The sequence below is a fragment of the Streptoverticillium olivoreticuli subsp. olivoreticuli genome, assembly GCF_003391135.1.
GTDB lineage: Bacteria > Actinomycetota > Actinomycetes > Streptomycetales > Streptomycetaceae > Streptomyces > Streptomyces blastmyceticus.
The window spans coordinates 400,269-455,085 of record NZ_CP031455.1 but is presented as its reverse complement, the minus strand read 5'-3'; the positions used below and the strand labels follow the sequence as shown (position 1 = coordinate 455,085).

General features: G+C 68.3%; 59 protein-coding genes and 4 pseudogenes. 30 read left to right on the top strand and 33 right to left on the bottom strand.

The features are described from left to right. Positions 1-194: 194 nt before the first annotated feature. The 4 genes from DXZ73_RS02075 to DXZ73_RS02065 all read right to left on the bottom strand — a co-directional run bounded on the left by DXZ73_RS02075 (position 195) and on the right by DXZ73_RS02065 (position 4,212). Positions 195-608, bottom strand: a complete 414-nt coding sequence (locus tag DXZ73_RS02075; RefSeq protein ID WP_116209335.1) for a glycosyltransferase family 4 protein — start codon at positions 606-608, stop codon at positions 195-197. A gap of 168 nt (positions 609-776) precedes the next feature. Next, positions 777-1,811 (bottom strand): hypothetical protein, encoded by a 1,035-nt coding sequence (locus DXZ73_RS37815; protein WP_162889965.1) that lies wholly within the window; start codon positions 1,809-1,811, stop codon positions 777-779. 240 nt (positions 1,812-2,051) lie between these two features. Beyond that, entirely contained in the window at positions 2,052-3,371 is a 1,320-nt protein-coding gene (locus tag DXZ73_RS02070; protein ID WP_116209334.1) for a UDP-glucose dehydrogenase family protein, read from the bottom strand. 103 nt (positions 3,372-3,474) lie between these two features. Then, entirely contained in the window at positions 3,475-4,212 is a 738-nt protein-coding gene (locus tag DXZ73_RS02065; protein ID WP_240351088.1) for a hypothetical protein, read from the bottom strand. On the opposite strand from DXZ73_RS02065, the pseudogene DXZ73_RS39075 reads away from it, so the two are divergent. Together DXZ73_RS39075 and DXZ73_RS02050 are read left to right on the top strand one after the other, a co-directional pair. Next, positions 4,193-4,360 (top strand): annotated as a pseudogene (locus DXZ73_RS39075) (DUF4236 domain-containing protein). The gene DXZ73_RS02065 and the pseudogene DXZ73_RS39075 overlap by 20 nt on opposite strands. Positions 4,361-4,620: 260 nt before the next feature. Then, positions 4,621-4,860, top strand: a complete 240-nt coding sequence (locus DXZ73_RS02050; RefSeq protein ID WP_116209332.1) for a hypothetical protein — start codon at positions 4,621-4,623, stop codon at positions 4,858-4,860. A gap of 242 nt (positions 4,861-5,102) precedes the next feature. On the opposite strand, the gene DXZ73_RS02045 is transcribed toward DXZ73_RS02050, so the two are convergent. Continuing rightward, on the bottom strand, positions 5,103-5,825 hold the full coding sequence (locus tag DXZ73_RS02045; protein WP_162889964.1) for an IclR family transcriptional regulator: 723 nt from the start codon (positions 5,823-5,825) through the stop codon (positions 5,103-5,105). 223 nt (positions 5,826-6,048) lie between these two features. On the opposite strand from DXZ73_RS02045, the gene DXZ73_RS02040 reads away from it, so the two are divergent. Beyond that, a complete protein-coding gene (locus DXZ73_RS02040; protein ID WP_116209330.1) occupies positions 6,049-6,312 on the top strand; it encodes a hypothetical protein in 264 nt (87 codons plus the stop codon). A 239-nt stretch (positions 6,313-6,551) separates the two neighbouring features. Here the strand turns inward: DXZ73_RS02040 and fxlM are convergent. From fxlM to DXZ73_RS01995, 9 genes and pseudogenes are all read right to left on the bottom strand, one after another. Then, positions 6,552-7,665, bottom strand: a pseudogene (fxlM, locus tag DXZ73_RS02035) (methyltransferase, FxLD system); the annotation flags it as partial. A 103-nt stretch (positions 7,666-7,768) separates the two neighbouring features. Continuing rightward, positions 7,769-8,242 (bottom strand): NUDIX domain-containing protein, encoded by a 474-nt coding sequence (locus tag DXZ73_RS02030; RefSeq protein WP_116209329.1) that lies wholly within the window; start codon positions 8,240-8,242, stop codon positions 7,769-7,771. Continuing rightward, a complete protein-coding gene (locus DXZ73_RS02025) occupies positions 8,232-8,705 on the bottom strand; it encodes an NUDIX domain-containing protein (RefSeq protein WP_240351087.1) in 474 nt (157 codons plus the stop codon). Before DXZ73_RS02025 ends, DXZ73_RS02030 begins: the two co-directional genes overlap by 11 nt. A gap of 60 nt (positions 8,706-8,765) precedes the next feature. Next, on the bottom strand, positions 8,766-9,086 hold the full coding sequence (locus tag DXZ73_RS02020) for an HIT domain-containing protein (protein WP_116209327.1): 321 nt from the start codon (positions 9,084-9,086) through the stop codon (positions 8,766-8,768). Beyond that, complete coding sequence (locus tag DXZ73_RS02015; protein ID WP_116209326.1) at positions 9,083-9,736, bottom strand: HAD family hydrolase; 654 nt, start codon at positions 9,734-9,736, stop codon at positions 9,083-9,085. Before DXZ73_RS02015 ends, DXZ73_RS02020 begins: the two co-directional genes overlap by 4 nt. Continuing rightward, positions 9,729-10,352, bottom strand: a complete 624-nt coding sequence (locus DXZ73_RS02010; RefSeq protein WP_240351085.1) for a hypothetical protein — start codon at positions 10,350-10,352, stop codon at positions 9,729-9,731. Before DXZ73_RS02010 ends, DXZ73_RS02015 begins: the two co-directional genes overlap by 8 nt. Before the next feature lie 62 nt (positions 10,353-10,414). Next, positions 10,415-11,062 (bottom strand): M15 family metallopeptidase, encoded by a 648-nt coding sequence (locus tag DXZ73_RS02005; protein WP_116209325.1) that lies wholly within the window; start codon positions 11,060-11,062, stop codon positions 10,415-10,417. Then, on the bottom strand, positions 11,059-11,535 hold the full coding sequence (locus tag DXZ73_RS02000; protein ID WP_162889963.1) for an NUDIX domain-containing protein: 477 nt from the start codon (positions 11,533-11,535) through the stop codon (positions 11,059-11,061). Before DXZ73_RS02000 ends, DXZ73_RS02005 begins: the two co-directional genes overlap by 4 nt. Positions 11,536-11,545: 10 nt before the next feature. Further along, positions 11,546-13,390: an ABC transporter ATP-binding protein gene (locus DXZ73_RS01995; RefSeq protein WP_240351083.1), complete on the bottom strand. Its 1,845-nt coding sequence runs from the start codon at positions 13,388-13,390 to the stop codon at positions 11,546-11,548. A gap of 332 nt (positions 13,391-13,722) precedes the next feature. On the opposite strand from DXZ73_RS01995, the gene galE reads away from it, so the two are divergent. Further along, positions 13,723-14,718, top strand: a complete 996-nt coding sequence (galE, locus tag DXZ73_RS01990; protein ID WP_116209322.1) for a UDP-glucose 4-epimerase GalE — start codon at positions 13,723-13,725, stop codon at positions 14,716-14,718. An 11-nt stretch (positions 14,719-14,729) separates the two neighbouring features. Here galE and DXZ73_RS01985 read toward each other — a convergent pair whose 3' ends face one another. The 6 genes from DXZ73_RS01985 to DXZ73_RS01960 are packed head-to-tail and all read right to left on the bottom strand — an operon-like array spanning position 14,730 to position 20,213. Beyond that, positions 14,730-15,557 carry a hypothetical protein gene (locus tag DXZ73_RS01985; RefSeq protein WP_162889962.1) on the bottom strand — a complete coding sequence of 276 codons (828 nt, stop codon included), beginning with the start codon at positions 15,555-15,557 and terminating at the stop codon, positions 14,730-14,732. Continuing rightward, on the bottom strand, positions 15,550-16,326 hold the full coding sequence (locus DXZ73_RS01980; RefSeq protein WP_116209320.1) for a sugar phosphate nucleotidyltransferase: 777 nt from the start codon (positions 16,324-16,326) through the stop codon (positions 15,550-15,552). Before DXZ73_RS01980 ends, DXZ73_RS01985 begins: the two co-directional genes overlap by 8 nt. Beyond that, positions 16,323-17,393, bottom strand: a complete 1,071-nt coding sequence (locus DXZ73_RS01975) for a DUF2332 domain-containing protein (RefSeq protein ID WP_116209319.1) — start codon at positions 17,391-17,393, stop codon at positions 16,323-16,325. The genes DXZ73_RS01980 and DXZ73_RS01975 overlap by 4 nt, the downstream gene beginning before the upstream one ends. A 10-nt stretch (positions 17,394-17,403) precedes the next feature. Continuing rightward, positions 17,404-18,069, bottom strand: coding sequence for an RraA family protein (locus tag DXZ73_RS01970; protein ID WP_116209318.1), 666 nt, complete (start codon positions 18,067-18,069; stop codon positions 17,404-17,406). A gap of 1 nt (position 18,070) precedes the next feature. Further along, positions 18,071-19,306 carry an SIS domain-containing protein gene (locus tag DXZ73_RS01965; RefSeq protein WP_116209317.1) on the bottom strand — a complete coding sequence of 412 codons (1,236 nt, stop codon included), beginning with the start codon at positions 19,304-19,306 and terminating at the stop codon, positions 18,071-18,073. A gap of 34 nt (positions 19,307-19,340) precedes the next feature. Then, positions 19,341-20,213: a dTDP-4-dehydrorhamnose reductase family protein gene (locus DXZ73_RS01960; protein WP_116209316.1), complete on the bottom strand. Its 873-nt coding sequence runs from the start codon at positions 20,211-20,213 to the stop codon at positions 19,341-19,343. 210 nt (positions 20,214-20,423) lie between these two features. On the opposite strand from DXZ73_RS01960, the gene DXZ73_RS01955 reads away from it, so the two are divergent. Next, entirely contained in the window at positions 20,424-21,791 is a 1,368-nt protein-coding gene (locus DXZ73_RS01955) for a helix-turn-helix domain-containing protein (protein WP_240351082.1), read from the top strand. 716 nt (positions 21,792-22,507) lie between these two features. Here DXZ73_RS01955 and DXZ73_RS01950 read toward each other — a convergent pair. Further along, complete coding sequence (locus DXZ73_RS01950; RefSeq protein WP_116209315.1) at positions 22,508-23,038, bottom strand: hypothetical protein; 531 nt, start codon at positions 23,036-23,038, stop codon at positions 22,508-22,510. Positions 23,039-23,402: 364 nt separating this feature from the next. Here DXZ73_RS01950 and DXZ73_RS01945 point away from each other — a divergent pair, with 364 nt between their 5' ends. The 6 genes and pseudogenes from DXZ73_RS01945 to DXZ73_RS01920 form a co-directional block, all read left to right on the top strand. Next, positions 23,403-24,275: a helix-turn-helix domain-containing protein gene (locus DXZ73_RS01945; protein WP_116209314.1), complete on the top strand. Its 873-nt coding sequence runs from the start codon at positions 23,403-23,405 to the stop codon at positions 24,273-24,275. Between the two features lie 2 nt (positions 24,276-24,277). Next, positions 24,278-24,496 carry a DUF397 domain-containing protein gene (locus tag DXZ73_RS01940; RefSeq protein ID WP_116209313.1) on the top strand — a complete coding sequence of 73 codons (219 nt, stop codon included), beginning with the start codon at positions 24,278-24,280 and terminating at the stop codon, positions 24,494-24,496. A gap of 140 nt (positions 24,497-24,636) precedes the next feature. After that, the gene (locus DXZ73_RS01935) at positions 24,637-25,122 is read left to right on the top strand and encodes a GNAT family N-acetyltransferase (RefSeq protein ID WP_116209312.1); all 486 of its coding nucleotides are present in this window, start codon (positions 24,637-24,639) and stop codon (positions 25,120-25,122) included. A gap of 81 nt (positions 25,123-25,203) precedes the next feature. Beyond that, complete coding sequence (locus DXZ73_RS01930) at positions 25,204-26,037, top strand: 5'-3' exonuclease (protein WP_116209311.1); 834 nt, start codon at positions 25,204-25,206, stop codon at positions 26,035-26,037. Positions 26,038-26,127: 90 nt separating this feature from the next. After that, on the top strand, positions 26,128-26,640 hold the full coding sequence (locus tag DXZ73_RS01925) for an NUDIX domain-containing protein (protein WP_116209310.1): 513 nt from the start codon (positions 26,128-26,130) through the stop codon (positions 26,638-26,640). Then, positions 26,637-27,181 (top strand): annotated as a pseudogene (locus tag DXZ73_RS01920) (kinase); the annotation flags it as partial. The gene DXZ73_RS01925 and the pseudogene DXZ73_RS01920, both read left to right, overlap by 4 nt. Positions 27,182-28,076: 895 nt before the next feature. Here the strand turns inward: DXZ73_RS01920 and DXZ73_RS01915 are convergent. From DXZ73_RS01915 to DXZ73_RS01900, 4 genes are all read right to left on the bottom strand, one after another. Then, entirely contained in the window at positions 28,077-28,334 is a 258-nt protein-coding gene (locus DXZ73_RS01915; protein ID WP_116209309.1) for a hypothetical protein, read from the bottom strand. Next, on the bottom strand, positions 28,331-28,657 hold the full coding sequence (locus DXZ73_RS01910) for an ATP-binding protein (RefSeq protein ID WP_162889961.1): 327 nt from the start codon (positions 28,655-28,657) through the stop codon (positions 28,331-28,333). Before DXZ73_RS01910 ends, DXZ73_RS01915 begins: the two co-directional genes overlap by 4 nt. A gap of 159 nt (positions 28,658-28,816) precedes the next feature. Then, a complete protein-coding gene (locus DXZ73_RS01905; RefSeq protein ID WP_116209103.1) occupies positions 28,817-30,208 on the bottom strand; it encodes an IS1380 family transposase in 1,392 nt (463 codons plus the stop codon). Positions 30,209-30,298: 90 nt separating this feature from the next. Further along, positions 30,299-30,496: a hypothetical protein gene (locus DXZ73_RS01900; RefSeq protein ID WP_116209307.1), complete on the bottom strand. Its 198-nt coding sequence runs from the start codon at positions 30,494-30,496 to the stop codon at positions 30,299-30,301. Between the two features lie 248 nt (positions 30,497-30,744). Between DXZ73_RS01900 and DXZ73_RS01895 the strand changes: the two genes are divergently transcribed. The 3 genes from DXZ73_RS01895 to DXZ73_RS01885 all read left to right on the top strand — a co-directional run bounded on the left by DXZ73_RS01895 (position 30,745) and on the right by DXZ73_RS01885 (position 32,625). Then, positions 30,745-31,596 (top strand): helix-turn-helix domain-containing protein, encoded by an 852-nt coding sequence (locus tag DXZ73_RS01895; RefSeq protein WP_116209306.1) that lies wholly within the window; start codon positions 30,745-30,747, stop codon positions 31,594-31,596. Between the two features lie 10 nt (positions 31,597-31,606). After that, on the top strand, positions 31,607-31,801 hold the full coding sequence (locus DXZ73_RS01890; RefSeq protein ID WP_116209305.1) for a DUF397 domain-containing protein: 195 nt from the start codon (positions 31,607-31,609) through the stop codon (positions 31,799-31,801). A 383-nt stretch (positions 31,802-32,184) separates the two neighbouring features. After that, positions 32,185-32,625, top strand: a complete 441-nt coding sequence (locus tag DXZ73_RS01885; protein ID WP_240351677.1) for a GNAT family N-acetyltransferase — start codon at positions 32,185-32,187, stop codon at positions 32,623-32,625. Between the two features lie 269 nt (positions 32,626-32,894). On the opposite strand, the gene DXZ73_RS39065 is transcribed toward DXZ73_RS01885, so the two are convergent. Continuing rightward, positions 32,895-33,458 (bottom strand): hypothetical protein, encoded by a 564-nt coding sequence (locus DXZ73_RS39065; RefSeq protein ID WP_116209304.1) that lies wholly within the window; start codon positions 33,456-33,458, stop codon positions 32,895-32,897. A gap of 29 nt (positions 33,459-33,487) precedes the next feature. Here DXZ73_RS39065 and DXZ73_RS01870 point away from each other — a divergent pair, with 29 nt between their 5' ends. Further along, the gene (locus DXZ73_RS01870) at positions 33,488-34,261 is read left to right on the top strand and encodes a glycosyltransferase family 2 protein (protein ID WP_116209303.1); all 774 of its coding nucleotides are present in this window, start codon (positions 33,488-33,490) and stop codon (positions 34,259-34,261) included. 120 nt (positions 34,262-34,381) lie between these two features. Here DXZ73_RS01870 and DXZ73_RS01865 read toward each other — a convergent pair whose 3' ends face one another. Then, positions 34,382-35,218 (bottom strand): TauD/TfdA family dioxygenase, encoded by an 837-nt coding sequence (locus tag DXZ73_RS01865; RefSeq protein ID WP_240351081.1) that lies wholly within the window; start codon positions 35,216-35,218, stop codon positions 34,382-34,384. A 48-nt stretch (positions 35,219-35,266) separates the two neighbouring features. Here DXZ73_RS01865 and DXZ73_RS01860 point away from each other — a divergent pair, with 48 nt between their 5' ends. Further along, positions 35,267-35,476, top strand: coding sequence for a DUF397 domain-containing protein (locus DXZ73_RS01860; RefSeq protein ID WP_116209302.1), 210 nt, complete (start codon positions 35,267-35,269; stop codon positions 35,474-35,476). Positions 35,477-35,577: 101 nt separating this feature from the next. On the opposite strand, the gene DXZ73_RS01855 is transcribed toward DXZ73_RS01860, so the two are convergent. Next, positions 35,578-36,384, bottom strand: a complete 807-nt coding sequence (locus tag DXZ73_RS01855) for an IclR family transcriptional regulator domain-containing protein (protein WP_116209301.1) — start codon at positions 36,382-36,384, stop codon at positions 35,578-35,580. Positions 36,385-36,502: 118 nt separating this feature from the next. Further along, entirely contained in the window at positions 36,503-37,456 is a 954-nt protein-coding gene (locus DXZ73_RS01850; protein WP_116209300.1) for a quinone oxidoreductase family protein, read from the bottom strand. Between the two features lie 637 nt (positions 37,457-38,093). On the opposite strand from DXZ73_RS01850, the gene DXZ73_RS01845 reads away from it, so the two are divergent. From DXZ73_RS01845 to DXZ73_RS01790, 12 genes are all read left to right on the top strand, one after another. Next, positions 38,094-38,921, top strand: a complete 828-nt coding sequence (locus DXZ73_RS01845; RefSeq protein ID WP_162889960.1) for a conjugal transfer protein — start codon at positions 38,094-38,096, stop codon at positions 38,919-38,921. A 37-nt stretch (positions 38,922-38,958) separates the two neighbouring features. Beyond that, positions 38,959-39,204 (top strand): hypothetical protein, encoded by a 246-nt coding sequence (locus tag DXZ73_RS01840; protein ID WP_116209298.1) that lies wholly within the window; start codon positions 38,959-38,961, stop codon positions 39,202-39,204. Next, on the top strand, positions 39,201-39,749 hold the full coding sequence (locus tag DXZ73_RS01835) for a hypothetical protein (protein ID WP_116209297.1): 549 nt from the start codon (positions 39,201-39,203) through the stop codon (positions 39,747-39,749). Before DXZ73_RS01840 ends, DXZ73_RS01835 begins: the two co-directional genes overlap by 4 nt. A 16-nt stretch (positions 39,750-39,765) precedes the next feature. After that, positions 39,766-42,306 carry an ATP-binding protein gene (locus DXZ73_RS01830; RefSeq protein ID WP_116209296.1) on the top strand — a complete coding sequence of 847 codons (2,541 nt, stop codon included), beginning with the start codon at positions 39,766-39,768 and terminating at the stop codon, positions 42,304-42,306. Then, the gene (locus tag DXZ73_RS01825) at positions 42,303-42,881 is read left to right on the top strand and encodes a hypothetical protein (protein WP_116209295.1); all 579 of its coding nucleotides are present in this window, start codon (positions 42,303-42,305) and stop codon (positions 42,879-42,881) included. Before DXZ73_RS01830 ends, DXZ73_RS01825 begins: the two co-directional genes overlap by 4 nt. Next, the gene (locus DXZ73_RS01820) at positions 42,878-44,953 is read left to right on the top strand and encodes a hypothetical protein (RefSeq protein ID WP_116209294.1); all 2,076 of its coding nucleotides are present in this window, start codon (positions 42,878-42,880) and stop codon (positions 44,951-44,953) included. Before DXZ73_RS01825 ends, DXZ73_RS01820 begins: the two co-directional genes overlap by 4 nt. Then, on the top strand, positions 44,950-45,732 hold the full coding sequence (locus DXZ73_RS01815) for a hypothetical protein (protein WP_116209293.1): 783 nt from the start codon (positions 44,950-44,952) through the stop codon (positions 45,730-45,732). The genes DXZ73_RS01820 and DXZ73_RS01815 overlap by 4 nt, the downstream gene beginning before the upstream one ends. Positions 45,733-45,737: 5 nt before the next feature. Next, positions 45,738-46,940: a C40 family peptidase gene (locus DXZ73_RS01810; RefSeq protein WP_240351079.1), complete on the top strand. Its 1,203-nt coding sequence runs from the start codon at positions 45,738-45,740 to the stop codon at positions 46,938-46,940. A gap of 18 nt (positions 46,941-46,958) precedes the next feature. Beyond that, entirely contained in the window at positions 46,959-47,729 is a 771-nt protein-coding gene (locus tag DXZ73_RS01805; RefSeq protein ID WP_116209291.1) for a hypothetical protein, read from the top strand. A gap of 42 nt (positions 47,730-47,771) precedes the next feature. Further along, entirely contained in the window at positions 47,772-49,760 is a 1,989-nt protein-coding gene (locus DXZ73_RS01800; RefSeq protein ID WP_116209290.1) for a pRL2-11, read from the top strand. 102 nt (positions 49,761-49,862) lie between these two features. Beyond that, on the top strand, positions 49,863-49,994 hold the full coding sequence (locus DXZ73_RS39985) for a hypothetical protein (RefSeq protein WP_275898561.1): 132 nt from the start codon (positions 49,863-49,865) through the stop codon (positions 49,992-49,994). 142 nt (positions 49,995-50,136) lie between these two features. Beyond that, the gene (locus tag DXZ73_RS01790) at positions 50,137-50,331 is read left to right on the top strand and encodes a hypothetical protein (RefSeq protein ID WP_116209288.1); all 195 of its coding nucleotides are present in this window, start codon (positions 50,137-50,139) and stop codon (positions 50,329-50,331) included. On the opposite strand, the pseudogene DXZ73_RS01785 reads toward DXZ73_RS01790, so the two are convergent. The 4 genes and pseudogenes from DXZ73_RS01785 to DXZ73_RS01770 form a co-directional block, all read right to left on the bottom strand. Further along, a pseudogene (locus tag DXZ73_RS01785) lies at positions 50,321-50,941 on the bottom strand (NF041680 family putative transposase); the annotation flags it as partial. The gene DXZ73_RS01790 and the pseudogene DXZ73_RS01785 sit on opposite strands and share 11 nt — an antisense overlap. Before the next feature lie 38 nt (positions 50,942-50,979). Further along, entirely contained in the window at positions 50,980-51,366 is a 387-nt protein-coding gene (locus tag DXZ73_RS01780; protein ID WP_116209287.1) for a VOC family protein, read from the bottom strand. Positions 51,367-51,406: 40 nt separating this feature from the next. Further along, complete coding sequence (locus DXZ73_RS01775) at positions 51,407-52,015, bottom strand: NADPH-dependent F420 reductase (protein ID WP_116209286.1); 609 nt, start codon at positions 52,013-52,015, stop codon at positions 51,407-51,409. A gap of 61 nt (positions 52,016-52,076) precedes the next feature. Further along, positions 52,077-52,409, bottom strand: a complete 333-nt coding sequence (locus DXZ73_RS01770; RefSeq protein WP_162889959.1) for a MoaF-related domain-containing protein — start codon at positions 52,407-52,409, stop codon at positions 52,077-52,079. A 403-nt stretch (positions 52,410-52,812) separates the two neighbouring features. Between DXZ73_RS01770 and DXZ73_RS01765 the strand changes: the two genes are divergently transcribed. Together DXZ73_RS01765 and DXZ73_RS01760 are read left to right on the top strand one after the other, a co-directional pair. Further along, entirely contained in the window at positions 52,813-53,274 is a 462-nt protein-coding gene (locus tag DXZ73_RS01765) for a glutaredoxin domain-containing protein (protein WP_116209284.1), read from the top strand. Between the two features lie 405 nt (positions 53,275-53,679). Then, complete coding sequence (locus DXZ73_RS01760) at positions 53,680-54,228, top strand: hypothetical protein (RefSeq protein ID WP_116209283.1); 549 nt, start codon at positions 53,680-53,682, stop codon at positions 54,226-54,228. Positions 54,229-54,817: the final 589 nt, after the last annotated feature.

Here is a 54,817-nt window from a genome sequence, read left to right as displayed (position 1 = left end):
CACGGACCGAGGTGGTCCTGGACGGCCGGTCCGTAGTCCTTCGCCAGGTGCTCGGCGACGTCGTCGGCCCACTGCTGGTCGGTGAGGAGCCCGACCCTGGCAAGGTGGTAGGGCGGGTGGCCGTACGCGTACCGAGCGATGGCGCCTGTTGGGAGGTCGGCGAGCTGCTCGGTGGCGTGGGCACCGGTGTTGCGTCAGTTCCGGAAGAGGCCGTTCATGTCGAGGAGTAGGCCGTTGATGCTGGGCCTGGGGGACTCCTTCGGGTTGCGGGCCGGGGAGGACGCGGCCCTGGGGCAGCGCGGTGCGGCCTGGTGATAGGTGGGAACGTAGCGGTCTGCGGTCCGGCTCCAGCTGTAGGCGCTCTCGATGGGGGAGCGGCCGTTGGTGCCGCGCCGCTTGCGTTCGTCGGCGTCGGCCAGAGCGGTGATGAGGGCATGGGCGAGGTCCTCGGGGTCGTCCGGCTGGACGAGCCAACCGGTGGCGCAGGGGCCGTCGGGGACGATGACGTGGAGCTGGGTGCCAGTGGTGGTGGCGATGGGCGGGGTACCGCAAGCCATGGCTTCGAGGCAGATCATGCCGAAGGGCTCGCGCACTGCCGGCGCGACCATGAGATCGACGCAGCCGAGGCCGGTGGGCTGCTGACTCCCTGGGCGGATTGACGGCGGCGCCGGATGGGATCGGTGCAAGTACTCCTCCCAGCTGGCTTCGTCAGGGTCGCACCGTCGGTGCGCTGAAAGGGATCGGTCGCAGGCGTCAGGGCGGGGGTGAGTTCTTGTTCATGCTGTCGCCCGCGCGAGGCTGTCGAGAGATGCCCGTACCGCGGCCGCGCCGCGCAGCGCTGCTGCCACCGCAGCGCTGACCTGCTCGGGCTCGCCCTCAGCTTCGGTCGTCTCGCGGCGGCATTGTTGGCACAGGACTTCATCGGCCACGGGTCGGAACAACTGCGTTTGTACGTGCGTGCCCTGACATTCGCGTGTCCCGGCCAGCCGGGACGACGGGCCAGCCATCTGATGCCCGTCTGCGCACTGTTGAGGACGCGTCGATGGGTCCGGCATCTTGCGGGTGAGGCGGTTGTGGGTCAGGCCTGCGGGGGAGCGGACAGCTGGGGGCAGTCCGGAGGTGAGGGCGTCGCGGAGGTCGGTCATGCTGGCACCGCGTTGGAACCACTGGCCTGCTATCGGTGCGAGTGCGGCGATGTCGTGGCCGGAGAGCCGGAGTTGTCGCTCGCTGTGGGAGATCGCTGCGAGGGCGAGCGCCCCCTGCTCGACCAGCGGTGCCGGAAGGGGCGGGGCGGGTGCCTGTGGTACTGCCGTCGGCTTGAGAGGGGGTTCTTCCTCCCGCTGTGCCGCAGCCTCGGCGTCTGCCTGCTTGTCCGGAGGGGAGGGTGGTGTGGGAGGGCTGGGGGTGTTCTCTTCGGTGTTCTTCTGGGAACGGCCGACGGACCGGCTTCCCGGTCCACCGGCGGCCGGTATCCCGCCCGTCGGACAACCGTCCCGCACCAGGGCCGCGTCGTCCGCGGACAACGGCACACTGGAGAGTAACTGTGTGGTCGACCACCGGCCTGTCGAGCCCTGCAGCCGCCACTCGTGAAGGAAGCCCTCGGCCGTGAGCTCGCGTTTGGCGCACATGAAGCCGGCCCGCTTGATCCCGGCGCGCTCTGCGGTCTTCGAGAGCGGCTGATCGGCGCCTGGCGGAAGCGACAGCTGCCAGGTCAGCAGACGCACCGCGTCCGACGACAGACGCGGATGGCGAATGATCTCGTTGGACACCTGCGTGAAGAACGACGCAGGCGCGATAGCATGCCTGAGCATCCCGGGGAGTTCCTGTCTCCTCGTGGTGTAGACCCCCGTGTTGGTGCTGTAACACCGACCGGGGGTCGCTTCGTTTCCGGCACGAAGCAACCTGATGCGGGCACCGTACCCCATCCGTCAACTCCCGTGCAGGGAAAGGTTATAGAGGAGCCGTCTCTCGTGCAGGGTGCGGCGAGCCTGTCCCTGTCGGGGCGAGGCGCCCCGTCAGGCCGCGGTTCGCGGTCTGACGGGGGCCTGGTTCTACTTCGCAGGTCGTCCGAGCTGGTGGACGGTCCAGCCCGTCGCACGCCAGGGCTCGGGGTCGAGGACGGTACGGCAGTCGACGAGCAGGGGATTGGCGGGGCGGCCCACGAGGGCCTGGGGGCTGGCCTGCTGGTACTCGGGCCATTCGGTGGCCAGGACGACGAGATCGGCGCCGTCGAGGGAGGCGGGCAGATCGTCGGTGTAGTCGAACTCGGGGTTGCGGATCATGGCGGTGGCCACGGCCTGCGGGTCGTGAACGGTGACGGTGCCGCTGGCCTGCTGGAGGGCGTGGGCGAGGGCGAGAGCGGGGGATTCGCGGACGTCGTTGGTGCCCGGCTTGAAGGCGGCACCCCATACGGTGATGGCAGCGCCTTGGAGTGGTCGGCCGAGTGCTGTGGCCACCAGGCTCATCGCCGCGGCGGTCCGGCCCTCGTTGATTTTCTCGGCGGCCCGCAGGAGGGTGGCGGCGTCGTCCGCGCCGAGCTGCCGGGCGGAGGCGGTGAAGGCACGGATGTCCTTGGGCAGGCAGCCGCCGCCGTAGCCGATACCGGGCCTCATGCCGCCGCTGCCGATGCGGGGATCGATGCCGAGGATCTCCACGATCTGGGAGATGTCGCCACCGGCGGCCTCGCACATGTCGGCGACGGCGTTGATGTAACTGATCTTCAGGCCGAGGAAGGTGTTCGCCGCGCCCTTGGCGAGTTCGGCGGTCTGCGGGTCGGTGACGAATAGGGGGATGCCGGCGTCCAGGATGGGGGCGTAGACGGTACGGATCGCTTTCTCGGCCTCGGTGGTGGTGAGGCCGGCGATGATGCGGTCCGGGCGGAGGGTGTCCTGCACCGCGTGTCCTTCGCGGAGGAACTCGGGGTTCCATACGACGTTGACGCGTTCGCTGGCGGGGGCCAGGCGTTGTGCGAGGGCGGTGACCTGGCTGGTCGTGCCGACGGTGACGGTGGACTTCCCGACGATCGTGCACGGCCGATCGAGGTGGGGGGCGAGTTGACGGATGGCGCCGTACACCTGCCCGGTGTCGTAGGAGCGGCCGTCGGCGTCGATGGGGGTGCCGACGCCGATGAAGTGAACCTCGGCGAGGTCGGCGGCCTCGTGGATGTCGGTGGTGAAGCGGAGGCGCCCGCTCGTGGTGTGGCGAGCGAGGAGTTCGGGCAAGCCGGTCTCGTAGATGGGGCATTCGCCAGCGTTGAGCCGGTCGATCTTGGCCTGGTCGACGTCCACGCCGATGACCTCGTGGCCGAGTTCGGCCATCGCCGCCGCGTGCGGGATGCCGAGGTGACCACAGCCGATCACGGAAACGCGCATTGCAGGTCCTTGTCTTGTCTGGGTCTGGTCGGGGGCACACCGTGCCCGGTGTGCCCCCAGACGCTATCGGTGCGGGAGCAGGCCCGAGTTGGGCCGAATTCGCTCAGACGTTCACGTTGAGGAGTTCGGCCAGGTGGAGCAGGGCGGGGGTGGCCCCGGAGCGGACCACGACGTCGCCCTCCCGGGCGCCCTCGATGAGGTAGGGCTTGCCGACGCCGTTCTCGGTGACACCCTCGGTGTCAAGGTAGAAGACCTTCAGGCCGAGCTCGCGGGCGCGAGCCTGGACCCCGCGCCGGTCGGCGTGCAGACCGATCACGAGCACCGACTTGGCGTCGTCGGGGAACGGCATGTGCGGGATGCGCTGGTCATAGCGGCGCATGAACGCCTCCGGCAGCCCAACGCGGGCGACGAGGCGGTCGAAGTTGTGTGTGGCCACCGGACCGGTCATGTGTCCGGCGTCGTACAGGGCCTTCGGGGTCCGGTGCGCGCTGGTCGGCTCGGCGAGGAACAGGGAGCGGAACATCGCCACCATGCCGTCGACCTTCCGTACTGTGTCCGTCAGCATCTCCTTGATCAGGATGTCGGAGGCCGGGGCGAGGGTGAAGGCGTAACCCTGGGTGAGATCGTTGCCCGCGCGGGCGGTGACCCGGTAGACCTCGTGCAGCCAGTGCAGCGGTGGGATGCCGGCCTCGATGCTGGTCCCGCACCCGGCTTCCACGACGAACGGGAGGTGGTCGAGGAGACCGGACAAATCGTCGGCGTAGGCCGGGTTGCCACGCTGCTCCTCCAGCGCGTTTCGCGTGCCCGTGCCCTTGTAGGTGATCAGGCCTGGTTCCCGCAAGACCATCACGCTCATCCCCGGGCTGCTGCGCCTCAACGTCAACCGCAAGTCGGTGAGCGTCGCCGTGGGCCCGTAGGGGCTGGCCCGTATGTACTCGTCCACCGGCCGCCGCACGACCTCCGTGGACTTGCCCGGCCCGTCCTCCTGACGCACCATCAGCCCCCGCCGCAGGGCCCGCTGAGCGTCAGACTTCCCAGGAGCAATTCACAACGCGCACCGCGCACAACACCCACCCCGTCACCAGAAAGGCCCCTCTGCGCCCGAGTGCACCGACCCCGGACACCACCTCGCCGAGCACCGCCTCGCCCTCGTCCGAGCCGCCCACGACACCATCAAGGCGTTCTGCGCCGACACCGAAGCCGAAGTGGACACCGAGCACTTCATCCGTCTCGCCGCCCGGGCCGGCCTATGGTGGCCGCCATCCTCGAATCCCTGCCTCGAGGGCACGTGGTGCTGTCGGCCGTCGCCCAGGGCCCCGGCGGCACGCCCCTGGTGACCACCGCCCACATCATCACGGACTCGGACGAGCACGGGCTCTTCGACGAGATCGAGCACGCGGTGATGATCGAGATCATCGCCGTCTGCCTGGCCACCGGCGCCCCGGCGCCGTCACCGCCCGCCACACCACGACCGACGACGGCACGGTGAGCATGCGCGGCTGGGCTCTCGCGGGCGGCTTCCCTCACGCCCTGACCGCCACCGACATGCGTCAGGCGTACGGCGCTCCGGAAGGCCGTCTGACCTACGTTGACGCGTTCAGTCTCCTTGGACCCGACGAGGATGCAGGTCAGTACGGAGGGGGCCCGTGCAGTGCGGGGGCGCATTGACGGCAACCCGCCAGCCGTCATGCGGAGTGTCCCGGTGTCAGGCAGACCGCCCCCGAGGCTGACTTACCGGCTAAATGAGCCTTTGCTCAGTTCGCGGCTAAGGCCGTCGGCGATGCGTCGTAGCTGGCCCAAGCCCCTGCCCGCTGACAGCTCGTGCACATTTGAAGTGAGGCCAACGATATGCGTGGTCGTGGGGCCCGGTACCAATGCTGCGCCGCACCACCAGCCGAGGCGGACCTCTTCCCATTCCACGGCCTCTCCTGTCTCGGCCGCGCTCCGCAGCCTGTCCAGATGCCTCTGCGGACTGGTGACGGTGTACGGCGTCAGCCGGGTGAGGCTCCAGCGGGGAACTTCTCCGGTCTCGTTCGCGCGCAGCGCCATCATGAGCTGTCCGGCGGCAGTCGCCGCGATTGTTTCCAACTTCATCTTCGGTGGCCATGAGGTACCCATGATCCTTACGTGATCCCGAGCGAATGCGGTGTCGAGCATGACCAGGCAATCGTCGCTGACAGCGCCGATCCAAGCGATCTGGCCGGTGCGTCGATGGAGTTCGTGGACGAAGGACGCCGCCAACTCCGCGCTGCCGAGCTGTCGCGCGGCCATGCCACCCAGTTCCGTCACCCGCAGGCCGATGCGGTATCCGCCCAGGTGGTGGTAGAGGACCCCGTGCGCAACGAGTTGATTGGCGATCCGGCGCACGGTGGGTTTCGGGATTCCGGTCTCCTCAGTCAGCTTGGACAGTGACATCGGCACCGGCGCGGATGCAACGGCGCCGAGGATCTCCATGGCCCGGCCTATAACAGTGTGGTCGTCCATTACGCCCCCTGTGGCTCCTCCTACGATGAAGCCCCGAAACGTATGGCCAGGGCCTGTACGAACAGAGTGACCGGCGGAGATCGTGTTTTCTAGACTTGCGTGTCACTGAGTGACCCAAGAAGGTGGACGGATTCCTTACCTGCGCGGGACCGTTGGCCGCATTCCAGGATTGACCGAACGCAGGAGGCCCTTCATGGATCCGAACCAGTTCATCTGGCAGAACCAGATGAACCACCAGGCCGCCGATACGCAGCGGCGCCACACGCAGCAGCACATGGCTGACGCCGCCCATCGAACCCACATGAACCACGTCAACCACGCCGTCCACCAGTCCAGCCGATCGCACGGCACTCCCCATCACTACAGCGGTGGCAGCGGATTCTTCGCCGGACTTTTCAAGCTGGCGCTGTTCATCGTTTTCATGTACGTCGCTTTCTTCTTCGTCCTGGCCCAATGACGGATTCTCATCCTGTGCCGTAGGATGATGACGACGGCACGAAAGGGCGCGTAACGAGGCGAGGCTCCTGGGTCGTTACGGAGGTGATCTCACTCCCCAACGCCACAACAGCAGGAGCCTCGTGAACTTCCGATGTCTGTTCCCCGGCCGCAGGGCCGAACCGCCTGTGCCCCGAGGCCCCCACGGCCCTCATCAGCAGGATTGGCGAGGCGGTCCAGATCATCCCCGGCGCTAGCCGCTGTCAAGGGCCAGGAGAGCGTGACCCGACAGCGATCCTTGTCGATCACGCGTGCGCCGGGAAGTTCGCGAATCCGGTCATCGGGGGTGCCAGCCGGGTAGACGGTGATGCGCGGGCCAGGCCCGCCACGGTGCTCCCGGTCCCATGTGCGCAGGTGCCCGGCGGTCTTGTCGGCGACTTCGGGGCCGTCCGGGCCGAGGGCGTGCACGCCGTATTCGAAGGACTGCTCGTCCTCGGTGAGCCGCACGGTGAGGTAGGCGAAGCTGGGTCCGTCCACGGCGGCCATGGAAAAGCGCTTGTTCCACGGGGCGACGATGCCGGTGTCGAGGTCCTTGTCCACGGACATGGTGCAGAAGCCCGGCAGCACGGTGACCATCATCGAACTGCAGAGCGATTTCATCGGTGCCGGTGACCAGCAAGAACTGGGAGTCACGCGCTCCGGAGCCCTGCATCGGCACGAAACCGCAGATCCGTACCGATGTGCTGACCAGTCGATCAGCCTCGCGTTGGAAGGCTACCGACCGCTGGAGCCCGCGAATCCGCAGCGGTACGACGAGGCGCCCGTCCTCCGTCAGGTGCTCGACCCACGCGGGCGGGATGTCCCACACCCCGACGGTCACCATGATCACGTCGTACGGGGCGTGAGCCGGAACGCCTTCCGCGGCGTCGGCGAGGACCACCCTCACGTCCGGGTAGCCAGCTTCCGCCAGCAGATAGGCAGCCCGATCGGTAACTTCGGGGTCGATGTCGACCGTTGTGACGTCGTCGGCGTCACCGACCAGCTCGGCCAGGTAGGCGGCGTTGAGGCCCCCGGAGCCGATCTCCAGTACCCGCATCCCTGGGCAAATTCCGGCCTGTTCCAGCACGAACGCCTGGATCTGCGGGGCGCTGACCGAGCTGACCGCATTCCCGTGCTCGTTCCGCTTAGTGATCACGGCGTTGTAGGTGTTGTACGCGTCCTCCAGGCTGGCCTCGGCGGCGAACTTGTGCCGTTCGACCTTCCGCATCGCGGCTTCGACTGCCTTGGAGATGATCTCGCCGCGTTCGATGAGTTCGTCGACGACCTTGCTGCGCAGCTGCGCAGCGCGCTCGGAGTCAGCGATCGCTTTGGGCACGGAGCGGTTTCTTTCCTGATCTGCAAGTGAGCTGTGCGGAGCGTGCGCGCCACCGCGTGCGCGGTGGCGCGCACCGTGTAGAACAGGCGCACTCGCTCGTTGATCACTCCAGCGCCTGGAGGTCCTCGAGGTAAGCGCAGGTTCCGCTGGCCGCAGCCTTGACCGTGGCCGTGAAGAGTGCCGCGTTTGTCGGGTCCATGAGCTTCACGCCGTCGTCAGGTGTGAACCAGTCCCAGCCCAGCAGTTCCCCGTCCGGCACCTGGATGCTGGCGTGCTGGTCGGGGTCCGTGTGGAGGGCGAAGACGAACAGCTCGTACGGGTCGGCGATGTACTTGTTGCCCCAGTGGCGGTCCGCGGTGAGGTGCTGGACGGCCAGCAGCCGACCGGGCTGGCCGTCGAGCCCGGTCTCCTCGCGGGCCTCGCGCACCGCGCACTGCCGGGGCGTCTCGCCGGGCTCCGCCTTGCCACCGGGGATCACCCAGTGGCCGGTCTTGGCGTGGTGGACGAGCAGGACGTGCCCGTCGCCTCGTTGGATGAACACGCCGGCGCCCACCAGGAAGTGGTCATCAGACGGCATCGGGCCTCAATTCCACGTGCGCCGCCGTGCCGGTTCGCTGTGCGTGGTGGACGGCCGCGAGCCGTTCCCAGCCCCGGGTGTCCAAGATCTTGGCCCACTCGTCCAGCGATTTCACCGCGAACTCGGCGTGCTCGTCGGGGTCCAGCGTGATGCGGTCGATGTCGCCGGCTGTGAGCTGGCCTCCGTCGAACGCGAAGCCGAGCTTGGCCACGGGCCACTTGCCTACCGGCTGCCAGAACACCGCGAGGACCTTCGGGCGACCGGTGAAGGTGATGCCGGTCTCCTTCCTGCACTCCCTGACCGCGGTCTCGAACGGTGCCTCGTTCACCTCGTCGGTGTTGCCGCCCGGCCACTGCCACAATTGCCCGTGCTCGGGAATGCTCGATCGCAGCTGCAACACCCGCCCAGCGGTGTCGGTGAAGAACATGCAGCCGAAGCTCGCGTGCATCGGCAGCTTCTTCACGTACTGCTCCGGCGGAATCCATGGATTCGCCAACGTGATCCCTCCCCGATGAGACGCTTGTCAGGCGCCCCGGTAGACGACGTGGAAGTGCAGGTGCTTCGATTCCTGGTACTCGCCGAGGTTCGTGGTCACCTGGGCAGCACCATGCTCCGCGGCCACCGCAGCGGCCACTTGCCGGACCACAGTCATCACTTCGGCAAGCAGCGCCGGACCTCCGTCGCCAAGATTGACGAGGGACGGCGTGTGCTGTTTCGGAACGACCACGATGTGCACCGGGTATGACGGCCGCGTGTGCTCGAAGGCGAGCACCGTGTCCGTCTCCGCGACCACAGTGACGGTCGTACGTCCGGACAGTGCCTCGTCACAGTAGAAGTCGCTCACCGCGCCACCACCTCGGGCAGCAGTTTGGCGGCCTCGGTGACTGTGCGGATGGTGTGCTGCGGGCGCGGGCCCGTAGGTGGGAGTGGCTGGCCGTCGGAGACCCACACGGTAGCCAGCCCTGTGGTGTGCGCGCCCGCCACGTCGTTCTCGAGACTGTCGCCGACCATCACCACATGCGGTCCGGGCTGGGCGCCGAGCCGGGCAAGGGCGTGACGGAAGATCCGCGCATCCGGCTTCCACACCTCCACGGCGTCGGAGATGACGACGGTGTCCACCAAGTCGTACAGCCCGGCTTGGTAGAGCTTGTTCGTCTGGTTGTCCACCAAGCCGTTGGTGACCACCCCCAGTCGCCAGCCCGCCTCCCGCAGGTGGGCGAGCATCGCGCACACCTGCGGGTCCGGCTCGACCAGCTCAGGCATCCGCCGCCGGTACTGGGAGTGCAGATCCGCCACCGCCAGCTGCACACCGAAGGTGGTCTTCACCAGCTCGAAGAATTCCACCCGGCGCGACGCATGCTCGGCGTCCGCGTTCAGGAGCCATTCCAGCGGCACATCGTGCTCGGTGGAGAACTCCGCTGCCCATTTCGCGAACAGCTCCCGGCGCGGGATCAGGGTGTCGTCGAGATCGAACAGGGCCACCCGGTCACGCATCGGCGGGCTCCTCTTCCCTCGGGGCGGGCACCTTCGCAGTCGCGTACTGGGCCGCTTCGATTTGGAGCAGTTTGCTGTGCGAGGGCGCGGTGGCGTAGGTGAAGGGCGGGCTGACGTCCGTGCCGTGGTGGCTGGCGGCGGTCAGGGCGACAGTCAGGCGTTCGCGTGGTCCCAGGTTTGCGGTTTCTGTGGCGTGGAGGGCGCCGAGGGCGAATTCGTTGCCACAGCCCACGGCCGCGTATCCGTCGGCGGGCTCGGCCACCTGATAGTCGCTGTAGACGATGAACAGGCGGCCGTAGATGCCGACGAGGAACGTCCCGCCCTGCTCCTGCTCGGACTCCTTACGCGCCCAGCCAGCCGTCTTCAGGCACGCGCGCAGCTTATTGACGAACTTCGTGGTCATGAAGCGGTCGAGGTCGCCTTTGGGAGTGGGCGCCTTGAAGGCGTGGTGCAGCAGCTGGCCCATGCGGAAGCTTCCACAAAACCCCATGGTGTAGGGGCCGTTGAGGAAAGTCTTGGGGTCCTTCCGGATGGTCATCTTGCATCCGGCGACACCGGCGGAATCCCCGCCGATGTGCACCTGGTCTTCGTGGATCAGGCCGACGATCACGGTCATGGCTTCCCCCTACGCTCGTGGCTCGTGGATGACGTGCAGGTGCTTCGGGTTCCGGCTCGCCTTCATCGGGTGACCGGCCCGTAGGCCGCGGCCGGCGCGCCCGTGACGAGCGCCCAGTAGCGGTCACGGTGCGACCAGTGCCACCACTCCGTCGGATAGGTCACGAACCCTGCGCCGGACATGGCGGCCGCGAGAACCTGGCGGCACGCTCGGTGCAGGGAGCTGATGTTCGCGGCGTCCGTGTAGCAGGCGCCCTCGCTCTCCTTCGGCGTGGAATTCGTTCGCGTCCCCAGATCCAGCTCCGCCCTGCTGGAGTCAGCGAGGGTGATGTCGACGGCTGCCCCGGCAGGGTGCGGGGCGACCTCGGGCGGCGAGACGTAGCGGCTGGCCGCCGAGTGGACCTGCTCGGCCGTCCACTGCGGGTTCTCCGCCCGCAGCTGCTCGGCGTACTCGGCGAAGTACTGCTCCTGGAGCTGGGGCGGCCGGTAACCCTCGACCAGCAGCAGCCGCAGCCCGTCAGGAAGCGCGGCCTGCGCGGACAGCAGCCGCTCGAGGACGTTCTTGCGCACGTGCGCGAAGTGCCCGGCCGCGTCCTGCCGGCTTTCGTTGACCAGCAGTCCGCTGCCGCGCGCGTCGACCAGTCGCTCGCCGCACTCGCGCACAGGTATCGCCGGGACCCTCGGGTCGGACATCAGGACGATCTCACTCATGCGACGTCTCCCGCGTAGAAGCTGTTCAGGCCGCCGGCCTGGGCGATGAGTCCGGGGAGGCTGGCCTGTACCGAGGGCGGCATGAACCGCAGACCGGTGAGTTTGTCCAGTGGGACCCACTCGGCGCCGGTCTGCACGTCGTCCGGCACGGTGGCGCCGAGCGTGGCCGGCTCCTCGACGACGTGGCACCAGAACAGGGCCACGACGCGGTGAACGTGCGGTGTGCTCGGGCTGCCCGGGTGGTTCCACGGGATGTGCTCGCGCAACTGGATCAGGGGCCCGGCGGTGACGTGAACGCCGGTTTCCTCGCGGACCTCGCGTTCGATGCAGGCGGCCAGCGTCTCACCGGGCTGTTGGCCGCCCCCGGGCAGCCAGTAGGTTCCGGGTTGCGGCCAGTCGCCCCGGCCGAGCAAGACATGGTCGTCGCGGACGACGAGGCCAGTCGTCGAGATCCTGATATAGCGGTCGTTCAAGGTTCCCCTCCTATCGGTCTTTGCTGAGTTCGTAGAGTTCCTGGAACAAGCCACCCCCGGTGACGAGCTGGTCGAAGGTGCCCTGTTCGGTGACCCGGCCGCGCTCCATCACGACGATCCGGTCCGCGATCCGCGTGTTGTCGAGCCAGTGGGTCACCACGACGGTGATGCGGTCAGCCGCGATCTTCTTGAGCTCGGTGAAAATCGCGTGTTCCCCTCGGGCGTCCATCTCCGAGGTGGGTTCGTCGAGGACCAAGACGGCTGGCTGCCGGTACAGCGCTCGCGCGCAGGCGAGCCGCTGCCACTGCCCGCCGGAAAGGGTGACGCCGCCGAACAGCTCGCGGGCGAGGAGCGTGTCGAGCTGCTGGGGAAGTTCTTGGACGACGTCGACCATGCCGACCTGCTCGAGGGTTTCCCAGACGGCTTCGTCGTCGAAGGTGCGGGGCTGGCCCAGGGTGACGTTCTCACGCACGGACAGCGGCCAGCAGGCGAAGCTCTGCGGCACCACCGCGGTCCGCTCCGCCACTTCGGTCACATCGGCGGCGGCGAGGTCGGTGCCGTCCCAGGTGACGCGTCCCTTGTCCGCCTCCGTCAAACCGAGCAACAGCCGCACGAGCGTGGACTTGCCCGAGCCGTTCTCGCCGACCAGCGCCACGACCTCCCCGCGCCGCAGCGTCAGCGACAGATCGTCCACGGCCGGGGAGGTCTTGTTCGGGTAGGAGAACGTCACCTTCTCCACCCGCACCGTCTCCACCACCGGCGGCACCGGAGCACCGCCATCGCGCGGGGCCAGCCGCTTGGCGTCGGCGATGAACAGCGCCCAGTCGCCGAGGTAGAGGCTGTTCTGGAACATGCCGACGGTGGTCTGGAGCAGATCCCGCATGTTCCCCAGCGCGGCGCGCACCGCGACGATGACGGTCGCGGAGACCGCCAGGGAGACGCGGCCCGAGACGGTCAGCCACAGCAGCACCCCGTACGCGCCGACGAGGCACAGCCCGCTCGCGGCGTAGGACAGGAGGCTGACCCGCAGCTGCCGGGGAACGTCGGCGAGGATCCGCGCGGTGACGACCTGCCCCATCCGCTCATACCAGAACCGCAGGTAGGCGATCATCGTGTTGCCGCGGATCTCGTCGCCGAAGTGGATGTTGGTGGCGTAGCCGCGCATCATCGACATCACGGTGCGCCCGGCCGCGTTGACCACGTGGGTCCGGTATTCGATCTTCGCCCGGAGCACTGTGCCCACGCCCGACGGCAGGACCGCGAGCACCAGGACGCCGAGCATCAGCGGGTGCAGTCCGGCCAGCACCCCGCCGGCTGCCACCAGCCGCACGAGCGACCCGAGGAAGGTCTGCGTATCGGTGACCATCCGGTCGTAGCGCACAGCCCCGGCCTGGGCGCGGTCGTGGTCCTGCTTGAACTGCGGGTTGTGGAACGTGGCGAGCTTGACCGTGAGCACGGCGTTCACCAGCGCGTTGTCGGCCGACAGGTACAGCTTCGGCCGCAGCCGTTGCTCTGCCCACTGCCCGAACGCGTGCGCGCCCCGCGAGAGGGCCGCCGCGATCCCGCCGACGACGAACCACGGCAGTGCCTGGTGGACGCGCTCGCCGACGCTGCCCATGCCGACGAGCGGCACCATCGCCTTCGCCGTCACCGCCAGCGCCACCGCAGCGCTCGCCCCGGCAGCGACCTCGGCCAGCAGCAGCACGATCGCCGCCGTGCGGTCCAGCTTCCATGCCCTGCGCGCGACCTGCCCGAACAGGCGCGGGATCCTCGCGCGCAGCCGCAGGAACCCGCCCTCCTCCAGCGCGTTCCGCGCGCCCGTGCCCTTGTAGCTGATCAGTCCCGGTTCCGGCATCGGCGGCCTGCCCCGCGTCCGGGCCGGTTTTTCCCCTTGTACACCCTCCATGAAGCGTCTCCTCTCCCCTTGGGCGAAAAAGCCCTGATCAAAGACACCCGGTGCCCAACGAAGGCACTCAACAGCGGGTCACGACTCAAGCGAGACCAACCCATAGACCTCCTGCGGACGCCGTCGACCATTCACGGATGCGACTCCTCCCCCGCACGGATGATCACGCTGGAAACCAACCCGCGAACAATCCCTACAAACTGCCGTAAAGCGTCTCCTTGAAGGGCAGGCGCTCCGCTAGCCTTGCCGCCCATCCTCGAAGGACCGGGAAGAAGAGGATCATGTCTGTTCTTATTGCCGGGGGAGCCGGTTACATCGGGAGTACCGTGGCGTCGGCCTGCCTGGACCAGGGGATGACCCCGGTGATCCTCGACAGCCTTGTCCGAGGCCGCAGGGAGTTCACCGGTGACCGGATCTTCTACGAGGGCGACATCTCCGACGGGGCACTGGTCGACCGGATCTTCTCCGAGCACCCGGACATCTCCGCGGTGGTGCACTGCGCGGCGTTGATCGTGGTGCCGGAGTCCGTCGAGGACCCGATCGGCTACTACGAGGCGAACGTCGCCAAGAGCCTGGCCTTCGTCGGCCATCTCCGCCGGAACGGCTGTGACCGCCTCATCTTCAGTTCCTCGGGCTCCATCTACCAGGCCGACGACGGCTCCCCTGTCGACGAAGACTCTCCGCTCGCACCTCAGAGCCCTTACTCGCGCACCAAAGCTGTGTGCGAGCGGATGTTCGCGGACATCGCCGCGGCCCGCCAGATGCGCGTGCTGTCGCTGCGTTACTTCAACCCCGTCGGGGCCGATCCCAAGATGAGGACCGGGCTTCAGCTCAAACGGCCCAGCCACGCCCTGGGCAAGATGATCCAGGCGCACAGGGAGGGCACGGCCTTCCCCGTCACCGGGACCGACTACCCCACGCGGGACGGGACGGGAATCCGGGACTACGTGCACGTCTGGGACCTGGCCGCGGCCCACGTGACGGCGATCGGCCGCTTCGACTCCCTGCTCACTGAGTCGGAGCCGTCGATGGCGATCAACCTGGGCACGGGCTCGGGTACCACCGTGCGGGAGCTGTGCGCCGCCTTCAACCAGGTCGTCGACACGCCGCTCGCCACGGTCGATGTGGAGCCGCGGCCCGGTGACGTCGCCGGCGGCTACACCAAGAGCGACCGGGCCCAGAGGCTTCTGGGGTGGGTGCCGCAGCTCTCCTTGGAGGAGGGGATCCGGTCCTCCCTGGACTGGATCCCGGTGCGCGACGCGATGCTGAAGGACTGACCGCTCGTTCGTCATCGCTTCTTCGGTCCTCCTTCTTCCGGGGCGGGAAGCAGACGGGCTTCCAGGTCGAGGAGGTGCTGCATGGCGGGAGCCAGCCATGCAGTACTCCACCGGTGGTCGGCAGGCGCATCCCGGTAGGCGAGATGCGGGATGCCGGCCGCTTCGAGTAGCTGGCGGCCGGCGGTCCAGTCGGCTTCCAGGGTGCCGATTCCTCCCAGGGCGGTCCGGCGGGCGCTGCGCAGGGCGTACGCGTGCTTGCGTAGGTTGCGGCGCACGTCGTACTCGCCCAGGCGCGCGGCGCTGCCGGCGACGTCCACGAGTTGCGGGTGCGGGGGCCGGTCGCTGAGGAGCGACGCGTCCCAGACGCTGGCGATAGCGAAGAGGCCGGGGTGCCGGGCCAGCAGATTGAGGGCTGCGAAGCCGCCCTTGCTGAACCCCAGTAGGTGTACTGGCGGCCGGGCCTGCCCGCCGAGGGCGGCGAGGACAGTCGGCACGACCACGCGGACGAGGTGGTCCTCCTGCTGGCAGTCGGCCCGGGTGGCGTGGTTGACCAGCCAGGGTGACTCGCTGAAGGTCGGCGCGGCGAAGGCGGTTCCCTCGCGAAGGTCCGCGGGAAGCCGTGCGATCTCGTCGAGGCTGTGGCCGTACTTGCGCCCGTCGTCCTTCTCGACGGGCAGGGCGAGCACGATCCTGCGCACGGGCTGCTCGGGCCAGATCACGGTGACCTGGGTGCCGGGCCGCTGGAACGGGCTCTCCAGGGGAATCCGAGTCCCCGAGGGGAAGGTGGTGGCGTCGAGGAGGTTGATCCGGCCGTATGGGTAGGCCGTGCGTTCAGGCACGGAGGGTGGCGACGGCATCGTGGTAGGTCTCCCAGTTGTCGCAGTTGAACCGGAGCTCGGCCGGCAGGAGAGGCACGGCTCGGAGTTCGTTGCCTGCGCTGATCCAGCGCCGCACCGCGTCGATGAGGTAGAGCTCGCCGTTGGGGCGCGGCGGGCATGCGCGCAGGGCCTCGAAGACGAAGGTCCCCAGGACCCAGCGGGCAGCGCAGGCGTGCACCCACCGGGCACCAGTGTGGTCCAGGGATTCTCTGCCGAAGGTGACGTCGTACGGACCGGGGTCCGTCCTGGGCGGGGCCGCCGGGCCCAGGATTGTCTCGTGCGGGGGGACGCTGCCCGCGGGGAACAGCCGGGTCAGAACTGAGCAGTCCGCCGTGCCGCCGTGAACGAGCCGCTGGAGCGGTGTCTCCCCTTCGGTGCCGGCGCGGATCAGGTTGTCGCCGAAGGCGAGGGCGAACGACTGTTCCTGGGTCCATGTCTCAGCGTCGAGGACGGGCGCCCCAGGGCCGGTGCCGTCGTCCTGTACCCGGTAGGAGAAGTCCATGCCGTACGCCGCGCCGCTGCCGAAGTAGGCCGGGATCTGGCTCTTGCGTGAGGAGATGACGAAGAGGACGTCGGTGATGTCGGCCGCGCGCAGTTCGTGGACGAGGTGTTCCAGGACCGGCGTCCGTGCGACGGGCAGCATCTCCTTGGGGATGATGCGGGTGATGGGGGCCATCTTGGTCCCGGCCCCGCCGGCGGCCACGACCGCCCGGGTGATCGTGTGCGTCATGGGTTCTCCCTCCCATCAGGCGCTCGGCTGGCCAGCCAGTGGAGCCAGGCGCCGTAGACGTCGCAGTGGGCCACGACATCGGATCGGCTCATGCCACCGTCGTGGCTGGCCATGATCATGCGGGGGGTGTTGTGGCCGAAGTGGCCGATGGAGATTTCGTGGAGCGGGCGGTGCTGGCTCAGGCTGGCGAGGGTTTCGACGAGGCGTTCCCGGCCGCCGGGCGAGCCGAAGATCTGGTAGATCGACCACGAGAAGACGAAGACCAGGTGCCGGTCGGGCGGAGTCTCGGTGACGGCGTCGGCAAGGTGGTCCTCGGCGCGGCCGGCCAGGATCGTCGGCGGGGTGCGGGCAGCTAGCGTCAGGGCCCTGTTCAGCGTGTGCATCCGCGTGGTCTGCTCGGGCCAGGTGAGACTGACCAGCCACTCGGTGGCCTCGCGGTCGGTGATGTCCACCGGGTTGAGCTCGACCCCGACCGGCCGGACGAACCGTGCGACGTCCAGGGACAACGGCGGCGTCCCGCCCTTGATCTCGCAGGACAGCACCGTGTCCGGGTCGCTGGCAGGCAGGCTGATCCGGTGGCCGCCGTAGTCGTAGGTGTAGCGGTCCCAGAGCAGGTTCAGGCCGGCGCTGGCGCCCACGTCCACGATCCTGATCAGGCGGCTGTCGTCGAGCTGCTGCTGGAGCGCGGCGAAGGCGGGGAGCAGGAGGGCGCACCTGCCCACCTCGTTGGTCTGGACGGAGCGGGTGGAGATGATCCGGCGGATCTCTTCGGCGTGGCGTCGGCAGAAGTCGGTGAGCAGGACGTCGGCGCGGGCCTCGGGCAGTTCCTCGGGGCCGGTGAAGTAGGCGGCCAGCGGGTGCCGGGAGCCGCGGCGGATGATGTGGTGGATGGCCCCGAGCAGCATGTTGGGTGCGGGCTGTCCCGGCTGGGTGTCGGCCGCGAGGTCGAGGAGCTCGGGGGTACGGGCGACCGTGCGGGACAGGGTCTCGTACAGCGGGGACTTGCCCGCCGCCTGCTGGATGGCGAACCGCTCGAAGACGTCCGCGAGATTTGCGTGCTCGGTCACGGAGGTCTCCTCAGAGGATCTCGTAGCCGGAGTCGGCGAGTTGCTGAACGGCGCCGAGACTCTGGCCCCGGCGGGCCCACCACTTCTCGGTCTCGGCGCTCATGGCGGCCTGGGTCTTGGCGATCACGGCCGCGGCCTGAGCGCGGGGGACGATCACGGTGCCGTCCTCGTCGCCGACCACGACATCCCCAGGGGTGACGCGGACGCCGTCGATGTCCACGGGGACGTTGACCGCGCCGTCCTCCCGGCCGGCGGGGTAGTCGTAGTTGAGCGGGGTGGTGCCGCGGGCGACCGTTGGGAACGCGATGCGGCGCAGCTCGGCGACGTCGCGGACCATGCCGTCGACCAGGACGCCGGTGATGCCCCGGCTCTGCATGTGCGCGGCGGTCACGCCCCCGAAGCAGGCCCGTTCCTTGCTGCCGCCGGCCGCGACTACGACGATGTCGCCGGGCTGCGCGAGGTCGATCGCCGCGCGGCGCACGGTCACATCCGGGCCGAGGGCTGTGACGGCGCTGCCGCACAGGACCAGGCCGGGAGTCTGGAGCTTCAGGCAGTACGAGAGGGTGCCGGTCTTGCCGAGGGCGTCGACGATCGCCGCGACCGGAAGACGGGACAGGGCGCTGATCTGGCTGCGCGTCGGGCGGCTGATCTCGGTGTGGATCTCGCGAACGGACACGTTACGGCCTTCCTTCTAGAGGAACTGAGGGCGTGGACAGTTCTCGACGCGGAGCGAGGTCCTGCGCCATGAGGTCACGCGGCGACAGCGCGGCCGCTTCGGGCGGCGCGGCGTCGGCCGCGAGCGCTGCCCGGGTGGTTCGGCAGACCATGTGGGCGATCGACTGCACCAGGCAGGCCATGCCGAAGTCGTCCACCGGTGGCACCCTGTAGCTGCGCTGTCCCGCTGTGGCGAGAGGATGACCGTCCCGGTGCAGAAGAAAGATGTGCGCGCCCGTCTGGAAGGCGGCGTCGGCGGCCTGCCGGATCGTCCTGCCGTCCGAGTCGTAGGCGAGGAGGAAGACCACGTCCCCGGGCGAGGCGGAGGCCAGCTGGTAGCGGACTCCATGCGCCGGGTCGGGGTGGTCGTTGTAGATCGCGCTCATGTCGGCGAGCGAGGGGGCGGATACGACGACCGGGGGCCGGACTCCTGCGACCCCCAGCGGCGCGTCCCAGTGGAGGTTGTGCGCGAAGTGCTCCGCGGCCAAGGCGAGGGGGCCGCCGTCGGGACACAACACGTAGAGCGCCCGCCTGTGGCGGATCACGTTGGTGACGGCCTGCGTGGCTGCCGCGACCCATCCGCCCAGACGCTGAGGGGCCATCGCGGCGAGAGCGTGCAGGTGCTGCTCGACCGGCAGCAGCACGCGTTCAGGCTCCTCGGTTGCGGCGGCCGCCAGCGTCAACGCGGTCAGTATGGCGTCCTCGCTGACCTGCTGGTCGGTGGTGCCGGTGGCCCAGACCATGCCGTCCACCGGCCCGAGCTGGTCCCCGCTTCCGCCCACCACAGCCAGCACGGGCACCTGGTGGTCTCGGCAGAGCCCGACCGTCTCGGTGATGTTCGCCGACATGCCGCTCACACTGGCGACGATGACCAGGTCCACGTCACCGATCTCGTCGGCGAGTGCCCGGCGAAACACCGTCCGGTAGGAGTCCCGCTGAGCCAAGTACGCCATGGCCGCTGGGCTCACCATCGACGCGTTCACGTCCAACCCGGCATGGCCGGCGCGAAGCTGCGCGAGAGCCGACCGGATGATGGCCGAGCTGCCGCCGTTGCCGAACCCGCGCACCCGACCGCGCTCGGCGACCGCCTTCCTCATCAGCGCGACTGCGGCATCGCCGCTCTCCAACATCCGGCGGACAGCGGTGCCCACCTCCGCCATGTACGTGTGGGCGAAGGCCCCGTACGCAGAAGACGACACGGCAGATCACACCCTTCCATCATGTCGATCAAGGTCAAGCAGTACGCACCCACGGGGCGACCGCCTGCGGGAACTCGTCAGCGAACGTGCGGTAGTGGTCCACGGGCCATCCGAGAGCCGCGCGGAGGTCCAGGCAGTCGAGACGGCAGTCGGCAGGCCGGTCACCGGATGCCGCGCCGGCCTTGATGTGGTCGGGCGCGATGCCGAAGTGCTGGGCGATCATCAGCCCCATCCGGTACTTCGTGAACCCGTGCTCGGCGCTCCAGTGGGCGACGGAGCCGAGGTACTGGCCCTTGGACTGGGCCGCGAGCCAGCGGCAGACCTCCGCCGCCTCGTCCACATGGGTCGGGTAGCGCACGCAGACGTCGTCCAGCTCGGCCGGCTCACCGGAGCCGACCTGGCGGGCGATCTGGGTCAGGTTCGTCTCGGCCGCGTACTCGACGGGCCCGTACAGCACTGGAAGCCGCAGGATCACGGCCTCGGGGCAGGCCCTGCGCACTGCATCCTCGGCGAGGAGTTTCCACTGGCCGTATGCAGTCATCGGGTTCCGCCGTGCATCAACCCGGTAGGGAGGTGCGGTCCCGTCGAAGACGTAGTCGCTGGATATGTGGAGCAGGCTCGCGCCGTGCTGGCGGGCAGCCTCCGCGATCAGCCGGGCCGCTTCGACATTCAGCTCGTGGGCCCGCACCGGCGCGTTCGCCCAGGCCTCGGGCCGCCGCTCGCCGACGCAGTTGATGACGACGTCCGGCTCGAAGCGGCTCAGTGCGTTCAGGACGTCGTCGGTCGATGTCGCGTCGACCGTGACCAGCCCCTGGCCCTTCCTGCGGAAGCTGGTGCCCGTCACCTTCCAGTCCTCGAAGGCCCGCATCATCGAACGTCCGAGGAGCCCGGATGCACCGAAGACCATTGCCCGCACAATTCACCCCCAAGAAGTCCTGGCCGTTGGCTTCTTCGTCGACTGCTCCCTGCCGTAGGTTCAGCCGCCTTGCCACGTCGCGGAAGCGGATCTGGTCGAGGTCTCAACTCTGTTGAGGAACCCGCAAGTTCGTTGCGTGCGCCCTGCCGCGGGCTGCGTGGCGCGGCTACCGTTGACGCGCCGTTCCCGCGAGGAGGCACCGTGAGCGTCCATCCCATGACCGCTCCGTTCGGCCTCGATCTCGGCGCGCTCATGCGCAGCCGCCGGGGCGCCCGACGGCCGAAGATGACCCAGGAGGCTCTGGCAGGCGTCCTGGGCTACTCGAAATCGTGGGTCTGCCGTGTCGAAGGCGGACAGATCGTCCCCCAGATCGAAACGCTGCTGCATATCGCAGCCGTGCTCGACATCCCACCTGATGAACTGATCAATGCGGCTCACCCGCCGGAGCGAGAGCGGGTACGTGATAAGGAAAGGCCCGGTTTCGTGGCCCCGGCGACGGCTACGGTGACCACGGGGGACGTCGAGGGCCAGCAGGAGGACGAAGTGCGGCGCAGGGGTTTTCTCAATGGGGCAATCGGGATCGGGGCCGCCGTGGTCACTGGCACCCCCGCCGCTGCGGCCGACCGGCCAGCGGCCGATCCTGGCACGTGGCTGGAGAAGGCGCTGTTCGCGCCGTCCTCCACCGGCCCTGTGCCTCTCGGCCAGCTGGAACGAGCACTGCGGCAAGCACGCGAGGACTTCCGGCGAGCCCGTTACGACACCCTCGGTGCCGAACTGCCGGTGCTCCTCGCCGCAGCCGACGCCACCCGCCAGGAACTGATCGGCCACACCGGAGAGCAAGCCTGCGAACTGGCGGCCTACGCCTACAGCCTCGCGGGCGAACTGGCCGTCAAGCAGCGCTCCGAGGTGGTCTGGGTCGCCTCCGACCGCGCCCTCGCCGCCGCCCGCGCCTCTGGACAGCCTGCTCCGCTGGGTGAGGCGACCCGCATGCTGTCGGTCGCCATGCGGCACGCCGGGCGCCACCGCCAGGCCGTGGACTTGCTCATGCAGACCGGCCGGCAACTGGTCGACGACCCTACCTCGCAGGCCCGAGCCGTCCGTGCTGCGATGTTGCTGACGTGCGCCTACACCGCTGCCCACTACGGCGACCGAACCGCCGCACTCGACATGGTGGACGAAGCCCAGGAGATCGGCGCGCGCATCCACTACGGGCCCAGCCTGAAGAAGGTCACCATCCAGGCCACCCGCGAGCAGTGCGAGACCTTCCGCCTCGGCGTCTTCAACAAGCTCGGTGTCCCCGACGAAGGCGTTGCCGTGGTCAGCCGGGTCAACCCCGGCAACTTCCCGACCGCCGAGCGCAGGGCCCGCTTCCACACGGACGCGGCCCGCATGTGGCACCAGCTCGGCAACCACGAACGCACCTTCGCTTCGCTTCGCGCGATCGAACGCGAGGCCCCCGAAGAGGTCCGGCGACCGTCGGTGAAAGCCCTCACTGCGGACCTGCTGTACTCCTCGACGAACCTGCCGGGGATGCGGGAGTTCGCGGCGCGCACGGGTGTCCACGGCTAATCACCTCTCAGCGGTCAACAACTGGTCGGGAACGGCTATGGGTGCCGTCGTTGAAGAGTTCGTCAGCCGGATTTGGGCATGCTCGACCCCATCCCCACGCGTGGGGCCGAGCGATCCGCCACTGGCTGGGCAATGCGGCCGTGATGGTTACCGGTGCCCCGGGAAATCCCCGACCAGTGGCAGACGGTTGGCCCACTCTGATCACCGAAAGAGGAGACCGCTCGCCTTGCGGCGCTGCTTCCTGTGTTTCAGGTGACGAGAGCGGGAGTTCGTGGGGTGCTCGTGTTGCGCAGGCGGTACGTCAGGGCACGCTGGGACATCCACGGGCCATGCGGCGAGCACGTATCGGCCCGTGTGGTCGGTTGTGGCCAGAACGAACGGCTCCCCGCCACGCAGCTGGTCGTACGCCGCCTGACGAGAGCAATCGTCGTTCGCCCAGTTGCGTAACTCGGTCGGCACATCCCCGAGTTGGGCAGTCGTTGCGCATTCGACCAGGCGAAGAGAACCGCGGAGAGGCGACGCGGCGTCCGGTGCGGGATCGAGCCCGTCAGCGACACGCAGCGCCTGGCCGTGAAGCCACCGCAGCGTCCGTCCGACAAACGGTGTCTGGAAGTTTCCCAGGGCCACCCGTGCCCCCTCGTCCTTACCGTAGACCGGGCCTTCCGCGATCACCTCGCACCAGTACCCCCGTGTGGGGTCCGCCGCGCCGCTCACGATCACTCCGATGCCTGATCCACGGGCGGGTGCGGGCGGGCGTCTCTTCCGAGGTTCGGGGCCTCCGGCCGCTCTCCCCCCTCGGTGTGCCACTGCTCGGCGCCCTCGTCGGCGACGGCCAGGCCGAGGAGCTGCCGGGCCGCACGGGCGGACTCCTCCGCCCACTGCCGCGCGCACTCCGGGTACTGGTGGGCGTCCGGCGGCTCGTACTGCAACCGGCGCCCGACCGACGCCACCAGCTCCGGGTGCGCCCCGGCGGCGACCGGGATAAGCAGCCCCAAGTGGCCTTTGAGGCGCTTGATGGCCTTCGCGAGGTCGTCCGAGCCGAGCCCAGGACCGGACACGGGGTCGAGGACGCTGTCGATGGTCGCCTGGATCGGGCCGGCGTCGAGCGCGGTCTTGTGGTCGTCATCGACGAGCCGCAGCCCGGAGGGTGCGAACGCTTCGGCTACGGAGGCGTGGAGGCGCTGTTGAAGCGTCGGGCGCTCCGGCTTCGGCGACAAGGGCATGGCGGTGCCAGGGAAGACGGGCATGGGGAGCTCCTGGACGAGCGGTGAAGGGGGCTGCTGCGGCGGTCCGCCGCTCTTCTCCGTCGGGGGACGACGAGCCGCCGCGCACTGATCACCGGATGAGCGCGATCGCGATGCGCATCACTTTGGCTCAGGCAGCATGCCGATTTTCCTATCGAGTTGGCAACCTTGCTGACTCAACTCGCCAAGACAATAAGCTTGTTCTATTGCCTTGAACCCCCAATTGGCTTCATGCTGCCCCCAGCAAGCCAATGTGAAGGCCCAACTGCAAGGCAAAGAAACCCTGTTGCGCGGCCAACCATCCCCGCAGGGTCAGCGCAACACCCCATCGCGACCTCGCCAGCGCACAGGAAGGCAAATCGGGAGAATGCCGACAGTGCTACCAGTCCCCACCCTACGAAGGCGCCGACTCGGCGAAGCCCTGCGACGCTTCCGCAAGGGAGCCGGCATGAGCGGCGACCAGGTCACCGACATCATGGGCTGGGACCGCAGCAAGCTCTCGAAAATCGAGAACGCCAAGGCACACATCAAGCCCACCGAGGCATCCAAGCTGCTCGGCATGTACGGCGTGGACTCGCCCGACGTCCTCATGGCCATCGAGGCCCTGGCCAGAGACGCCAGCAAGAGAGGCTGGTGGCAGACCTACGGCGATGTCGTCGCCGCCAACTACAAGGACTACCTGTCGCTGGAGTCGGACGCCGACAGCACGCGCATCTACTCCCCGAACCTGATCCCCGGCCTGCTCCAGACCGGCGCCTACGCCAGGGAGATCATTACCGCTACTGCCTTCAACCGCACACCGGACGAGGTGAACGCACTCGCGGAGGTCCGCAAGGCGCGCCAGGCTGTACTGACCGCGCGCACCGGCAGGTCACCGCTCAGCTTCTGGGCCGTCATTCACGAAGCTGTACTGCACCAGCGCTTCGCGTCCCAGCCGATGCTCATGCGGGAACAGCTCCGGCACCTGCTGGACGTGACCGGCCTGCCCAACGTCACCGTTCAGATCATGCCGCTGTCGATGGCCCCCAACCCCGGGATGATGGGCCTCTTCGAGATCGTACGGTTCCCGCACCCCTGGCCCACCGTGATCAATCTCGAAAACATGCAAGGAGGCACATTCGTCGAAGGCACCGACGAAGTGGCGGACTTCGAGACAGCCTTCGATCGCATCCTTGCCACCGCACTTCCCGTAGATGACTCACGGGAGACCATTAAGAAGATTATGGAGAAGGACGACTAGACATGAATCGCAAGGAAGACCTGTACGCCGTCGACCTGACCGGCGCCACGTGGCGCAAGTCGTCGCGCAGCAACGGCGGTAACCAGTGCGTTGAGGTCACCGACCTGCCCGGGCTCGGCCTCGCCGTCCGAGACTCCAAGGACCCGGACAGGGGCGACCTGCGCTACTACAGCCAAGGGTGGGAAGCGTTCTGCGCCAGCGTCATCAACGGCACTCTGTAACCGCCCAGGTGGGTATCATCACCGAGTGAACGCGGGACCACCCCACGCGAATTGGGGTGGTCCCGCATCCGTGTATCCGGACCGCAGCAGTGTAGGCATTCGGCCTCCCGCAACGGCAGTACGCCGCTACTATCCCGCCCATGCCGACCGTCCGTCGCGCGATACCCGATGACGCCCCCGAACTCGTCCGACTCCGCCGCGTCATGCTCGACGCCACCCACGGCGAACCCACCCCGGACGGGGACTGGCTGAAGCAGTGCGAGAACACGCTGGTCTCCATGCTCAAGACCGACCACTTCGCCATGTTCGTCCTCGACGCCCCCGACGCCGTCGGCAGACTGGCCTCGTGTGCGGGCGCCGGGCTCTCCCCACGACTGCCCGGCCACCGCTCCACGGCCCTGTGGCACGGGGAGATCCACCAGGTCGCCACCGACCCTGCATACCGTCGCCGTGGCTACGCCCGCCGCGTCCCCCGGGCCGCCCGTGACTGGCTCGCCGCCCAGGGTTGCTCCTCGGCCGCCCTCACCGCCACCGAGTCCGGCATCGGCCTGTACGAGGAGCTCGGGTTCCGGCCGATCCCCTACCAGCGCATGGTGTGGCGCCCGGAGCGGACAGGCAGCCGATAGACTCACCGGCCATCCGGTACCGGATACCCGTCCGCCGCGGTCACAGGCACCCACCAGCACCACTGGCACCTGGAGACCGCCGTGACCACCTCTACCCCGCTGCTGCTCGTCGACGGCCACAACCTGCTCTACAGGGCGTGGTACGGCTTCCCGGCCCGCATCCAGGCCCGCAGTGCGCCGCGTGACCTGACGGGCGTCTTCGGGTTCGCCGCGCTCCTGCGCAAGGCGCACCTCGCTCATGCCTCCGGATCCGAGATCTTCGTGGTCTTCGACGCGGAGAATGGCTCCGCTGCCCGCGCCGACGAGGACGCCGCTTACAAGGCCCACCGGCCAGCGCCGGAGCCCGGGCTGATCGAATCGCTGGCGGACATCAGACGGGTCCTGGACCTAGCCTCGGTCCGCTGGATCGAGCAGGACGGCTGCGAGGGCGACGACGTGATCGCCACCCTGACTGCCACTGCCCGCACCGAAGATCGTGCCGTGGACATCATGAGCGTCGACAAGGACTTCTACCAGCTGCTCGCCGACCCGCGAGTCCGCGTACTCAACACCATGCTCGCCGAGAGCCGCCGCCTCATCGACGGCGACGCGGTGCACGCCTGCTTTCAGGTCACCGCCGACCAGTGGCCCGACTACCGGGCGCTGACCGGAGACGAGTCCGACAATATCGCCGGCATCCGCGGCATCGGACCCACGACCGCCGCTCGGCTCTTGGCCAGTGGACGCCGCCTTGAACACATCCCCCACCAGCAGATCCGCCCTGCCTGGCGTGCGCAGTGGGACGATGCCGTGCGTTGGCGGGAGATGATCCGCCTGGACAGCAAGGTCGAGCTTCCCGAGGGCTTGCTGACCGGCCAGCCGACCGTTGCGATGCCACGTGTTGCCGAGCTACTCGAGATCCTGGACCTGTGGTGACAGCACCGGTCCAGAGGAATCCTCCTCCGGGCCGGTGCAAGAACTGCGAACTGCTGTCGGCGAGTTGCCGATCCCACTACCGTACGGGCGATGACGACCCAGCAGCCTGCCGATGGCTTCTATCTCCGTAACGCCGCCTCCGGCCTCGTCGTCCGCGACGGCCTCGTGCTTCTGGCGCGCGGGACCTGGCCCGACCCGAACGTGGAGAACTACTGGCTGCCCGGCGGCGGGCAGCAGCCTGGCGAGACCTTGGCCGCCTGCGCCGAGCGCGAAGTCCTTGAGGAAACCGGGGTCCGCGTCACGGCCGGCCAGATGCTCCTGCTGCGCGAGCACATTCCTGGGAACCACCCCGAGAGCAACATCCCACCGGAGACTGGCCACCACCGCGTCGAGGCCGTCTTCTGGTGCGAGATCCTGCACGAACCCGCCGCCCTCGGCGGCACCAACCACGACGACGACCAGACCGGCATCGAATGGGTCCCGCTCGACAAGGTGGCCAGCCTGTCGATGATCCCCCCATTCCTGCAACGGCTGCTCCCCGGGCTCGCCGTCCAGGCCGCAGCGGGGATGGCGCACGCCTTCTACGCCGGGGACGTCGAGTGACAACCCAGCAGTCCACGAAGCACCGTTCAGCACCCTTTGGGACCGACAATAGCCGTCTGGTCATCCTGCGGGGCAACTCTGCATCCGGTAGACCTCTGTCGCCGCCGAGCTGCGCAACCAGTACGGGCGCGGCATCGCCCTCGTCGGCCAGGACAACCTCCGCCGTATCGTGCTGCGGGAGCGCGATACGCCCGACGGCGCCAACATCGGCTTGATCAACATCACCGCCCGCTACGCGATCGAGCACGGCTTCCACGTCGTCCTCGAAGGCATCTTGTACGCCGCGCACTACGGGGAGATGATCGAGGCGCTGCGCCGCGACCACCGGGGGCACACCTACCTGTACTACCTGGACATCCCGTTCGAGGAAACCGTGCGCTGGCATGCCACCAAGCCGCAGGCCGACGAGTACGGCGAGGCGGAGATGCGGGACTGGTACCGGCCCCGCGACCTGCTGCCCAGTGGGCTGGAGACCGTGATCCCCGCAACGAGCTCCCTGGCAGAAACAGCACATCAGGTGATGCTGGAATCCGGGCTGGCCGCGGACAGCGCCCGCGTCGCCGCCCACGCGCTCCGGGACGAGTACGCCTCGGGTACATGGACACCAAGCGTCGACGAGCAAGAGTTCCCTGATGATTGAGCGTGTTCAAGCGTCAGGGTAGGCGTCTGTTGAGCACGTGGCATGTGGTGTGGGTACCGGACCCGGGGCGGTGGGGAACACCGTCGGCCGACGGTGTCCTGGGGGACAGGATCCGTCGGAGACGGTGGCCTGGACCGGGCTGCGGTCGGGAGCGGGTGACACCGATGAAGCAGCAGGTGATTGATCGGGTCATGACGTGGTGCTCGCAGGGGGGAGCCACCTCTGCAGGGGCGGCTCATGACGGCTTCAGTCGGGGTTCTGCTGGCTGGCGCCGCGGGGCTGAGTGGTGCTGCTGCGGTTTTCGTTGCTTCGATGACCGGTTCTGGTGCGGTGGGTATGAGGGCTGGCGGAGGCCAGGCCGCTGCCACGCGCGGTCCGGGACCGTGCCATCGCTGTGCATGCGGCAGGGTCCGGTCGGCTGTCATCGACCGGACCCTGCCCGGGGATTCACCGTACGGGTACGCCTATGAGGTCGGCACCCGCGCGGGAGGCTTCCCCTTTCCTGTACCGCCCGCCCCCTCGTGACCGGGCGGTGCAGGACGGATGCGACGCCACGAACAGGCTGACCGCCGGGCGTGTTTGGCTCTGTACGTGATCCTGGCTTGCGTTGGATCGATCACGAGGACACTCACCGGCCGGTCGAAGCAGTAGCAAGTCGAACTTCTTGCCCGGAGCGTCCACGGGCGGCGGGGTGAAAGATCTCCCCGCCGGTGGTGTGGACCACCACATGACGAGGGCGACGAGGAACCCCACCGTGAGCATCAGCACGCCGGCGGCAACGATCACCGGCCACGGGTCACCCCCGTACACGAGCCCCACCTCGCAAGACGATCCGAACGCGGCGAACGATCCGGGCACGGCGGGCGATGCGGCCCTCGTCCTCGACGGCCGGGTGCACCATCAGACCGACATGGTCGGCGAGTTCGTATGCCAGCTCGCGGGCCACCCGCTCGGGGATCTCCACGAGGGTCTTGTGGTTGAAGTGCAGCCAGTAGTCGGCATTCCGGTTCTTGCGGCCGATGCGGCACACCGTGAACTGCTGCGCCCTGATCACGTGCTCACCGCACGGTCGGTGCGCAGCTCGAACCATACGCGCTTGCCGATGAGCTGGAGACCAGGGCGGTCCCATACCCATTGGGCGCCCCAGTTGGCGGCGAGGCTGGAGACGATCATCAGGCCGCGCCCGCTTTCGTCATCCGAACTGACGTCACGGGAAAGGGGCAGGTCGGAGGTGCTGGAGTCCCGGACCGCGATCACTGTTCGGTTGGGGTGCACCGTCACCTCGACGTCGAGGTGCGGCACCTTCGCGTGCCTCACGACGTTGGTCACGGTTTCCGAGACGCACAGGCGGGCGTCCTCGGCTAAGCCCTGATCCACCGACGTGGTTTGGGGAGTGATCTTGTGACCGGTTTCGAGCCGGTTTGAGGTCGGTGGTTGGGCATGGGCAGGTTGTAGTCGCTGGTCTGCCCAGCTTTTCCACGGGTTCGGTTCCGGTTGGGCCCTGGCGGTGGGCGGGTCGGGTAGGGGCTGGTCGTGTCAGCCGGGTGGGCCGTGGACGGTGTCGAAGAGGTGTGTCCAGGCATGCTGCCAGGGCCAGTTGTGCGGCAGGTGCAGGGTGATGCGTCGTGCGGAGCGGGCGATCCGGGCCGGAACCTGGACCAGGTGGGTGCGGAGAGTGGCGGTGGTGGCCTTGGCGTGGAAGGCGGAGGCCAGTGCGCCGGCCGCCCGCAGCAGGTTGCAGGTCATCGCCCACAGGGTCAGCCAGGCGGAGTTGGCATGGAAGTGTCCCGAGGGCAGGTGGGCCAGGGCGGAGGCTTTGCTGTCGGCGATGACCTGTTCGACGACGGCGTGGTGGCGGTGTTCTTGCTCGGCCTGGAGGGTCCGGGCGGGATTGTCGGTGAAGAACGGGTGGTAGCGCCAGACGGGGAACAACTCGCCCTGCTCGCCCACGGTGGCGGGTTTGGCGAGGTCACGGACCCGGCGCACGATCAGCCGGGCCGTGACCCGCGAGGCTTTCCTGCGGCTGACGAAGGCGGCGTAGACGGGTATCTCGGCGACTTCGGCGTCCGGGATGAGGTCGCCGGTCTCCGGGTCGGGCACTGCGGTCGGGTAGGTGATCTGCTGCCAGGCGGTGTCGGGGATGCTGTGGATGGCCCGTTTGATGGAGGGGTTCATGCCGGTGGTGACCGAGAAGTGGGCGCCGGCCCGGCGGCAGGCGGCGATGACACCGGCGTTGTAGAACTGCGAGTCCGCGCGCAGGATGCGCATGCCGGTGCAGCCGGCCTCGACGGCGGTGGCCAGGGCCTCGCTGACGAGTTTCGGGGCGCCGCGGGAGTCGGCGGCTTTGCCGCGGCGCATCCGCACGGTGGCGATCACCGGCCGGGAGGCGGGGGTGCAGATCGTGGCGAGCAGGGGGTGCAGGGTGCGGATGCCTTTGAACCGGCCGTACTCGGCACCCTGCTTGGCCCGGCCGTAGACGCGTTTGTGGGTGGAATCGACATCGATGAATGCCTTCTCGTCGGAGCCGGGCAGCAGCGGGGTGTGCGCGGCCAGTTCCGCGAGGAACCTGCGGTGGACAGCGTGGAGTTGGAGGGCATGGCCATGGGTGAAGGAGCGGAGGAAGGTGCCCAGGGTGGACGGGGCACGGATCCCTCGGAACACGGTCGGCATCGCGCCGTGGCGCAGCGCGCCCAGGTCGTCGATGCTGTCGGCCCCTGCGGCCATGCCGGCCACGATGCTGGTGACCTTGGCGTCCGCCGCCGCACCCGCGCCGTTCTTCGCCCCGGTCAGCCTCACCTTCTCCGTCACCAGCCGGGGCAGACCGCACCGCCCGGCCAGTCGCATCACCGGGACCAGCCCGGCATGCGCGATCAGATTCGGGTCATCGAACACGGCGGAGACCGCCGCTGGCGTGTGGGAAACTTGCATCTCGGAAGTGCCTTGCTGATTATGCGTGCTGGAAGCCTGAAGAACTCCCATCATTGCAGGTCACAAGGCACTTTCTTGTTTTCCAAGACGTTATCCACAAGGCGTCCGGCGGTGGATCAAGGCTAAGGGCCCGGCTCCATTGGCGATCAGGAAGGCGGCGACGACGTCGCGTGCCACCCGGACGGTGGTCGGCACGGCCGGAGCGGTCATGCGGTAGGTCTGGGCGGGCTGTTCCTCGGGCTGCTGCTCGGTGGTGGTGCGGGGACTGCTGAGTGTCGCTGTACTCATCACGTCTCTCCCAACGAGGTCATGGGACCTGCGCGGAACCGCCGTCCGTGGCTTGGCCGCCTCCCGGGATGCCTCAACAGGCATGCAGGCAGCTGCACTTCGGGTCTTCCCGGCGTGCCGCTCGGTGCTGTCATGACCATAGGGCGATGCCGGGAATCCATGCAACCGTCTAGGTAAAATAGTGCACCCTCTGGACCTCCTGGAGGTCGCACGCGAGACTGTCCGCAGGGATCAGGGGAAGGAGCGGCATGCCGCCGAGAACGACACCCACCGGACGTCAGCAGCGGCTCGGTGCCGAGTTGAGGAAGATGCGCGAGCAGGCCGGGCTGACGCCCTTGGGCGCTGGTCGAGAACTGGGCGCTGATCGCACCCGCATCAGCAACACGGAGGCGGGGCGCCTCGGAATGAGTGAGGAGCGAATCAGAACCTTCGCCCAAATTTACGCATGCCCTGACAAGAAGTACGTTGACGCTCTTGTTGCCATGGCGGAAGACCGGGGTAAGGGTTGGTGGGAGGAGTACCGGGGAGCCCTCTCTCCCAGCGCACTTGACCTCGCCGAGATGGAATACAACGCTTCCAGCTTGACGGTTCTTCAATTTGCGTACATCCCTGGCCTCCTTCAGACCGAGGAGTACGCACGCAGTCTGTTCATGAACACGGTTCCACCGCTCGCCTCGATAGAAGTTGAACGCCGCGTATCACACCGGATGCAACGGAAGTGTGTCATGCAGCGTAACCCCGCCACGTCATGCACCTTCGTGATTCACGAATCAGCTTTGCGGATGCTTCATGCAGGTACGGACGGCCAACGGCGCCAGCTCGACAGATTGATCGAGGTGAGCAGCCAGGAGGGAGTCGCGATTCGAGTGATCACGTTCGCCGCCGGCTCGTTCCCCGGGGCGAACACCTCGGCTACGTACGCCGCTGGCGCGGTATCCAAACTGGATACGGTCCAGATCGATACCGCCCACGGCTCACTTTTTCTCGACGCGGAATCCCATCTAGAGAATTACCGCAGCATTCTGGGATACGCCAAGAGGACATCCCTACCTCCAAAAGAGTCGAGGGATTTTATCCGCAGCATCGCGAATCAACTGTGAAGGCCTGAAGATGTCGGAAGTCAAGTGGCAGAAGTCTTCATTCTCCGGGGATCGAGACGAGTGCGTGGAAACGGGGGCGCGTGACGGCGACATCGTGATCCGGGAAAGCGACGCTCCGGAAGTGATCGTGACCACCACGCCCGCCAAGTGGCGGGCGTTCGTCCTCGGCATCAAGGCTGGGGAGTTCGATCACCTGATCTGGTGATCGCAGAGCAGTGAAATGCCCCCATCTTCATAGATGGGGGCATTTTGGCATGCTTGGCGCGCTATCGTGCCAACGGTTTCACGGCGCTACTATCTCCCCCCTGTGCCGTGGCGCCGGACGATGGCCAGGGAAGACCGAGTCCGGCAGATGGTCAACTGACTGTCCTTTTAGTGCTGTGACCGCATAGATTCACCGGGGTCTCGTGGCCTGCGGGTGCGTGAGTCATTGCTGTTCCCCGGTTCCGGTTGGTCGAAGGGCTGAACGACCTCGTTTGCGTGGTTGTAATCAACTTGCTGTCGCCCCGGCGGGCGGGCAGGGTCTGGATCATGCTTGAACTGCGCACATTGGAATCAGACGACTGGCCCCTTTGGCGGGAGTTGTGACTGGCGGCGCTTGCTGAGGCGCCCTATGTGTTCGGATCGACGCTGGCGGAGTGGCAGGGCTCGGGCGATCGAGAGGAACGCTGGCGTGCGCGTCTGTCGATTCCTGGCGCGCACGATCTCGTCGCGCTCCTCGACGGCCTTCCGGTGGGCATGGTCAGTGGAGTGCCGGGCGAGGAAGCAGGGAACGTGGAGTTGATCTCGATGTGGGTCAACCCCAGGGCTCGGGGCCAGGGCGTGGGCGACTACCTGATCCAAGAGGTCGAGCGGTGGGGGACGGAGCGCGGTGCCACGACGCTGCGGTTGTCCGTGATGCCGGACAACCACAAGGCGGCCGCGCTCTATGAGCGGCACGGTTTCACGGACACGGGTGAGCCAGACGACCTTCTGCCCGACGGCGTTGGCAGGGAGCGGGTCATGGCGAAGAGCCTGGCCGTCGTCTGATCTCCGCACCTGGGCACGGCGGGGTCTCCCACTTGGTCAGGCTGCGGCGGCGAGAGGGCGGTCGCCCCAGCGGTTGTCCTTCTCGCTGTGGACCCGGGCGCGTTCGCGGCGCTGGGCAGCCAGGGCGTTCGGGGCGACGGGTGTTCTGGTTGCGCCGACGCAGTAGCGGTGCAACTGGTGGGTCTGGACGGTGTGGTTGGGGTGGTTCGAGTTGGCCAGCGTGAACTGTCGCAGCGGCCCGAAGTGCGCCCAGGGGCGGGTCGACCTGGCTATCCATGACGATGAATGCGGTCAGACCCAGGTGTAATTGTTGTCAGTGACGGCGTCCAGTGCGGCGTCGGTGACGGCGGCATGTGGGGTCGGTAGGGATGCGAGGGAGGGGCCGATGGGAGGAAAGATCGGCAGCTTGGCCGTTTTGCGGTAGGGAACCCATTCGATCGTGCCGATTTCGTGGCTGCTGTCGGGGAGCTCGTCGTACTCCTGGTCGGCCAGGGTGCCGCGAATCCTGGGCGAAGGTGCTCGCCCAGGGTCTGGGCGCAGGACTCGGTGTAGGTCAGGTCGGGCGCGCCGTCCCGCAGCGGGGTCGGCACGGTGATCACCGTGATGTCGAAGTCGGCCAGCGCGGCGGCGTCGGCGGTCGCGGAGTAGGCCCCGGTGTCCAGCACCGCGCCGAGCCGTGAGGAGGCCACCTCCTCCACGTGCGAATCGCCGGCGGTGAGCCGCTTGATGCGGTCCGGGTCCACGTTGTAGTCGACGACGCGGTGGCCTATCTCGGCGGCGTGCACGGCGAGTGGCAGTCCCACGTAGCCTTGGCCGGCGACGACAGCATCCATGACGACTCCATTCTGGGTAAGGAGCGGCTGTGCCCCTGGTTTCTGTGGTGATGCCGGTACACAATTCGGCGGCCACGCTCGGGCCCGCAGTTCGGTCGGTGCTGGCGCAGACGCACACCGATCTCGAACTGCTGATCACCGACGACGCGTCCTCGGACGACTCGATGGATCTGCTGAGAGAGCTGGCCCGGCAGGACGAGCGGGTCCGGCCGGAGGCGGCGGCCCGGCAGGGGGGCGCGGCCCGGGCCCGGAACCTGGCCATCGCGCGGGCCCGGGGTGACTACGTTGCTTTTCTCGACAGCGACGACATGTGGCTCCCGACGAAGCTGGAGAAGCAGCTCGCCTTCGTCGCGGCGGCCGGGACGCCGCTGACGTTCACTTCCTACTTCAAGATGGACGCCGATCACGACGGAGAGGCCGTCGACTTCGTCCCGAACGGGCGGGTGGTGTGGGCACCGGCCCGAGTGGACTACCGCGCGATGCTGGTCCATGACCACATCGGGGCCCTGACCGCCATGTACGACCGCAACGTCCTGGGGGCGAGGCTGATGCCGGACATGCCCAAGCGACAGGACTACGCGCTGTGGTTGTCGATCATGCGTGATGGTGTTGACGCCCGGGCTGTGCGGGAACCGCTGGCGGTCTACCGGGCCCAGCGGGCGGGATCGCTGTCCTCGAATAAGCTGGGCTTGGTCCCGTTCAACTGGGCCCTGTACCGGGAGCACGAACATCTCTCGGTACCGCGGTCCGCGCGTGCGCTGGCGGGTGCGGCCTGGCACTCGTTGCGGAAGTCGCGCATCTAGCGCCCGTGCGAGAGGGCGGGGCGAGCGGCGGCCCGACCGGGCCCCGCCCCGTGGCCGTGCCGCGTGCTCGGCGGCTCGACCCGGAGCAGGACTCGGTGGGTCACCGGTGCCGTCGGCCGGCTACACCGCCGAGTCGGCGCCTGCCCTCGCGCGCAGGAACAACTGGAGGAGCAGGCGCCTGTCGGTAGCGGGGACGGTCTCCTGGCCGCTGCAGAGCGCCTCCCGGCCGTGCAGGAAATGGCGCTGGTTCACGATGAGGTAGTCCCCGGGCTGGAGCATGAAGGAGACCTGACCCCGGACGAGCTCCACGGCGAGCTCCCGGGCGGCGTCGGCGTGCGCCTGGCCGAGCTGGGACCGCTTCAGCATCTTGGCGGTGAACCGGACGAACCCCTCACCCGGGTCGGAGCCGTCCAGGATCGGAAACGGCTTGTACTCCTCGCCCACGCCGAACAGGTCGAAGAAGGTCCCGTAGTGGTAGGCCGTCTCGGCCAGGAGGGCGCGGCTGTTCTTCGATAGCCGGGCCACCGCCGCCTGGGCGTCGGGGAGGATGCTGGGGCCGCCGCCGCCGAGCGGGTCGGGACGGACGCACAAAAGCGTGGTGTAGTCCGGGGGCCGGGTCGCGTTCACCAGGTCCATGTGGAACGCGTTGTACCCGATGAGGCTGGAGCGCCCGGGGTTCTTGTCGACCTTGACCCCGATGTCCTTCCACAGGGGCCACCGCGGGAAGGGTGAGAATGGGACCGCCACCTCGGCCGCGAAGGCCGTCGCCAGCTGCCGGAACCGGTCGCCGGTCCCCAGGGCCTTGGCGAGGTTTCCCAGGCGCAGCACGGCGTATCCGCCGCCCTCCCCGGTCAGCGCGTGGCGCAGGATCGCGGCAGTTTCCTCGAACCGCGCGGTGGCTGTCAGCTCGGTCCCGTACCGCTCCATGGTGGACTGCGCCAGGAACGAGTCGTCCAATCCCCAGGGCGAGAGATCGCCCGAGACGAGGACCCGGCCACGCTCTGGGTGGTCGCACCTGAAGGTGCCTGGTTCAAGTCCTCCTACAGCGGCTCGGGCAACGCCTGTGTCGAGCTCGCCGACCTGACAGGTCAGGTCGGCGTCCGCGATTCCAAGTGGAAGACGGGCCCCGCCCTCGTGCTGGCGTCCGCAGCCTGGGCTACGTTCCTCGCCGAGGTGCAGCGTGGCGGCTGGCTCGGCAACGTCTTCACCGACTGATCACCTGAACCGGGGCGGTGTCCTCCCCAATCGAAGTGGGGAGGGCGCCGCTTTGTCCGGACCGGGCCAGTTTAGGGGGCGGCGAGAAGCCCGTTACAGGTTCAGTTGGGGTTTGGCTGGCTGGCGCCGTGGCGGCTGAGCAGGGCCGCTGCGGCCTTCGTTGCTTCGATGACCGGTTCCGGTGCGGTGGGCATGATGGCTGCCGGCTTGAGGAGGAGTACGGCGCCCATGATGATTCCGTCCCATATGACGGGTGCTGCCACGGAGTTCCAGCCGGCCATGCACTCTTGTTGTCCCAGGGCGTAGCCGAGGTCTTGGACGTCGATCAGTGAGGCGGTCAGTGCGTCGTTGTCGGTGTAGACGCCGGGTCCGGCTTCGTCGGGTACGGGCTCGGCGAGGACACGCTGCTGGAGCTGTTCGGGCAGGTAGGCGAGGATCGTACGGCCCGAGGCTCCTGTGCGCAGTGAGCGGGTGACCGACAGGACGTCGCGTGGGGTCATGCCGAGTTCGGCGAGGTCGCTGTCGCCGACGGCCATGTCCACGCATTGCCGTGCGGCGCCGGTGAAGGGGGCGATCATGTAGAGGAAGGTCATGCCGCCGTCGGTGGCTACCCGCAGTTCCTGCAGGGTCTGGTGGACCAGGTCGTTGTCCAGGCGGTGGTCGAGGGCGGTGAACGCGAGTGCGGCGGCCTGGGCTCGCAGGCGGTACCGGCCGCGCCGGACCCGGTCGAACACGCCCTGGTAGATGCCGGATTGCAGGATGCGGCTGATGACGGAGTCGTCGAGGCCGGTGGTCTCGGCTATCTCGGCGGGGCTGTGGTCGGAGCCGCCGAGTTCGGCGAATGCCTGTTGTACGAGGAAGACGCGCTCCGCGTGGTCCGAACTGCTTCCGCTGACGTTGGTGACCATGGTCTGTGGTTCCTCCCCTGTGGCAGAGCCGTGCTCCTCTCGCGGTAGCACGACGTCCCCGCGTAACAGCCGTGAATAGGCAGCTCGCTCGCGGCTGTTACGGAGGGTGCTGCTGATACTACTGAGGCTGGGTGGTGTCGAGGGAGATCTTCCCGGTTTGGGTGCGGGAGGCGAGGTTCTGGTGGGCGCGGGCGGCTTCCTGCAGTGGGTAAGTGGTGCCGGGCAGCGGTTTCAGAGCACCGGAGCGGACTGCGGCGAACAGGGCTTCCACCGAGTCGGGCAGTGCACTGCGGTCTGTGTAGAGGTGGGGGAGCCAGAAGCCGGCGACCGTGATGGAGCGCTCCATCAGCGCCCTGGTGGTGACGGTGGCGATGTCACCGCTGGCGTACCCGAATACGGCGAGACGGCCGCGGGGGGCGACGGCGGCGAGGGTGGCATCGAAGGTGCGGCCGCCGGTCATCTCCATTGCGGCATGCACCGGGCCGCCTGCCGCCTCCACGATGCGTTCGGTCAGGTCCTCGGAGGTCGAGTCGACGGCCGCGTACGCCCCCAGTTTCACGGCGAGGTCGCGTTTGTCCGCCGTGCTGGCGAGCGCGATGACTTTCGCCCCGGCATGGGCGGCGAGCTGGACGGCGAGTGAGCCGAGCCCGCCAGCGGCGGCGGGGACGACGACGGTCTCGCCGTCGGCGATCCGCAGCGACGTGTGCAGCAGGTGCCAGGCGGAGTTGCCTTGCAGGGCCAGGGCGACAGCTTGGTCGTCGGTGATGTCGTCGGGCACGTCCCAGCTGACGCGTGTGTGGACCAGCGCCTTCTGCGCATAGCCGCCGCCGCGGATCAGCCCGGCGATACGGCGGCCGCCCGGACCGATGGTCCCGACGACCTCGTTGCCGGGGATGTAGGGCAGGGGTACGTCCGCGAGATAGCTGTTGTCCCTCACATGAAGGTCTGCGAAGTTCACGCCGGCGCGTGTCACGTGGACGAGGTGGTGGCCGCGACGGGGTTCGGGATCCGGGGCGTCGGCGAGTCGCAGGACTTCCGGGCCGCCGAACTCCGTCATGACGATTGCGCGCACAGGTGACTCTCCTCCAGGTAACGGGTGTTGCATGCACGCACAGCGTATTCGCTGTCCAATTCGTAGCCGCTGAAGGCCCCTTGATGCCTTGTCTTCTCGCCACCCGAGCAAGGAGTTCGCACTCCAGCCTGGTTGCTCGCCTGGCGAGAAACGGTGCGTGTTCGCGCGTATCCCCAGGGTGAAATGGTGCTTGCATTCCCCTGATCCGTGGGTTGGAATGGTGGACCTGGAAGATCTTCCGGCGGGAAGTCTCCTGATTCCAGGGCGTGTTCCGCATGTGGATTGGCGCGTCCGTCGAGAGCTCTGTGTTCCGTGCCCGTGCGTGGGAGGTCACTGCCTGATGCCGTCTGTCGGGAGAATAGCCAGACTGATTCTCAACCTTCCTGCGCCCCGCGAGGAGCAAGCCGCCCGCACTCCGGATGCCGAATCGTCCGGGACTTCGCATGTGCCGAAAGGCGCTCAAGCGTGGGTGACCGCCGGTAAGCACTTGCAACAGGAGGCGGCGCCAAAGGGATTACGGTTGCCCCGGCCCGGCCGTGCGCGGCCGCCGGATGCGGGCCGGGTTCCGTGGGCGGTTGAGGACGAGAGCAGTGGCGCGAGGTTCGCGGCCAGTTTCGGCAGGGCTGCTTTGTGGCTGGTGGTGGGGCTCGCCGTGGTCACCGGCGTACGGACGTGGTTCTGGCCCCAGGAGAACTCGTTGCCCGCGCCGACGAAGGAAAAGGCCGCACCGGCATACCCCGTCCAGGAGGCCCAGTCCGTTGCCGCCCGGTACGCGCGCACGTTCCTCACGTGGGACGAGGGCGCGCCGGAGGTAAGAGCGAAGGAGCTGGCGCGGGACCTTCCCTCGGGAACGGACGCGGCCGCGGGCTGGAACGCGAAAGGTCATCAGGACGTTCTGGTCGCTCAGCCCGGGGCCGTGGCACCCCAGCAGGACCGGAAGCGGGCCCGTGTGCACGTGGATGTCCTGGTGAGCACGCCGGCCGCGGAGCCGAAGGACAAGAAGGACAAGCCGTCGGCGCCCGAGCAGCGGTGGGTCGGGCTGGAGGTGCCGGTGGTCTCCACTGAGGGGCGCATCGTCGTGACCGGGCAGCCCGGCATCGTCGGTGTCCCCAGGAGTGCGCCGCCGGTGCCGGAGCAGGCCGTCCCGAGCGTCGATCTGCCGTTCAGTGAGTCGACCCGGGGTGTCGTGGAGGGGTTCGTCGCCGCGTATGCGAACGGCACCGCTGACTCGGTTACCGCGCCCGGCGCGTCCATTGCGCCCCTGCCCTCCGGCGTGACGCTCGGGAGCCTGCAGAACTGGTCTGCCGACAACGGCAGTAGTGACACCCGCACAGGGACAGCCGTCGTCGCGTGGAAGCTCTCCGGTGCCGAGATCACGCAGACCTACCGCATCGAGCTGACCCGCGTGTCCTCGGCATCCGCCGCGCGCTGGCAGGTCGCGCAGATCCAGGGCGGCGCGGCATGAGCCCGAACCGCCTGCAGATATCTGAGGGGGAGCACTGATGGGCAACCAGACCCTGGCCGCGCTGACCAGCGGGGTGCAACTGAAGGACTGGGTCATCACCGTCGCCGGGAACGTCTTCCTGATCATCTTGATCGTCCGGGGGATCGGGCACTACGCGAAGCGCGAGTGGGGCGGGCTGATCACCCACGTGATGGCCGGTGTCGTGGTCGCCGGATTCGTATACGCGTCAGATGTCACCAAGACCGTGCTGGTGGATGTCTGGACCAAGGTGGTCGGCACATGAGGGTCGGGCACACCTACACCCGGCATTTCGATCTGGAGACCCGGCAGCACGAACTGCTCGGCGTCGATCTGGGGGAGGGGCCTCCGCGCCGTCTGCTGGTCACCGGTTTCGTGATCTATGTGGTGTGGGTCGGTGTCCTGTTCCTGGTGTTCGGGTGGCCGTCGAGGGTCTTCTTCGTCCTCTACTTCGTGCCGCCCGCGCTGATCACCTACTACGGCGCGCAGCGCAGCAAGCGGATCGACCGCCGCTGGAATCTCACTCACTGGGCTCTGACGGTCCGCTACCTGATGGTCGGTCACCGACCGGTGATCAACGGCGGGCGCCGTGCGGCGGGGCGTGCTGAGTGGCTGCCGCTGCGGGCCCGGCTGGGGGAGAGGGCCGGGCGCCTGGCGGAGCTGCCCGGGATGGGCGGTGTGGAGGGCCTGCTGGGAGGCGACGAGCCGAAATCGGCGGCCGGGCGGGCGGTGACGCTCGATATCCGACCGCGCCTGTACGGGCCGGACGTCGTCTATCGCGCCCGTCGGCGCGGCCGCACCAAGCAGTAATAAGGGGAGGACGGGCATGAGGCTGTTGAAAGGAATGGCACGGTTGGCCGGGGTGGCAGGGGACCGCTCGGCGCCGCCGCCACGGTATGTCGCCATCGCGGACGGGCTGATCGTGACGGAGACGCACGCGCAGGCGTGGTACGTCCTGGGCAGCTCCAACACCGACCTGATGAGCGAGGGCGCGCGCGATGCCGAGCACGACCAGGCGGCACGGGCGCTGGCGCGACTGCTGGCCGGGTACGACTGCCACTTGAAGGTGGTCTGGTCGCCGCTGGACGCGAAGGACTACCGCACCGAGGCCGGCCGGCTGTTCACGGCCGGAGACTTCCCGGCGTGGGCCGATGCCCGGGTACGACGGCTGGAGGACCTGGGGCTGTCGACCCGTCACCTGCTGCTGGGAGTACGGATCGCCGAACGCTCCAGCCAGGCCACCGCCCGCGGCCGCGCCGGAGCGCAGAGCGCGTTCGGCATCGGCTCCTCCGCCGTGCCTGCGCGCGAGCTCGCGCGCCTGGACGCGCTGGCCCGGCGGCTGGGGCGCCAACTGGAGACCACGCCGTGGAAGGCGCAGCCGGCCACGGTGGAGATGCTGGCCTGGTCGATCGCCCGTGAACAGCACCGCGGCACGGTACTGCCCGCTCCCGACGGGGACGGTGTGATCAGCGGAGCGAAGATCGCGCAGTTGGTACGCGGCCGCGTCCTGCCCTACCCCGACCACGTGCGCCTGCTCGACGGCCGGGGCGAGGTCGCCGCGTGGACCGCCGTTCTGGCGATGACGGGTTTCCCGGAGCAGATGGAGTCACCGGGGGCAGGGGAGTGGCTGCGGGCCGTCTCCGAGATCACCTACGTACCCGAGTGGGAAGGCGAGGACGTCGACCCGGAGGTGACGTTCCTGCCCGTCAACCCCGAACCCTCCGTGCGGTTCAAGGTGATGCACCGCCGGGACGCACTGAAGAAGATCGACGAGGCACGCCGCCTGGCCAAGGAGCAGCGGCAGAGCGCGTCGGAGCACTCCGCGGGGGAGACGGGCCAGGAGATCCAGGAGACCGAGGAGACGATGGAGGCCCTCTCGCGCGACATGAAGCGGGAGGACGTCACACTCCTGGAGGACCACCCCCGGATCGTCGTCAGCAGCGACGCGTCGCTGGAAGACCTGCGGGCGCGGGTCGACGCAGTGATCACGCACTACGGCGGCATGGGCATCGAGGTCAGCGTCCTGGAGGAGGAACAGCGCGAAGCGTGGCTGGAGTCGCAGCCCGGCGACAGGGTCCGCATCCCCGATCTGATGCACACCCGCACCGTCGGCGCACTCGCGGGCAGCTGGTTCTGGGGCGGCGCGTCCGTCGGAGATGACGAGGGCCCGATCATCGGCTTCCTCACCGGCACGACCCCCGGAGTCGTCCGCAACGACCTCACCGGTGGCTCCGACCGAGGGGACGCGACCACGACCGCGTTCATCGGCCGGTCCGGCAGAGGCAAGACGACCGCGATGATGCTGTCACTGCTGGACGCAGCCTTCCGCGGATCGTTCGTGCTCGCCCTGGATTTCAAGGGCGACATGGGCGGCCTGGTCTCCGCAGGCCGGTACTACGGCCTGAACGCCCAACTGATCGAGACCGGAGCGCAGTTCGCCGGGATCGCCGACCTGTTCATGCTGCTGACCGGCGAGGGCGCCGAGCGCGCCCAGACGGAGGTACCCGCCCAGCTGGGCATCGCCCTGCCGCAGCACCTGCGGATGCGCGGCGCGGAGACACCGATCCAGCTGGCGGTCAACGAGGTGATCGCCGCCGGCGACCCGCGCACCTGGAAGGTGATCGAGCACCTGCGGCAGTCCCAGGACGAGCTCGCCCGCGAGGCCGGTGACGCCTTGCTGGAGCTGTCCCGCACCGCATTGGGCGCCCCCTTCATGGGCAAGCCCGCAGGTGGTGCACTGCTGTCACCGGAACCCGGACTGTGGGTCGTCCAGGTCCCCGGCATCACGCTGCCGTCCCCCGACGACGAGCGCGAGGACTGGTCCGTGCACCAGCGCCTGAGCGTGGCACTGGTCCATTCGCTCCTGGCGTACGGGATCAGCATGGCGGGCCGCAAGGACCTGCGCGGTCTGCGGAAGGTGCTGGCCGTACCCGAGGTGCACGTCCTGACCGCTACCCGCGAGGGCGCCTCCTTCCTGCAGTACGTGGCCCGGGTGGGCCGCGCGCTGCGGACGGCACTGGTCGTGGACACCCAGGACCCCGAGTCGCTGGCCGGACTGACCGGCCTGCTCGAACAGCTCACCACAGTTTTCGGATTCCAGCTGACCTCCGCGGAACAGCAGGACGCGCTCGCGGCCCTCCTCGATCTCCCCCAGGGCCCTCACACACGCGCCCTGATCCAGGCCATCGGTGTCGACACCACCCAGGAGATCCGCCATGGCCACTGCATCATGCGCGACCGCCGGTTCAGCAGCGCGACTGTGCAGTGGGACATCCCGTCCATGGAACTGATGCAGCTGCTGAGCACGACTCCCGTCTCCGACGACGGTGTGGATCTGACCAAACAACCCGAGGGAGCAGCGGTATGAAGCGCATTATGACCACGGTCGTCACAGCGGCCGCTCTGCTGACCGTCGCCGGGTGCTCCTCCCAGGAGGACACGCGCGGTAATGCGGCGTCTCCGGCAGACAGGTCCAAGGCCGTCATGGCGGTTGCTGTCACGTACCAGCAGGCGATGATGGACCACGACTGGACACATGTCTGCCAGATGCAAACCTCCCAGCAGCGCTTCGGCCGCACGGTCCAGGAGTGCGTGGCTGCCTACAGCCCTCACCACTCCGCCGCACCATCGGAATCCCCGGATGCGATCGCCTCGCCCGCACCCGAGAGCACGGTCACGGCAACGTCCAACGCCGCCGACTCCTTGGGACCGGTCACCGCGGAGCCACCCATAGACGTGCCCGGCAACAGCGAACACCCAGCTGGCACCGGCGTCATGGTGATGTTCACTGCCGAGGGGACGGAGAGTTCACGGACCTACCGGTACGCCCTTCGACTCGTCCGCAGCGGCGGTACCTGGCAGGTCGACCAGAGAGAGACGGTCTTCGACTCAGACATCGCCCACGGCGACCCGGTCAGGACCGCTCTGGGGAAGACCCAATGAGGCTGCTGAAATGGCGGATGCCACGACTGCGGAACCTGGCTGTCCCGCTGCTGGGAGTGCTCGCCACGCTCATGCTGTGCGGGTCGGTCGCCAACGCGGCCGACAGCCCGCGTAAGGAGCACAAGACATTCGAGGTGACGGGCGTCGGCGGCCTCCTGCCGTCCCCGGAGATCCCTAAGCCCGGTGGAAAGGAGGCGGGCACCTTTTTCGAGACCTACAACAACGACGGCCTCTACGAACTCGACACGGAATACGGAATGTTGGACACCGATGATTTCGTGGAGATCTTCGCCGATATCTTCATGAGTCTGACCGTGACGGTCGGCCGTGCGGCCGTGGTCTGTGTCCAGTGGGCGTTCAAGATGACTTCCCTGCCCGGTATAGAGAAGGCCATGACCAAGGCGATCTCCGCCTCGGCCGGCACGGTCACCGAAACGCTCCTGCCTTCAGCCCTGGTTGTTGGCGCGCTCGTCGCCTGGGCCGGTCACCGCAAGTCCGGGTCCTCGCTGGGCCAGCTCGGCTGGGTCTTCGCCTCCGGTGTCCTGGCTGTTTCGCTGCTGACCACACCCAACGTATGGGTGAGTGCTCTCGACTCCACCCGCACCATTGGAACTGCGGTCGCGTTCAAGGCCACTGACGCCGGACTCGGCAACGGCACGCAGGAGCCGATCGAGCTCGGCCACGAAGCCCGGTATACCAAGGATGAACGCGACACGATGCTGCGGAAGTCCGCTGATGCGGTATGGCGCACCTACGTCGCCACGCCCTGGTGCATCGCGGAGTTCGGCAGCAAAGAGGCATGCAAGGAGTACGGGAAGGAACTGCTCGACCAGGGCCCGAGCGCGAAAAAGCGTAAGGAATGGCTGAGCACGAATGTCAACGGGAACCCCGACGGCGGTCAGGACACGCTGAAGTGGCGGCAAGGCCACCGCCCTCTGGGCCGGATGATGGTGTCGTTCGCCGCGCTGCTCGGTGTGGCCCTGTTCGCGGCGCTGGCGATCATGCTGGCCTTCGCGTCCCTGGCCAGCTTGCTCGGGGCACTGATGCTGCTGGTCTGCGGGGTGTTCTTCGCCTGCCTGTGGGTGATCCCCGGACGCCCCCGGCAGTGGGGCACCAAGTGGTTCGACCTCCTGCTGGGCTTCGCTCTGCAGAGCTTCATCAGCACCATGGTGCTGGGCTCCGCGATGATCATGACGAGTGTCACGACCGGCACGATCGGTGAGTACGGGTACTTCGCCGGGGCAGGGCTGAGCATCTGCTCCGTCATCGCCGCGTTCAGGATGCGCAGGCTCATGGAATCGATCGTCGGTGTCTCCAGGGCCATGGGTCCCGGAGCCGCCATCGGTGGCCTGCTCACCGCGCGCGGCGCGATGAGGGGCGCCGGGAAGATATGGCGCGGAGCCCGCCGCCTCGGCCGCCGCATCCCGTCCAAGCCGCCGATGCGATGGCCGGCTGCCGACGACGCCGGCCCTGGTTCCGCCCCTGGCCGTGTCTCGTACTCGCCCTTCCCCGGCGGCGGGGGAGGGGGAGGCGGTCGCGGGATTGCCGGATCGGGGATGCCCAGGAGGCCTCTGCCGCCTCCGCCTTCCGCGCAAGGAGCACGCGCTCCGCTGCCTCCCGGCAGCGGCAGAGGCGAGGTGGGCCCGGCAACGAGCAGGCCGGAACTGCCCCCGGCGAGCGCACCCGTACGCGGCCGCAGCGTCGCAGACGGCCCTGGGACAGGCTCCCCGGCACCGCGCCGCGCCATCGAAGCCGCCCCGGCCCGGCCGCGCCCGGCTCTGCCCGCAGGCCCGAACTCACTCCCGCCGGCCCAGCCCGCTCCGGCCGAGGTGCCCGCCGGGCGTTCCTCGCCGACGCTGCGGCCCGAAGCCGGCGCCCCGCCTGCATTTGGGTTCCAGCGTCTGCCGCGTACCGGGGCCACCGCGCCGCGGGTGATCCGCGGCGAAGTCATCCGCAGCGCGCCGGTCCGTCCGGGCGGGCCCACCGGCCCGAACCCTTCGCGCCCCGAGCCCGCACGCCGCCGCCGTCGCATGTCCGTACCCGGTGCCCGAAACGGGGGTGGGAGCAGGTGAGCAAGGACGACGACAGCAAGGCGAGATCCCCGCTGGAGTGGCGGGAGATGCTCAAGACTGGCTACGACTACCCCGAGGAGACGCAGAGAGGCAGACGCGGCGCGCGCCGCCGCGCCCGCAAGCAGTACCGGCAGCGTGAGCGGACCGAGCTCAGGCAGGTGCTGGAGGAGGAACGCCGCCGTGAGCCGATGACCGCGGGCGGTGCCGTGCTTGTCCTCGTCGTGATCCTGGTCATCGGCTGGGCCTCCGCCCGGTGGTTCCTCCACCAGGACGAACAGGCCACGGAATCCACCACGGTCGCAGATGCGCCCGCCGAACCCGAGCTGGCGGAACCTCACGGCGCCCCGGGCATGACGACTGCGCAGCCGTCGGCCGAGCCGTCAGCGACTGTCGACCTCAGTAGCCCGGAGAAGGCTGCCGAAGGGTTCGCCCGCGCCTATCTGACGATGAACCCGCCCGTGGACAAGAGCCACGAGACGGTGATCCGCCGGGCGGCCCCGTGGATGACGGACGCCCTGGTCCGGAACCTGGTGATGAACTCCGACCGGGCCTGGAACGAACTGATCTCCAACGGAGGCATTTCCAGGATCACTTCCCTCACAGTCAAGAACGCCGAGCAGGGCATGCCGGTCGACACCCCGCTCAGGGCATGGCGGACCGTGACCGTCGAGGCCGCCATCGACGGCTACAAGCAGTACAAGCAGACGTACGTCCTGCAGACCGAGGCGACGCGCAGCAGCGACAACACCTGGCGCGTCGCCCGGGTCCTGGGGGTGTGAGCCCCGTGGACGGACGCGAGGTCATAGGCATGGCCGCAGGAGCGGCAGGGCGGGGACTGCTGATCAAGATTGCCGTTCCCGTCGCCGTCCTCGGCCTGTTCGGCCTGATCGCCATCGGACTGGTCGCCGGGATGTCCGGAGCGAAGGCCCACGCCGCATCCGGATGCGGGAAGGCCGGCCGGCCCGATACCGAGTACGACACCACTGGCGGCCCAGCGACCGGCAGCGACCACGCCCAGCAGCTGGCCAACGCCAAGACCATCGACCGCGTCGCTTCGCAGGGCGGCCTCTCCGGACGCGCCACGCTCATCGGCTTGATGACCGGCCTCGCCGAATCGTCACTGCTCAACCTCGACCACGGAGACCGGGACAGCCTGGGCGTCTTCCAGCAGCGCCCCTCATCCGGCTGGGGCACCAAGGAACAGATCATGGACGTCACCCACGCGGCCACCATGTTCTTCTTCGGCGGCGACTCCGGGGACCCGCCCGGCCTGACCGACATCAAGGGGTGGGAAAGCAAGACGCTCAACGACGCGGCCCAGGCCGTCCAGCGCAGCGGGTTCCCCGACGCGTACACCGGCCAGGAGAACGAGGCCCGCAGCATCGCCGAAGAAGCAGGCATCGACATCGACCGCACCGCCAGAAGCGGCACCGGCCGGACCCGTGACGGCGCGTCGTCCGCTCCGTCACCCGGGCAGAGACCGGGTGCGCACGAGGCAGCCCTCGCCGACTGCACGGACAGCAGCCAGAACAGCCCCGGAGAACCAGGCCAGGCATTCCACGACGGCCGGGCCTCCTGGCCCGGCAACGTCAAGAACCGCCGGTCCACCGAGGACGCCATCCGCTGGGCACGGCAGGAAGCCTCCGGCGGCAGCGACCAGTGGTACCGCATGTGCCTGGCCTTCGTCGCCACCACCTACGGCTGGACCTTCTCCGGAACCACCTACGCCCAGGACCACTACCTGGACGTGATGCCGAAAGACATGCGGCACGACAAAGACCGCAACCCCCCGGCCGGAGCACTCATGTTCTGGACAACAGGCAGCCGCGCCGGGCACGTCGCACTCTACGTCGGCGACGGAAAAATAGCCTCAAACGACATCGAAACCCCAGGTCGCATCAGCATCGTGCCCGCGACGGACATCGAGACCAAATGGGGCGCCACCTACCTGGGCTGGAGCCCGCCGTACTTCCCACAGGGCGGATAACAAAGAAAGAAGAGCACCATGCCTGCCACCGACCCCGACCAGGTACCGGCCACGCCCCTCTACACCATCACCGTCACAGCAACCGGCGACACCACCCTCGACGGAGAACCGGTACACGCCGAACCGCACCAGGAACCACGCGTCGCCGCCCTCGCAGAAATCCGCGTCAGAGCAGCCCTCTGCGACCGCACCGTCCGCGTCAACGCCAAAGAACCCGACGGCACCGTCTGGCCCCTCCTCGTCGACACCGACGGCAACGTCACCGTCCTCGAAACCCCGCACCCCACCCCACCTCGCCCCACTCCCACCCCAGCGACCGCCCCGGACTGGCAGGCCCCGCTCCCACCACACCACCAGCCGCTCTACACACACCTGCTCACCGCCGAGACAACCCACGACCTCGCCGCCGCCATCACCATCGCCACCGCACTCGAAACCGCACTCACACAGCAATACGGCCCCCACCACCCGCACACCCTCAACATCCTCACCCTGCGCACCTGGCTGACCCTGCGCCGACAACCCAACAGCCGCAACACCATCGAGCTCCTGCTCCACACCACCCAACAACGCCACGAAGCCGACGCCCAGCCGCTGCAGGACACCACGCGCTGCGCCCGCAACGCCCACGCCCTCTGGCACCGCCTGGCTCACACCGACCCGCCTGCGGCCAGAGAGCTCTCTGCGGACGTCGTACGCGTACTGGATCTCGCCGGTGAGACAAGCCGGGCGCGCGACATACGAGGCCGGACCGCTGCCCTCCCAGAGCGAAGCACCTCTGGCTCCTGACCTCACCCCTGGCCGGTGCACAGAACAGCGGGAAGACGCATCATGACGAGAAGCCAACTCGACAACCGAATAGAGGAGTTGGTCGAAGCCCTGGGCATGGGGCTGGGCCGGTTCCTGTCCGGACGCGACATGGACGGGACAGCCCGGACGGACGCCACGTTCCTCAGGCCCGGCAGCCGCGTCCTGCCCAAGACGGAAGGCAAGGTCTCCCGGGCGGCATACCGGCCGGGCTGGCAACGCCTCGGCACCCGCCTGGCCACCCTCGGCATGATCGGCGGCGGCAGCTACAGCTACTTGCAGGACCCGCAGCACACCCTCCACGCCCTGGAATACGGGGGTACGGGCGCGGCCGGCCTGACCGCAGCCAGCGCCATTGCGTACGCGCTGTGGAGCAAGGAACGACGGGAACTGATGCGTGAATGGGTCAGACCCCTGCACCTCGCGCTCGCGGGACCACTGGACATACCCGAACAGAGCGACCCCCGCCGGTATCTGCACGTTCCGCTGAACTTCTCCGACGACGACGCCAAGATCCGCATCGACCTCCCGGTGGACCTCAAGTTCAACGAGTCCGCCGTCGCCGAGCTGATTGTCAAGAAGCTCGCCCTGGAAGGCGTCTCCTTCTCCTGGAAATACGCGGGCAAGGCCCCCTACGTCCTGATCAAGAAAGCGCTCCGCCCGCCGAACAAACTCCTCTTCAAAGACCCCGCCGTACGCGAACTCCTCAGCCGGGCCCCCGAACCGGCACCGCTGATCGGCCTCGGCAGCGGCAACAGAGCCGTCTCCGTCAATCTCGACGACGACTCCCCGCACGTCCTGGTGGCCGCGGGCACCGGCGGTGGCAAGTCCGTCATCCTGCGCACCATCGCATCCCAGCTGATCCGCAACGGAGCCCTCACCTACATCCTCGACTTCAAACGGATATCGCATCCCTGGGCCCGCGGCGTGCCCGGCGTGACTTACTGCCGGGACATTTCCGAGATCCACGACGCCCTGATCCACCTCGGCGCGGAAGGCCGCCGGCGCATCCGCCTGGCCGACCAGCTCGGCATCGACGCCGACCTCTCCCAGGTCGGGCCCCGGATAGCGATCCTCCTCGAGGAGGTCAACGCCACCATGAAACAGCTCGCCCGCTACTGGGAGAAGATCAGAGAGAGGGACGACCCCAAAACCTCCCCGGCCATCGACGCCCTCGCCGAAATCCTCTTCATGGGCCGCCAAGTACGCTTGCACGTCGTCCTCGTCGCCCAGTCCGCCACCGCCCGAGCCCTCGGCGGCCCCGAAATGCGCGAGAACTTCGCCACCCGCATCCTCGCCCGCTACACCCAGAACGCCTGGCGCATGCTCGCCCCCGAAGTCCACCCCGCCCCCAAAAGCACCCGCCACACCGGCCGCGCCCAAGTCGTCCTCGGCGGCATCGCCCACGAAACACAAGTCCTCTTTATGACTCACGCCGAGGCCCATGCTTGGGCAACGGGCAACACCATCACCGCTGGCCCGGCCGTGACATTGACGAAGACCGTTCCACCGCCCGCCAGCATCCCCGCCCCAACAGCTGCCGCACCGCCCGGAGCAGTCGCCCTGACGGCGCCACCAGCCAGTGCTGGAGCACCTGCCCAGACGAAGCCTTCACCTCCGGTGAAAGCCCCAAGCGGAACGGTCCCGCCGCCTGCGACGGTCACTCCAGCCACGTCACCTGCCCCTGCCGTCCCAGCGGCAGCCACGGCTGCGTCGCCCGGCAAAGGAAGCCCGACGACCGTACCGGCGAGTCCAGCAGCATCCACCGGCACAGGGCCTCCAGCCTCTGCGGAGACACCGGCTGAAGAATTGATCGGGCTGCGCCAGGCCCAGCAGAAATACCTGCCGGACATCACCCTCACCACGCTGCGATGGGCACGGGCCAACGACCCCGACTTCCCTGACAATGCCGGCAAGCGGGGCGCGGAACTCCTCTATCGGGCATCGGACCTGCGCCGATGGGCTCGCAACCGGCCTCGGCCCGGGGCTGAGAAATCCGACACCTCTCCGTGAAGCGATCGAGCTGTTCCGGTGGACGGAAGGGCGTGCCTTGGCTGGACCGTCGTCACCAAGGTCACGTCGGAGGTTGTTGGCAGCGCCCCGAAGGGGGGAGACGTGGTCGAGCCCGAAGAGCTGGCGCTGTCCGGTCAGTTGATCGTCGAGGGAGCTACGGCGGTACAGGACCTGCCGCCCGTCGTGTGCCCGGGTCGCGAGGCCGGTGGCGTACGGCACGCGCAGGGGCTATGACACAGTGCTTGGGGGGATCCGGCGTCACCGAGACGAGTAGCTCCGATGTGCCCCGTCGTGTCTGGCCGGCCTTGCTGACCCTGACGCATGACGGACGATCTTGCAGGCATCATGGGAGTCCGACCTTGAAGGAGTGACGCCCGTGAGACTGGTCTGCGACCCCGCATACGACGAAGTGGATCTCTCCGCGTCGGCGGAAGAACTGAACCGCCTGGCAGACGCGGTGGCCCAGGGCGAGGGGCTGCTCACCTCTTCGCCGGGCAGCGATGGCCTGGCGGGGGTCGAGGCCAAGAACACTCCCGGCCCCGGGGTCCTTAGCTCGTCATTTAACCTCTGAGGCTGTCGCGCTCGATGATGCTCTCGGGGCGCCTGGTCGTTTTCCCGACGTCGTAGTGGGTCGCGGGGCGGCGATTCTTGGAGCCGAGTGGCCTTCCTGGCCCGGGTGCTGAAGCTTTCGGTGCACGGGCCGGGGTGAGCTGCGCGGGCTCGGTCGGCCTCTCCCAGGGGCGGCGGAGATCCGCTGCGGCTTCGCGGGTGAGGCGGAGTTGGGCGTGGGCGGCGATGACGAGCCACGTCCAGCGGTCGCCAGCCTCAGGGGTACGGATCTCGGGCCGGGTCCAGCCCAGGGTCTGCTTCATCAGCCGGAAGGTGTACCCCGGGTCAAACCTCGTCAGGAACGCCTGCCAGCGCACGTCGACGTCCTCGCCGGTCAGGCCAGTGGCAGAGGACCACAACCAGACAGGCAGGGGGTCTGCGCCGTCGGGCAGGCGGTCGACCTGGAGGCGGATCAGCGTGCCCTCGATGATGGGGAGTTCGCCGGTGTGGTCGATCCAGGCGGAGCGGGTGGTCAGGCGGGGGTGGATGCGGTCCCAGGCCATCGTGCGAGCGGTGCCGTACCGGTCGGTGAGCTGTGCCGTTGCAGCGTCGGGCTCGCCCAAGGTCTCGGGCGGATGCGCACGGACCGGGTCATGCGCCGGACCGGACTTCAGGGCCGTAGGTAGTGGCTGAGCTCGATGAGGTTGTCGTCGGGATCGCGGAGATAGACGCTGGTCATCGTGCCGGTGGCGCCCGCGCGTTCCACAGGCCCTTCCTCGACCGCTATGTCGTGGGCAGCGAGTTCCGCGATGATCTCGTCGATGCCCTGATCGACGATGAAGCACAGATCGCCGTTGCCAGGGGTGGGGTGTTCGGCCTTGAGCTCGAACTCCCTGCCCGCCTGATGCAGGTTGATCTTGCTGTGGCCGAAGGTGACGGAGTGCCCGCCGCCGTCGAACGTCACGGCCCGCATGCCGAGGACGGTGGTGTAGAAGGCGACGGTGGCGTCGATGTTCTTGACCGTCAGGACGAGGTGATCGAGCCGGTCGACGCGCACGTCGGCGCCTCCCTGTGGTCTCTCTCGGTAACGGCCGCTGTCAGAGGGCGATCAGCGCAGGACGGGGCCCGGCCAGTGGCCCGCCCGTCTCGAAGAGAGGGCCGCCTTCAGCGAGGGTGCCGGTGTCGACGGGCTGGAAACCGCAGCTGGTAGCCAGCTCGGCGACCATCCGCTTGGCCTGGGCGTCGTCGCCCGCGAGCAGCACGACGCGGCGTCCGCCGTCCACGGCGGGGTCCTCGGCGAGGACCTGGGCCAGGTAGGTGTTGAAGCCCTTCACCAGGCGGGCGCCCGGCACGAGGGAGGCGACGATCTCGCTGGGCCGGCGGCCTCCGGTGTCGATGACCTCGATACCGCCGGGGGTGTCGCGCAGCGGGTTGACCGGGGTCAGGACGACCTTGCCCTCCCAGGAGGAGACGGAGGCCGCCGCGCTCTCCTTCTGGCTCCACTGCACGGCCAGGACGACCACGTCACCGAAGTCCGCGGCTTCCTGGGGCGTGCCGGCCGACGCGTTCTCGCCGAGCTCGCCCACGAGGGGAGCCAAGGTCTGCGGGTCATGGGAGTTCGCCAGCCTGACCTGGTGCCCGGCCCGGGTGAAATGCCGGGCCAGGGCCGTGCCGATGCGTCCGGCACCGATGATTCCGACCTTCATGCGTTCACCGTCGCACACGGGCCGGGGCGCCGCCCGTCGGCCCGCGCCCCGGCAAGGGATGTCACCGTACGCGGGAGAGCTTGCCGGTCATGTGGAAGAACTTGGTGCCGTAGAGGATGTTGTCGTACACGCGGCGGGCGGTGAAGTCCTCCACCTGGGTGACGTACGCCCCGGTCTTCGGCTCGTGCCACGTGATGGCGTACTGGCAGGGCCGCAGCCGCGTGCTGGTGTACGTGATGTTCTGCGTGAGGCCCTGGAGCGTGCCGGGGCCCTTGGTCACCACGATGACCGCTTTCGACGTGGAATCGAACCTGATCGTCGCCACGAACGGGCCCGCGCCCAGAGGAGTGTCGACGCCGAAGTCCACCGCCCACGTCTGACCGATGGTGTCCATCTTCACGTCCCTGTACCCCGCCCCCCGCTCCTGACAGCCCCCGCCGCGATGCTGCGCAGAGGGCGGCCGCGCCTCCACCGCCGTAGCACCACCGACCGAGGCGACCAGAGCGAGCGGCAGGGCAGCGCATGCCAGACGGGAAAGCTTCATCATGGGGCTCCTTCGACTGCTCTCCCGACCACGGAACCACGCTCCGGGCCGGCTGTCCCCAGCAGTCCAGCACGCCCACCCACCACAAGCGACCCACACCACCCACCCAGGTGACCACCCAGGACCCTGTCCACAGCTGACCAGGCCGGACTACTCAGAGCGAGGATGCGGGACGGCTTTCAGTGTCCGGCGAACACCCAGGTGAGCGGCCTAGTTCGAGGAGTATTTCGACTCATCGGTAGCCTTCGTCATCATGATGCGCACTTGGATCTTGCCGATGCTGCTTGTGCTCTGCGGCTCAGCCGTCGCGACTTTGCTGATCTTCGAGGGGAACCCCGGTGCAGCCGCAGCACTCCTGCTGGTGTTCCTGGTGCTCGCAGGCATGAACTCGCCCCTGATCTTCCCGAGGTCGATCGGTGCACGGGAGGCACAACGCCGCAGCGCGGTCGACGGCCGACCGGTCGTCTTCTGGCGGCCGGGCTGCAAGTACTGCGTGCGACTGTGCATCCGGCTGGGCCGCAGCGCCCGCCAGATGCATTGGGTCAACATCTGGCGGGACCTGGCAGGAGCTGCAGCGGTGAGGGCAGCCAATGACGGCAACGAGACCGTGCCGACTGTCGTCGTGGCGGGCCAGCCACACACCAACCCCGATCCCGAATGGGTGCATGAACAGCTCTCCTGCTTTCGGCAGGGCGAACGGGAGCCACTCGGGTAATGAGAAGGAGAGCCACATTGCTCTGTTCGTGAAGGCGATGGACCACGACAAAAGTCCATGACCGGCGGCAGGAATTGGAGCCACCCCTTGCGGTGACATCTGGCCGGGCCGTGAGAGAACGGGAGTGTCCGCAGTGTCGGTGTGTGCGTGAACCGATAGCTTTGCGGGTCCGGGTCTTGCTGCCCCGTGTCCCTGATCCGGAGATAAGAGCGGTCCGGCGGGTTACGTCCCGGCCGGACCTGCTCGAGTGGTGGTGTCCCGCATGGGTATCGTGACGGCCCGTCCGAACGGGCGTCTGCCGGACACCTGCCGCGTTTCCTGGGACCTGGTCACCGAGCCGTCCCGGGCGCCGCGTGGGACCGGGTGCGGAGTGGCTGCCGGACTCGATCTATCCGGAGTGATGCGATGGAACTCGACCGCCTGCTTCCCACCTACGACCTTCGCTCCCGGTTCGCCCGGCGGATCGCGGCGGACCCGGCGACCGTGTGGCGGGCACTGACCGAGGTCACCACCGGGGAACTGCCCGTCTACCGGACGCTGATGCGGCTGCGCCTGGGTGGCCGGGGCCGGGTCGAGGGGCCGTTCGTCGACAGTTTCCCCACGCCTACCTTGGTCACCGTGGACGGCGAGGAACTGGTCAAGGGCATGATCGCCCGGTTCTGGAAGACCCGCCCCCAGCCCGTCCCGGTCACCCCGGGGGACGCGGCGGCCTTCATCGCGTTCGACGAGCCGAGCTGGGCCAAAGCGGCCCTGAGCCTGCGCGTCGTCCCCGACACCGGCGGCTCCCTCCTGTCGTTCGAGACCCGGGTGTACTCCACCGACGCCCATGCGCGACGCGCCTTCCGGGCCTACTGGCTGCTCATCCAACTGGGCGGGGCGGCATACATCAGGATCGAGGTACTGCGCGCCGTGGCCCGTCGCGCCGAACACGCCACCGCCTCAAGCCGCCCATAAACGGTGGGTGTCCGCGTACTCTCCGAACCGATCAGCCTCCAGGACCGGCCTCCGCGCGCCACTCGCTGGCCCAGGAGAATCCGGAGGCGGGCGGCAATCCGGTGCACCCGCATCCCTCGGGCCCCTGACGCGACCATGATCAACGCAGCACAGCGTGACCGGCCGAACAGCCCAAAGCCCTCAGTACACCAAAAGCGGCATGTCACAGCCCCTCAGGCAGAGTGGATCCCAAACTCGTTGCCGCAGCAGTGGCTCTCCTTCCCGTTGCCCGAGTGGCTCCTGTTCACTCTGTCGAAAACAGTTCTCCCCTTCCGCGTGATCAGAAGCCGTGCCTTATTGGAGAGGTACCCGCAGGCCCAAGCGGACGGAGGCTAAAGAACAAGGGCGGAGCAGCTCCGCCCACTCTCGGAGAACTGCCGACTGGCCAGGGCCGGTACGGAGCCCGCGTCGGGTTGATCCACGTGCTTGGCAAGTCAATGTCCAGTCACTCGGTGGCGCCTCAGACACCTCAGGTGTACCCCCGCGTGTTGTCACCTCAGGCGGGATGCGAGGCCCCCGGAGGGCGGGCGTGCCGACGGTGGTTGTCCTG

What these genes read in the sequence shown, in the direction of transcription:
- DXZ73_RS02075 (WP_116209335.1), bottom strand. Translation starts at nt 608, where the DNA reads ATGGTCGCGCCGGCAGTGCGCGAGCCCTTCGGCATGATCTGCCTCGAA.
- DXZ73_RS37815 (WP_162889965.1), bottom strand. Translation starts at nt 1,811, where the DNA reads ATGCTCAGGCATGCTATCGCGCCTGCGTCGTTCTTCACGCAGGTGTCC.
- DXZ73_RS02070 (WP_116209334.1), bottom strand. Translation starts at nt 3,371, where the DNA reads ATGCGCGTTTCCGTGATCGGCTGTGGTCACCTCGGCATCCCGCACGCG.
- DXZ73_RS02050 (WP_116209332.1), top strand. Translation starts at nt 4,621, where the DNA reads ATGGTGGCCGCCATCCTCGAATCCCTGCCTCGAGGGCACGTGGTGCTG.
- DXZ73_RS02045 (WP_162889964.1), bottom strand. Translation starts at nt 5,825, where the DNA reads ATGGAGATCCTCGGCGCCGTTGCATCCGCGCCGGTGCCGATGTCACTG.
- DXZ73_RS02040 (WP_116209330.1), top strand. Translation starts at nt 6,049, where the DNA reads ATGGATCCGAACCAGTTCATCTGGCAGAACCAGATGAACCACCAGGCC.
- DXZ73_RS02030 (WP_116209329.1), bottom strand. Translation starts at nt 8,242, where the DNA reads ATGCCGTCTGATGACCACTTCCTGGTGGGCGCCGGCGTGTTCATCCAA.
- DXZ73_RS02015 (WP_116209326.1), bottom strand. Translation starts at nt 9,736, where the DNA reads ATGCGTGACCGGGTGGCCCTGTTCGATCTCGACGACACCCTGATCCCG.
- DXZ73_RS02010 (WP_240351085.1), bottom strand. Translation starts at nt 10,352, where the DNA reads ATGACCGTGATCGTCGGCCTGATCCACGAAGACCAGGTGCACATCGGC.
- DXZ73_RS02005 (WP_116209325.1), bottom strand. Translation starts at nt 11,062, where the DNA reads ATGAGTGAGATCGTCCTGATGTCCGACCCGAGGGTCCCGGCGATACCT.
- DXZ73_RS01995 (WP_240351083.1), bottom strand. Translation starts at nt 13,390, where the DNA reads ATGCCGGAACCGGGACTGATCAGCTACAAGGGCACGGGCGCGCGGAAC.
- galE (WP_116209322.1), top strand. Translation starts at nt 13,723, where the DNA reads ATGTCTGTTCTTATTGCCGGGGGAGCCGGTTACATCGGGAGTACCGTG.
- DXZ73_RS01980 (WP_116209320.1), bottom strand. Translation starts at nt 16,326, where the DNA reads ATGACGCACACGATCACCCGGGCGGTCGTGGCCGCCGGCGGGGCCGGG.
- DXZ73_RS01960 (WP_116209316.1), bottom strand. Translation starts at nt 20,213, where the DNA reads ATGGTCTTCGGTGCATCCGGGCTCCTCGGACGTTCGATGATGCGGGCC.
- DXZ73_RS01950 (WP_116209315.1), bottom strand. Translation starts at nt 23,038, where the DNA reads ATGCCCGTCTTCCCTGGCACCGCCATGCCCTTGTCGCCGAAGCCGGAG.
- DXZ73_RS01945 (WP_116209314.1), top strand. Translation starts at nt 23,403, where the DNA reads ATGCCGACAGTGCTACCAGTCCCCACCCTACGAAGGCGCCGACTCGGC.
- DXZ73_RS01940 (WP_116209313.1), top strand. Translation starts at nt 24,278, where the DNA reads ATGAATCGCAAGGAAGACCTGTACGCCGTCGACCTGACCGGCGCCACG.
- DXZ73_RS01935 (WP_116209312.1), top strand. Translation starts at nt 24,637, where the DNA reads ATGCCGACCGTCCGTCGCGCGATACCCGATGACGCCCCCGAACTCGTC.
- DXZ73_RS01925 (WP_116209310.1), top strand. Translation starts at nt 26,128, where the DNA reads ATGACGACCCAGCAGCCTGCCGATGGCTTCTATCTCCGTAACGCCGCC.
- DXZ73_RS01905 (WP_116209103.1), bottom strand. Translation starts at nt 30,208, where the DNA reads ATGCAAGTTTCCCACACGCCAGCGGCGGTCTCCGCCGTGTTCGATGAC.
- DXZ73_RS01900 (WP_116209307.1), bottom strand. Translation starts at nt 30,496, where the DNA reads ATGAGTACAGCGACACTCAGCAGTCCCCGCACCACCACCGAGCAGCAG.
- DXZ73_RS01895 (WP_116209306.1), top strand. Translation starts at nt 30,745, where the DNA reads ATGCCGCCGAGAACGACACCCACCGGACGTCAGCAGCGGCTCGGTGCC.
- DXZ73_RS01890 (WP_116209305.1), top strand. Translation starts at nt 31,607, where the DNA reads ATGTCGGAAGTCAAGTGGCAGAAGTCTTCATTCTCCGGGGATCGAGAC.
- DXZ73_RS39065 (WP_116209304.1), bottom strand. Translation starts at nt 33,458, where the DNA reads ATGGATGCTGTCGTCGCCGGCCAAGGCTACGTGGGACTGCCACTCGCC.
- DXZ73_RS01855 (WP_116209301.1), bottom strand. Translation starts at nt 36,384, where the DNA reads ATGGTCACCAACGTCAGCGGAAGCAGTTCGGACCACGCGGAGCGCGTC.
- DXZ73_RS01840 (WP_116209298.1), top strand. Translation starts at nt 38,959, where the DNA reads ATGGGCAACCAGACCCTGGCCGCGCTGACCAGCGGGGTGCAACTGAAG.
- DXZ73_RS01835 (WP_116209297.1), top strand. Translation starts at nt 39,201, where the DNA reads ATGAGGGTCGGGCACACCTACACCCGGCATTTCGATCTGGAGACCCGG.
- DXZ73_RS01830 (WP_116209296.1), top strand. Translation starts at nt 39,766, where the DNA reads ATGAGGCTGTTGAAAGGAATGGCACGGTTGGCCGGGGTGGCAGGGGAC.
- DXZ73_RS01825 (WP_116209295.1), top strand. Translation starts at nt 42,303, where the DNA reads ATGAAGCGCATTATGACCACGGTCGTCACAGCGGCCGCTCTGCTGACC.
- DXZ73_RS01820 (WP_116209294.1), top strand. Translation starts at nt 42,878, where the DNA reads ATGAGGCTGCTGAAATGGCGGATGCCACGACTGCGGAACCTGGCTGTC.
- DXZ73_RS01805 (WP_116209291.1), top strand. Translation starts at nt 46,959, where the DNA reads ATGCCTGCCACCGACCCCGACCAGGTACCGGCCACGCCCCTCTACACC.
- DXZ73_RS01800 (WP_116209290.1), top strand. Translation starts at nt 47,772, where the DNA reads ATGACGAGAAGCCAACTCGACAACCGAATAGAGGAGTTGGTCGAAGCC.
- DXZ73_RS01775 (WP_116209286.1), bottom strand. Translation starts at nt 52,015, where the DNA reads ATGAAGGTCGGAATCATCGGTGCCGGACGCATCGGCACGGCCCTGGCC.
- DXZ73_RS01770 (WP_162889959.1), bottom strand. Translation starts at nt 52,409, where the DNA reads ATGGACACCATCGGTCAGACGTGGGCGGTGGACTTCGGCGTCGACACT.
- DXZ73_RS01765 (WP_116209284.1), top strand. Translation starts at nt 52,813, where the DNA reads ATGATGCGCACTTGGATCTTGCCGATGCTGCTTGTGCTCTGCGGCTCA.
- DXZ73_RS01760 (WP_116209283.1), top strand. Translation starts at nt 53,680, where the DNA reads ATGGAACTCGACCGCCTGCTTCCCACCTACGACCTTCGCTCCCGGTTC.